The 57,106-nt window shown below is 55.2% G+C and carries 61 protein-coding genes and 1 pseudogene (2 of these 62 only partly in view); 28 read left to right on the top strand and 34 right to left on the bottom strand.

Going from position 1 to position 57,106, the window contains the following annotated elements; genetic code table 11:
- The 10 genes and pseudogenes from M1158_04020 to M1158_03975 all read left to right on the top strand — a co-directional run.
- Window positions 1–256: the 3' end of a V-type ATP synthase subunit E family protein gene (locus M1158_04020; protein ID MCL5100253.1), read on the top strand. It extends 335 nt beyond the left edge of the window; 256 of the gene's 591 nt are visible here — the last part of the coding sequence; its start codon lies beyond the left edge, outside the window; its stop codon occupies window positions 254–256.
- Between the two features lie 4 nt (window positions 257–260).
- Window positions 261–1,316: a V-type ATPase subunit gene (locus M1158_04015; GenBank protein MCL5100252.1), complete on the top strand. Its 1,056-nt coding sequence runs from the start codon at window positions 261–263 to the stop codon at window positions 1,314–1,316.
- A gap of 15 nt (window positions 1,317–1,331) precedes the next feature.
- Window positions 1,332–1,655 (top strand): V-type ATP synthase subunit F, encoded by a 324-nt coding sequence (locus M1158_04010; GenBank protein MCL5100251.1) that lies wholly within the window; start codon window positions 1,332–1,334, stop codon window positions 1,653–1,655.
- Window positions 1,656–3,410, top strand: a complete 1,755-nt coding sequence (locus M1158_04005; GenBank protein ID MCL5100250.1) for a V-type ATP synthase subunit A — start codon at window positions 1,656–1,658, stop codon at window positions 3,408–3,410.
- 8 nt (window positions 3,411–3,418) lie between these two features.
- On the top strand, window positions 3,419–4,648 hold the full coding sequence (locus M1158_04000) for a V-type ATP synthase subunit B (protein ID MCL5100249.1): 1,230 nt from the start codon (window positions 3,419–3,421) through the stop codon (window positions 4,646–4,648).
- Window positions 4,588–5,409 (top strand): annotated as a pseudogene (locus M1158_03995) (V-type ATP synthase subunit B). Before M1158_04000 ends, M1158_03995 begins: the two are co-directional and overlap by 61 nt.
- Window positions 5,396–6,016, top strand: coding sequence for a V-type ATP synthase subunit D (locus M1158_03990; protein ID MCL5100248.1), 621 nt, complete (start codon window positions 5,396–5,398; stop codon window positions 6,014–6,016). The pseudogene M1158_03995 and the gene M1158_03990 overlap by 14 nt, the downstream one beginning before the upstream one ends.
- Window positions 6,009–6,185: a hypothetical protein gene (locus M1158_03985; GenBank protein ID MCL5100247.1), complete on the top strand. Its 177-nt coding sequence runs from the start codon at window positions 6,009–6,011 to the stop codon at window positions 6,183–6,185. Before M1158_03990 ends, M1158_03985 begins: the two co-directional genes overlap by 8 nt.
- Before the next feature lie 8 nt (window positions 6,186–6,193).
- Complete coding sequence (locus M1158_03980; protein ID MCL5100246.1) at window positions 6,194–6,511, top strand: hypothetical protein; 318 nt, start codon at window positions 6,194–6,196, stop codon at window positions 6,509–6,511.
- Entirely contained in the window at window positions 6,512–8,449 is a 1,938-nt protein-coding gene (locus M1158_03975) for a V-type ATP synthase subunit I (GenBank protein ID MCL5100245.1), read from the top strand.
- A 25-nt stretch (window positions 8,450–8,474) separates the two neighbouring features.
- On the opposite strand, the gene M1158_03970 is transcribed toward M1158_03975, so the two are convergent.
- Both M1158_03970 and M1158_03965 read right to left on the bottom strand, forming a co-directional pair.
- Complete coding sequence (locus tag M1158_03970; GenBank protein ID MCL5100244.1) at window positions 8,475–8,963, bottom strand: hypothetical protein; 489 nt, start codon at window positions 8,961–8,963, stop codon at window positions 8,475–8,477.
- A 24-nt stretch (window positions 8,964–8,987) separates the two neighbouring features.
- Complete coding sequence (locus M1158_03965; GenBank protein MCL5100243.1) at window positions 8,988–9,914, bottom strand: MoxR family ATPase; 927 nt, start codon at window positions 9,912–9,914, stop codon at window positions 8,988–8,990.
- Window positions 9,915–10,018: 104 nt separating this feature from the next.
- On the opposite strand from M1158_03965, the gene M1158_03960 reads away from it, so the two are divergent.
- Together M1158_03960 and M1158_03955 are read left to right on the top strand one after the other, a co-directional pair.
- The gene (locus M1158_03960; protein MCL5100242.1) at window positions 10,019–10,354 is read left to right on the top strand and encodes a hypothetical protein; all 336 of its coding nucleotides are present in this window, start codon (window positions 10,019–10,021) and stop codon (window positions 10,352–10,354) included.
- Between the two features lie 31 nt (window positions 10,355–10,385).
- Window positions 10,386–10,952 carry a DUF655 domain-containing protein gene (locus M1158_03955; protein ID MCL5100241.1) on the top strand — a complete coding sequence of 189 codons (567 nt, stop codon included), beginning with the start codon at window positions 10,386–10,388 and terminating at the stop codon, window positions 10,950–10,952.
- Between the two features lie 3 nt (window positions 10,953–10,955).
- On the opposite strand, the gene M1158_03950 is transcribed toward M1158_03955, so the two are convergent.
- Window positions 10,956–11,240, bottom strand: a complete 285-nt coding sequence (locus M1158_03950; protein MCL5100240.1) for a 50S ribosomal protein L21e — start codon at window positions 11,238–11,240, stop codon at window positions 10,956–10,958.
- A gap of 93 nt (window positions 11,241–11,333) precedes the next feature.
- Here M1158_03950 and M1158_03945 point away from each other — a divergent pair, with 93 nt between their 5' ends.
- Window positions 11,334–11,681 carry a hypothetical protein gene (locus M1158_03945; GenBank protein MCL5100239.1) on the top strand — a complete coding sequence of 116 codons (348 nt, stop codon included), beginning with the start codon at window positions 11,334–11,336 and terminating at the stop codon, window positions 11,679–11,681.
- Window positions 11,682–11,844: 163 nt separating this feature from the next.
- Here M1158_03945 and M1158_03940 read toward each other — a convergent pair whose 3' ends face one another.
- Entirely contained in the window at window positions 11,845–12,405 is a 561-nt protein-coding gene (locus tag M1158_03940; GenBank protein MCL5100238.1) for a methyltransferase domain-containing protein, read from the bottom strand.
- A 110-nt stretch (window positions 12,406–12,515) separates the two neighbouring features.
- On the opposite strand from M1158_03940, the gene M1158_03935 reads away from it, so the two are divergent.
- Entirely contained in the window at window positions 12,516–13,145 is a 630-nt protein-coding gene (locus M1158_03935; protein ID MCL5100237.1) for a superoxide dismutase, read from the top strand.
- A 9-nt stretch (window positions 13,146–13,154) separates the two neighbouring features.
- On the opposite strand, the gene topA is transcribed toward M1158_03935, so the two are convergent.
- The gene (gene topA, locus M1158_03930; GenBank protein MCL5100236.1) at window positions 13,155–15,320 is read right to left on the bottom strand and encodes a DNA topoisomerase I; all 2,166 of its coding nucleotides are present in this window, start codon (window positions 15,318–15,320) and stop codon (window positions 13,155–13,157) included.
- A 42-nt stretch (window positions 15,321–15,362) separates the two neighbouring features.
- Window positions 15,363–15,605, bottom strand: a complete 243-nt coding sequence (locus M1158_03925; GenBank protein MCL5100235.1) for a hypothetical protein — start codon at window positions 15,603–15,605, stop codon at window positions 15,363–15,365.
- An 18-nt stretch (window positions 15,606–15,623) separates the two neighbouring features.
- Here M1158_03925 and M1158_03920 point away from each other — a divergent pair, with 18 nt between their 5' ends.
- Both M1158_03920 and M1158_03915 read left to right on the top strand, forming a co-directional pair.
- Entirely contained in the window at window positions 15,624–15,986 is a 363-nt protein-coding gene (locus M1158_03920; GenBank protein MCL5100234.1) for a hypothetical protein, read from the top strand.
- Window positions 15,987–15,996: 10 nt separating this feature from the next.
- On the top strand, window positions 15,997–16,329 hold the full coding sequence (locus M1158_03915) for an EamA family transporter (protein MCL5100233.1): 333 nt from the start codon (window positions 15,997–15,999) through the stop codon (window positions 16,327–16,329).
- Between the two features lie 10 nt (window positions 16,330–16,339).
- On the opposite strand, the gene M1158_03910 is transcribed toward M1158_03915, so the two are convergent.
- From M1158_03910 to M1158_03895, 4 genes are all read right to left on the bottom strand, one after another.
- Entirely contained in the window at window positions 16,340–16,921 is a 582-nt protein-coding gene (locus M1158_03910) for a hypothetical protein (protein ID MCL5100232.1), read from the bottom strand.
- Window positions 16,922–16,925: 4 nt separating this feature from the next.
- Complete coding sequence (locus M1158_03905) at window positions 16,926–17,396, bottom strand: 30S ribosomal protein S15 (GenBank protein MCL5100231.1); 471 nt, start codon at window positions 17,394–17,396, stop codon at window positions 16,926–16,928.
- 46 nt (window positions 17,397–17,442) lie between these two features.
- Entirely contained in the window at window positions 17,443–19,872 is a 2,430-nt protein-coding gene (locus tag M1158_03900) for a valine--tRNA ligase (GenBank protein MCL5100230.1), read from the bottom strand.
- Between the two features lie 127 nt (window positions 19,873–19,999).
- Window positions 20,000–20,287 carry a TRAM domain-containing protein gene (locus tag M1158_03895; GenBank protein MCL5100229.1) on the bottom strand — a complete coding sequence of 96 codons (288 nt, stop codon included), beginning with the start codon at window positions 20,285–20,287 and terminating at the stop codon, window positions 20,000–20,002.
- 164 nt (window positions 20,288–20,451) lie between these two features.
- On the opposite strand from M1158_03895, the gene M1158_03890 reads away from it, so the two are divergent.
- From M1158_03890 to pheT, 3 genes are read left to right on the top strand one after another with little or no spacing between them, the layout of a single operon-like run.
- Window positions 20,452–21,225 carry a hypothetical protein gene (locus M1158_03890; protein MCL5100228.1) on the top strand — a complete coding sequence of 258 codons (774 nt, stop codon included), beginning with the start codon at window positions 20,452–20,454 and terminating at the stop codon, window positions 21,223–21,225.
- 9 nt (window positions 21,226–21,234) lie between these two features.
- Window positions 21,235–22,707 (top strand): phenylalanine--tRNA ligase subunit alpha, encoded by a 1,473-nt coding sequence (locus M1158_03885; protein ID MCL5100227.1) that lies wholly within the window; start codon window positions 21,235–21,237, stop codon window positions 22,705–22,707.
- Window positions 22,707–24,308, top strand: coding sequence for a phenylalanine--tRNA ligase subunit beta (pheT, locus tag M1158_03880; GenBank protein ID MCL5100226.1), 1,602 nt, complete (start codon window positions 22,707–22,709; stop codon window positions 24,306–24,308). Before M1158_03885 ends, pheT begins: the two co-directional genes overlap by 1 nt.
- Window positions 24,309–24,323: 15 nt before the next feature.
- Here pheT and M1158_03875 read toward each other — a convergent pair whose 3' ends face one another.
- Window positions 24,324–25,001 carry a hypothetical protein gene (locus tag M1158_03875; protein MCL5100225.1) on the bottom strand — a complete coding sequence of 226 codons (678 nt, stop codon included), beginning with the start codon at window positions 24,999–25,001 and terminating at the stop codon, window positions 24,324–24,326.
- Between the two features lie 5 nt (window positions 25,002–25,006).
- Complete coding sequence (locus M1158_03870) at window positions 25,007–26,854, bottom strand: radical SAM protein (GenBank protein MCL5100224.1); 1,848 nt, start codon at window positions 26,852–26,854, stop codon at window positions 25,007–25,009.
- Between the two features lie 219 nt (window positions 26,855–27,073).
- Here M1158_03870 and M1158_03865 point away from each other — a divergent pair, with 219 nt between their 5' ends.
- On the top strand, window positions 27,074–27,586 hold the full coding sequence (locus M1158_03865; protein MCL5100223.1) for a hypothetical protein: 513 nt from the start codon (window positions 27,074–27,076) through the stop codon (window positions 27,584–27,586).
- A 2-nt stretch (window positions 27,587–27,588) separates the two neighbouring features.
- Complete coding sequence (top6B, locus tag M1158_03860) at window positions 27,589–29,211, top strand: DNA topoisomerase VI subunit B (GenBank protein ID MCL5100222.1); 1,623 nt, start codon at window positions 27,589–27,591, stop codon at window positions 29,209–29,211.
- 4 nt (window positions 29,212–29,215) lie between these two features.
- On the opposite strand, the gene M1158_03855 is transcribed toward top6B, so the two are convergent.
- The 16 genes from M1158_03855 to M1158_03780 all read right to left on the bottom strand — a co-directional run bounded on the left by M1158_03855 (window position 29,216) and on the right by M1158_03780 (window position 45,919).
- Window positions 29,216–31,561: a hypothetical protein gene (locus tag M1158_03855; GenBank protein MCL5100221.1), complete on the bottom strand. Its 2,346-nt coding sequence runs from the start codon at window positions 31,559–31,561 to the stop codon at window positions 29,216–29,218.
- Window positions 31,562–31,591: 30 nt separating this feature from the next.
- Window positions 31,592–31,735 (bottom strand): hypothetical protein, encoded by a 144-nt coding sequence (locus tag M1158_03850; GenBank protein MCL5100220.1) that lies wholly within the window; start codon window positions 31,733–31,735, stop codon window positions 31,592–31,594.
- A gap of 2 nt (window positions 31,736–31,737) precedes the next feature.
- Window positions 31,738–32,466, bottom strand: coding sequence for a cell division protein ZapB (locus M1158_03845; GenBank protein ID MCL5100219.1), 729 nt, complete (start codon window positions 32,464–32,466; stop codon window positions 31,738–31,740).
- A gap of 69 nt (window positions 32,467–32,535) precedes the next feature.
- The gene (locus M1158_03840) at window positions 32,536–32,916 is read right to left on the bottom strand and encodes a hypothetical protein (GenBank protein ID MCL5100218.1); all 381 of its coding nucleotides are present in this window, start codon (window positions 32,914–32,916) and stop codon (window positions 32,536–32,538) included.
- A 4-nt stretch (window positions 32,917–32,920) separates the two neighbouring features.
- On the bottom strand, window positions 32,921–33,229 hold the full coding sequence (locus M1158_03835) for a hypothetical protein (protein MCL5100217.1): 309 nt from the start codon (window positions 33,227–33,229) through the stop codon (window positions 32,921–32,923).
- 1 nt (window position 33,230) lies between these two features.
- Window positions 33,231–34,745: an ATP-binding protein gene (locus M1158_03830; GenBank protein ID MCL5100216.1), complete on the bottom strand. Its 1,515-nt coding sequence runs from the start codon at window positions 34,743–34,745 to the stop codon at window positions 33,231–33,233.
- Window positions 34,746–34,784: 39 nt separating this feature from the next.
- On the bottom strand, window positions 34,785–35,612 hold the full coding sequence (locus M1158_03825; GenBank protein MCL5100215.1) for a hypothetical protein: 828 nt from the start codon (window positions 35,610–35,612) through the stop codon (window positions 34,785–34,787).
- Complete coding sequence (locus tag M1158_03820; protein MCL5100214.1) at window positions 35,613–36,431, bottom strand: hypothetical protein; 819 nt, start codon at window positions 36,429–36,431, stop codon at window positions 35,613–35,615.
- Between the two features lie 87 nt (window positions 36,432–36,518).
- The gene (locus tag M1158_03815) at window positions 36,519–37,679 is read right to left on the bottom strand and encodes a hypothetical protein (protein ID MCL5100213.1); all 1,161 of its coding nucleotides are present in this window, start codon (window positions 37,677–37,679) and stop codon (window positions 36,519–36,521) included.
- A gap of 7 nt (window positions 37,680–37,686) precedes the next feature.
- On the bottom strand, window positions 37,687–39,297 hold the full coding sequence (locus tag M1158_03810; GenBank protein ID MCL5100212.1) for a hypothetical protein: 1,611 nt from the start codon (window positions 39,295–39,297) through the stop codon (window positions 37,687–37,689).
- Between the two features lie 8 nt (window positions 39,298–39,305).
- Window positions 39,306–40,406 carry a hypothetical protein gene (locus M1158_03805; protein ID MCL5100211.1) on the bottom strand — a complete coding sequence of 367 codons (1,101 nt, stop codon included), beginning with the start codon at window positions 40,404–40,406 and terminating at the stop codon, window positions 39,306–39,308.
- Between the two features lie 5 nt (window positions 40,407–40,411).
- Window positions 40,412–41,866, bottom strand: coding sequence for a hypothetical protein (locus M1158_03800; protein ID MCL5100210.1), 1,455 nt, complete (start codon window positions 41,864–41,866; stop codon window positions 40,412–40,414).
- Between the two features lie 8 nt (window positions 41,867–41,874).
- On the bottom strand, window positions 41,875–43,038 hold the full coding sequence (locus M1158_03795; protein ID MCL5100209.1) for a hypothetical protein: 1,164 nt from the start codon (window positions 43,036–43,038) through the stop codon (window positions 41,875–41,877).
- 9 nt (window positions 43,039–43,047) lie between these two features.
- On the bottom strand, window positions 43,048–44,640 hold the full coding sequence (locus M1158_03790) for a hypothetical protein (protein ID MCL5100208.1): 1,593 nt from the start codon (window positions 44,638–44,640) through the stop codon (window positions 43,048–43,050).
- Window positions 44,641–44,682: 42 nt separating this feature from the next.
- Window positions 44,683–45,414: a hypothetical protein gene (locus tag M1158_03785; GenBank protein MCL5100207.1), complete on the bottom strand. Its 732-nt coding sequence runs from the start codon at window positions 45,412–45,414 to the stop codon at window positions 44,683–44,685.
- A gap of 91 nt (window positions 45,415–45,505) precedes the next feature.
- Complete coding sequence (locus tag M1158_03780; GenBank protein ID MCL5100206.1) at window positions 45,506–45,919, bottom strand: hypothetical protein; 414 nt, start codon at window positions 45,917–45,919, stop codon at window positions 45,506–45,508.
- Between the two features lie 173 nt (window positions 45,920–46,092).
- Here M1158_03780 and M1158_03775 point away from each other — a divergent pair, with 173 nt between their 5' ends.
- The 4 genes from M1158_03775 (at window position 46,093) to M1158_03760 (ending at window position 51,528) form a co-directional block, all read left to right on the top strand.
- A complete protein-coding gene (locus tag M1158_03775; protein MCL5100205.1) occupies window positions 46,093–46,569 on the top strand; it encodes a toll/interleukin-1 receptor domain-containing protein in 477 nt (158 codons plus the stop codon).
- Window positions 46,570–46,940: 371 nt separating this feature from the next.
- Entirely contained in the window at window positions 46,941–47,210 is a 270-nt protein-coding gene (locus M1158_03770) for a hypothetical protein (GenBank protein MCL5100204.1), read from the top strand.
- Window positions 47,211–48,055: 845 nt separating this feature from the next.
- Window positions 48,056–49,762, top strand: a complete 1,707-nt coding sequence (locus M1158_03765) for a hypothetical protein (protein MCL5100203.1) — start codon at window positions 48,056–48,058, stop codon at window positions 49,760–49,762.
- On the top strand, window positions 49,762–51,528 hold the full coding sequence (locus M1158_03760) for a glycosyltransferase family 39 protein (protein MCL5100202.1): 1,767 nt from the start codon (window positions 49,762–49,764) through the stop codon (window positions 51,526–51,528). The genes M1158_03765 and M1158_03760 overlap by 1 nt, the downstream gene beginning before the upstream one ends.
- On the opposite strand, the gene M1158_03755 is transcribed toward M1158_03760, so the two are convergent.
- Window positions 51,525–52,211 carry a glycosyltransferase family 2 protein gene (locus M1158_03755; protein MCL5100201.1) on the bottom strand — a complete coding sequence of 229 codons (687 nt, stop codon included), beginning with the start codon at window positions 52,209–52,211 and terminating at the stop codon, window positions 51,525–51,527. The genes M1158_03760 and M1158_03755 overlap by 4 nt on opposite strands.
- Window positions 52,212–52,229: 18 nt before the next feature.
- Window positions 52,230–53,069: a hypothetical protein gene (locus M1158_03750; GenBank protein ID MCL5100200.1), complete on the bottom strand. Its 840-nt coding sequence runs from the start codon at window positions 53,067–53,069 to the stop codon at window positions 52,230–52,232.
- A 95-nt stretch (window positions 53,070–53,164) separates the two neighbouring features.
- On the opposite strand from M1158_03750, the gene M1158_03745 reads away from it, so the two are divergent.
- Window positions 53,165–53,734, top strand: coding sequence for a hypothetical protein (locus M1158_03745; GenBank protein MCL5100199.1), 570 nt, complete (start codon window positions 53,165–53,167; stop codon window positions 53,732–53,734).
- Window positions 53,735–53,775: 41 nt separating this feature from the next.
- On the opposite strand, the gene M1158_03740 is transcribed toward M1158_03745, so the two are convergent.
- Entirely contained in the window at window positions 53,776–54,099 is a 324-nt protein-coding gene (locus tag M1158_03740; protein ID MCL5100198.1) for a helix-turn-helix domain-containing protein, read from the bottom strand.
- A 4-nt stretch (window positions 54,100–54,103) separates the two neighbouring features.
- Window positions 54,104–54,649: a hypothetical protein gene (locus M1158_03735; GenBank protein MCL5100197.1), complete on the bottom strand. Its 546-nt coding sequence runs from the start codon at window positions 54,647–54,649 to the stop codon at window positions 54,104–54,106.
- 106 nt (window positions 54,650–54,755) lie between these two features.
- Between M1158_03735 and M1158_03730 the strand changes: the two genes are divergently transcribed.
- Window positions 54,756–54,989: a hypothetical protein gene (locus tag M1158_03730; protein MCL5100196.1), complete on the top strand. Its 234-nt coding sequence runs from the start codon at window positions 54,756–54,758 to the stop codon at window positions 54,987–54,989.
- A gap of 1 nt (window position 54,990) precedes the next feature.
- Window positions 54,991–55,887 (top strand): hypothetical protein, encoded by an 897-nt coding sequence (locus M1158_03725; protein MCL5100195.1) that lies wholly within the window; start codon window positions 54,991–54,993, stop codon window positions 55,885–55,887.
- A gap of 94 nt (window positions 55,888–55,981) precedes the next feature.
- Here the strand turns inward: M1158_03725 and M1158_03720 are convergent, their stop codons facing one another.
- Window positions 55,982–56,614: a Kae1-associated serine/threonine protein kinase gene (locus M1158_03720; GenBank protein ID MCL5100194.1), complete on the bottom strand. Its 633-nt coding sequence runs from the start codon at window positions 56,612–56,614 to the stop codon at window positions 55,982–55,984.
- A 1-nt stretch (window position 56,615) separates the two neighbouring features.
- Window positions 56,616–57,106, bottom strand: the 3' portion of a protein-coding gene (gene tsaD / locus M1158_03715) for a tRNA (adenosine(37)-N6)-threonylcarbamoyltransferase complex transferase subunit TsaD (protein ID MCL5100193.1). The gene runs 487 nt beyond the window's last position; 491 of the gene's 978 nt are visible here — the last part of the coding sequence; its start codon lies beyond the right edge, outside the window; the stop codon is at window positions 56,616–56,618.

Raw genomic sequence — 57,106 nt, 5'->3', positions numbered from 1 at the left:
GGCCGCCGGGGAGCTGGGCGAAGGCTGCACGCTGTACGTGCAGGAGGGCGACATGCAGCTCATCAAGCAGGACGGGAAGGGCTTCAAGGTCGCCAAGGCCAAGGACAGGTTCGCAGGCGGCCTCAAGGGCTCTTCCATTGACGGCAAGCGCGAAGTCGACTACACGCTCGAGGCAATACTCCAGGGGCTGCACGGCAAGGTGGCGCTGGAGCTCGTGAAGCTGATAAAGGGCGGTGCCAAAAGAGGCAAGAAGTGAGTTCGTGGACTCGACTTATACTGGCAAATACGGCCAGCTCAGGGTGCTAATGACAAGCTTCTTGACAGGCGACTTCATAGAGCAGCTGGAGCAGAAGGAGCCTGACGAGTTCCTGAAGGCGTTGAGCGGCACAACCTACAGGAAGGAGATAGACGCGTTCTCAGGGCTTTACAAGGGCGCCGACCTGGTGGAGGTCGTGCTAAATTCGCATGCCATGAACACAGTGAGGAATGCCTATATAGCGTTGCCGCCGTTGGCGCGCGACTTCGTTGTGGCGTATACGAGCAGGTACGACGTTGAGAACATAAAGCTCATACTCTCGTCTAAGAAGCTCAACTACAGCGTTGAGAGCACGGAGATGTTCCTAATGGTCCACAGGAACGTGCCTGTGGGCGTGATAAGCGGCCCTATAAGCATGGAGGAATACAAAGCGATAATAGCCCAGAAGGACATAGAGGGCGTCGTCGATGCGCTGGCCAGGCACGGCTACGGCACAATACTGCTCAAGTTCCTCGACCAGACGCTGAAGACTGGCGACATATCGGAGATGGTTGTGGCGCTCGACCTGGCGTACTACGAGAGGCTTAAGGCCGCGCTCCGCTTCTACACGGGCAACGAGGGGCTTTTGTTCGAGTACGTAAAGGAGCAGATAGACGTCAAGAACGTCATGAGCGTGCTCAAGGCGATTGAGGTCGGATACAAGGACGTGGGCTCTTACCTGGTGAAGGGAGGCAACATGACAGACTCAAAGCTCATAGAGATGGCCTCGAAGAAGATCGACGACCTGCGCAACGACATGCCATTCAAGGTAGACGAGGCGTTCGAGGTCTACAAGAGGGACCCTTACCTGACGTACTTCGAGGCCGCGCTCAGGAGCGCAATGCTCAGGAAATACCTGAAGCTGTTCGACGAATCTGCGATATCGCTCGCATACATAATGGCGTACATAATAAGGGCAGAGATAGAGCGCGACGAGCTCAGGCTCGCGTGGACCAACAGATATTACGGAGTTAGCAAAGAGCGCATAGAGAACCTGAAGGTGCTCAAGCACCTCCAGTGAGATATTAGTGGGATTATGCAATTCGACAGGATCGCGGTCGTCGGGGAGCGCGAAATCGCGCTCGGATTCGAGCTGGTTGGCGTGAGCGACGTCTTCATAAGCTCTGGAGAAGAAGCAGTTAAGAAGCTCGGCGAGATAATGGGAGGCAAGGATTACGGGCTTGTGATAGTGTCTGACAGCGTGAGGCGCAAGATGGGAAGCGCCATGCTGCGCGCGGCGGAGACCGCGCTCAAGCCACTTGTGGTATTTGTTCCGGCACCGACAGCAGGGGAGGAAGAAGAATCGGTTGAGGCCCTTGCGAAGAGGGTGCTTGGAGTTGACATAAAGAGCGTGAAATAGATGACCGGTACAATATACAGGATATCGGGGCCTGTGGTGTCAGTGGACGGCCTCGACAATCCGAAGATGTATGACGTTGTTGGAGTGGGAGACGCCGCGCTAGTGGGCGAGATAATAAAGCTCGAGGGCGGAAGGGCCATAGTCCAGGTTTATGAGGACACGAGCGGCCTGCGGCCAGGAGAGAAGGTGGTGAACACCGGAGCGCAGCTCTCCGTGGAGCTCGGCCCGGGGCTCATGGGCTCCATATACGACGGCATACAGCGTCCGCTGGACAAGATAAAGGCTATGGCAGGCGACTTCATAGCGAGGGGAGTAACGGCAGACCCGCTCGATACCAAGAAGAAATGGAGCTTCAAGCCGACAGTAAAGAACGGCGCCGAAGTAAAGGGCGGGGACATAATAGGCGAGGTGGAAGAGACGAGCCTGATAAAGCACAAGGTGCTAGTACCGCCAGGAGTAGCAGGAAAGATATCGGGGCTCGAAGATGGCGCTTTCACAGTCAGGGACGCGATAGCTGAGGTCAAGGCTTCCAGCGGCACCGCAAAAATACGGCTTGCGCAGGCATGGCCGGTGCGCACGCCAAGGCCAGTCGTGGAGAAACTGCTGCTCGATGCACCGCTCATTACAGGCCAACGCGTAATCGATACGTTCTTCCCTGTGGCAAAAGGCGGCACCTCTGCGGTTCCAGGACCGTTCGGATCCGGGAAGACTGTCATTCAGCACCAGCTTGCGAAGTGGTCGGATGCCGACGTGATAGTTTACGTTGGCTGCGGCGAACGCGGGAACGAGATGACTGAGGTTTTGTCGACGTTCCCAGAGCTTAAGGACCCGAAGACCGGAAGGCCGCTCATGGACAGGACAGTTTTGATTGCGAACACGTCCAACATGCCAGTTGCAGCGCGCGAGGCAAGCATCTACACTGGGATAACGATTGCAGAATACTACCGCGACATGGGCTACAGCGTTGCGCTCATGGCAGACAGCACGTCGCGCTGGGCGGAGGCGCTCAGGGAGATATCGGGAAGGCTTGAGGAGATGCCCGGCGAAGAGGGCTATCCTGCATATCTGGGCAGGAAGGTCGCTGAGTTCTATGAGCGCGCAGGCAAGGTCCATACGCTTAACGGCAGCACAGGCTCTATAACCGCCATAGGAGCCGTGTCGCCTCCTGGAGGCGATACTTCTGAACCTGTTTCGCAGAGTACGCTGAGAGTCACGCGCGTCTTCTGGGCGCTAGATGCGGCGCTCGCGAACAGCAGGCACTTCCCGTCGATAAACTGGCTGAACAGCTATTCGCTTTACACGGACGACCTTGCGAAATGGTATGCCGATAACGTAGGCAGCGACTGGCACGAGCTCTACCAGGGCGCGATGCGAACCCTGCAGAGGGACGCAGAGATAAACGAGATAGTGCAGCTCGTGGGCTACGACGCCCTCCCTGAGATCGACAAGCTGACGCTCGATACTGCCAAGAGCATAAAGGAGGACTACCTGCAGCAGAGCGCGTTCGACGAAGTCGATACCTACACGTCCATGCAGAAGCAGCACCTCATGCTGAAGGCCATAATGGAGCTAGGCGAAGAGGGAGCTGCCGCGGTGAAGAGGGGCGTAACCACAGAGCAGCTGGCCGGGCTGCAGGTGAAGCAGAAGATAGCCAAGATGAAGTTCGTGAAGGAAGAGGCGGTGAAGGCCTACTACGATGACGTAAGGAAAGACATAGCCAAGGTGAAGGAGATGAAGCCGGAGACGATGCAATAGGTGATCCAATGAGCGACGTTTACTACAAGACCGTAAACCAGATAACGAATGTGCTGCTGTTCGTTGAGGGAGTGAAGGATGCGGCATACAGCGAGCTCGCCGAGGTGCAGCTGGCTGACGGCCGCACGGTTACGGGCCAGGTGCTCGACACGCGCAACGGCCTTGCCATAGTGCAGTCGTTCGGAGAAACTAGCGGCATGAACACGCAGCAGACGCGCGTGAAGTTCCTTGGCACGACTGCGCGGCTCAACGTGAGCACGGACATGCTGGGCAGGATATTCGACGGAATGGGAAAGCCGAGGGACGGCGGCCCGCAGATATACAGCAACGAGTCGCTCGACATAACGGGCTCGGCTATAAACCCCTATGCCAGGGAAGAGCCGTCGGAGTTCATACAGACAGGCATATCTGCCATAGACGGCATGAATACCCTTGTCAGGGGCCAGAAGCTGCCCATATTCTCGGCATCGGGCCTGCCGCACAACAGGCTCGCGGCGCAGATAGCAAGGCAGGCCAAGCTGCTCAACGATTCGGAGGGCTTCGGCGTGGTATTTGGAGGCATAGGCATCAACAGCGAAGAGGCAAATTTCTTCAAGAAGGAGTTCGAGGAGACCGGCGCCCTCGACAAGTCTGTGATGTTCCTGAACCTGGCATCGGAACCGTCGATGGAGAGGATAATACTGCCGAGGCTGGCGCTCACTGCAGCAGAGTACCTGGCCTACAGCCAGAACATGCACGTGCTCGTAATACTTACTGACATGACGAACTACTGCGAATCATTGCACGAAATCAGCGCAGCCAGGAACGAGGTGCCTGGCAGGCGGGGCTATCCGGGCTACATGTACACCGACCTTGCCACGATATACGAGCGTGCCGGCAAGATACACGGCAGGAAGGGCTCGATAACGCAGCTGCCCATACTCACGATGCCTGGCGACGACATAACGCATCCGATACCAGACCTTACAGGCTACATCACGGAGGGCCAGATAGTGCTTAGCAGGGACCTCTACAGGAAGGGAGTGTATCCGAATGTTGACGTGCTGCTCTCGCTGTCTAGGCTCATGAACCAGGGTATAGGCAAGGGCAGGACGCGAGAGGATCACCGCGGCGTGGCAGACCAGCTCTATGCCGCGTATGCCAGAGGCAAGGAGCTCAGGAACCTCACATCAACAGCGAAGAGGCAAATTTCTTCAAGAAGGAGTTCGAGGAGACCGGCGCCCTCGACAAGTCTGTGATGTTCCTGAACCTGGCATCGGAACCGTCGATGGAGAGGATAATACTGCCGAGGCTGGCGCTCACTGCAGCAGAGTACCTGGCCTACAGCCAGAACATGCACGTGCTCGTAATACTTACTGACATGACGAACTACTGCGAATCATTGCACGAAATCAGCGCAGCCAGGAACGAGGTGCCTGGCAGGCGGGGCTATCCGGGCTACATGTACACCGACCTTGCCACGATATACGAGCGTGCCGGCAAGATACACGGCAGGAAGGGCTCGATAACGCAGCTGCCCATACTCACGATGCCTGGCGACGACATAACGCATCCGATACCAGACCTTACAGGCTACATCACGGAGGGCCAGATAGTGCTTAGCAGGGACCTCTACAGGAAGGGAGTGTATCCGAATGTTGACGTGCTGCTCTCGCTGTCTAGGCTCATGAACCAGGGTATAGGCAAGGGCAGGACGCGAGAGGATCACCGCGGCGTGGCAGACCAGCTCTATGCCGCGTATGCCAGAGGCAAGGAGCTCAGGAACCTCACGGAGATAGTGGGCGAAGAAGCGTTGAGCGCGAACGACAAGCGGTTCCTTGCATTCGCAGACAAGTTCGAGGATGGCTTCGTGAACCAAGGCTATTTCGAGGACAGGGAGATAGAGAAGACACTGTCCATCGGATGGGACCTGTTCAAGGACCTCGATGTGAGGGAGATGAAGCGCCTGAAAGACGAGCACATAAGCAAGTATGGGAAGTGGGAGAGTGCCTCAAAGTAACGTCAAGACGACAAGGATAGAGCTCATACGCACGCGCGCAAAGATAGCCGTCGCAAGGAAGGGCCTCGACCTGCTTAAGATGAAGCGCTCGAGCCTTGTGCTCGCGTTCTTCGAGCTGGCTAGGCAGATACGGCTCATGAGGGGCAGCATGCGCAAGACCGTGCAGGCCGCAATGGAGAGCGCGCAGCTGGCGGAGCTGCACGCGGGCCGCATAACGCTGGACCGCATAGCCATGGAGCAGAGCAGGATCAGCGCAGGCATAGAGGCGAGGAACGTTATGGGCGTGCGCATACCAAATGTGGGAGTGTCGAGGTCTGCATCGCTGTCCGAGGCGTACGAGCTCATATCGGTGCCTACTGCCGTAGAGGACGCGAAGCGCAGCTACTCGAGGCTCTTCAACATGCTGATAGAGATTGCAGAGAAGGAGAACTCGCTCAGGCTCCTGCTATACGAGATAGAGAAGATAAACAGGCGCGCAAACGCCATAGAGAATTTCGCGATACCAAACATGAGGAGCAAGGCGACGTACATAAAGGGCAGGCTCGATGATATGGAGCGCGACCAGCTCGTATCGATAAAATTCATAAAGGGTAAGATAAGTGGATAGCGCAAACGACTACATAAGGAGGAAGTACATGCACATGCGGCCGGGCAGGCCGCTGCGCGCTAACTATGCGACCGCAAGGTTCGCGAGAATCAGGCTTGCGGTGCTTGCGTTCAACATAGCCGCATCGATGGCGCTGATGGCGTTTGCGGTGATGGTTTTTATAAAGTAGATGATGCGATGAGCGACATAGAGACGCTTGAAAGGATCAAGAAGAGGGAAGCGGAGGCGCAGGAGGAGCTCGACAAGGCGAAGAATGATGCGGGCGCACTCATAGACAAGGCGAAGCGCCGCGCGGATGAAAGCCTGAAGAACGCTGAGGCCAAGACCAAGGAGGAATACAGCGCGTCGATGAAGGCAACGGGCGACTCTGCTGCAAAGAACGCGGCCAAGACCATGGAGGAGTGGAAGGATAAAACGGGCAAGCTGACTGACGTAAGCGAGAGCGATGCGATTGAACTGTTCGCAAATGTAGTGGGAAAGGAATTCGGTGTATGAATGCTCAAGCCAGCAAAGATGCAGAGGCTCAGGATAGTCTTCTCCAAGGAGTACTCTGCAAAGGTGCTTACAGCACTGCACGACATGGGCGTGATGCAGATAGAGTACGTGCCCGAGAACGTGTCGGCGCTGATGGGCCATGGCGAAAGCACGGCCTACGCGAAGCTTGGCGACTATGCGCAGAGGTTCAGGGGCCTTGAGAGCCTGCTCTATCCGAGCGATTCGGGCAAGAGATACGCGTTTGCGAGCATAGACGAGCTCACGGGCAAGGCGGATTCGATATTCATAGACGGCAGGGTCGCTGACATAAGGAAGGAGCTCGACGAACTGGCTGCGAGGCGGAGCGAGCTGGAAGAGAGCGTGGCGGTGCTGAATAACCTTCCGGAGCAATTCAGGAGCGACGTAGGGATCCTGAGCGTTTCGGGAGTCATATCGTTCGTCGTGAGCGGCCCGGGGATTAAGGAGTTCAATGCTGCGGCAGAAAAGAAACTGGGCGGCGCGGTCATAGTCAGGGGCAGGCGCTCCACGCTTGTCTCGATAGACAAGGCCGACGAGGGCGCCTTCGGCTCGGTGACAGAGGGGCTGAAGCTTTACGTTGAGGCCGTGCCGAAGCTTTCAGGGACGGCGCGCGATGAGCTTGTGCGGCTCAACTCCGAGATAGGCGAGACAAGGCGCAGGACGCGCGCCCTCGAGGACGAGCTTAGGCACATATCGAACGAGTACTACCCAATAGTAAGCGCGATAAGGGAGCAGCTCGACATAGAGGTAGAGAAGCAGGAGATAACGACGAGGCTGGGCGTGGGCAAGTCCGTCGTGGCAATCGACGGCTGGGCGCCGGGCAACAGGCTCGACCTGCTCAGGGCCGAGCTCAAGAGGGCCACAAACAATTCTTACGTCATAGACAGCGTCAAGACCGATGTGCTGCCGCCCACAAAGCTCGAGAACCCTGCCAGCGCGAAGCTCTTCGAGTTCTTCATAAGGTTCTATTCATTGCCCAGGAGCGACGAGTTCGACCCGACGCTGATGTTCGCGCTCGTATTCCCGATATTCTTCGGCTTCATGATAGGTGATGTCGGCTACGGCATAGTCATGCTGCTGGGCTCCATCTGGCTCATACACAGGATAGCGCACCCCCCGAAGAAGAGCAGAATACCTAGGGCGCTCGCGAACTTCGTGCATACGATAGTGAGCAACAACGGGCTGAACGTCATAGCGCGCTCTATAATACCAGGAGCGCTCATAGCGATAGTGCTCGGCGTGCTGTTCAACGAGTACTTCGGCTTCCAGCTGCCATACGCGACGCCGTTCAACGTTGAGGTGCACCTGTCGACGCTGCTCGTCATATCAGGCTGGATAGGCGTCTTCATGGTGTCCTTAGGGTTCATGCTCGGCTTCCTCAACAGGCTCTTTGACGGCGAGCGCAGGCACGCGCTGGCCAAACTAGGTTGGCTGGCTGCGGCTTGGGGCATAATCATAATAGGCCTTGCTGTGCTGCACAAGCAGCCGCTCGGCCTTGGCAATCCGTTCGCTCTGCTATCGTACTTCCTGCTGACGGGCGGCGTAGTAACTGTGCTCTATGGCGAGGGCTTCCAGGCGCTGATGGAGTTGCCGTCGCTGATAAGCCACATACTCTCATACACCAGGCTTGTGGGCATACTGCTCGCATCGGTCATACTTGCGCAGGTCATAGACTATGTGTTCATGCGCGGCTGGTACCACTCCATATGGCTGGGCCTCGTTGGCACGCTCATACTGGTGGTAGGGCAGCTCTTCAACATAGTCATAGCGCTGTTCGAGCCCGGCATACAAGGCGCAAGGCTCATCTACGTGGAATTCTTCTCGAAGTTCTTCACGGGCAACGGCAGGGAGTTCAGGCCCTTCGCAAGCAGGCGCAGGCGAACGCTCAGCAGCTTCGAACTGAGGGCGGAGGAATCCTGACGTATAACCAAAGTCAGAGAAGCAGTCACGTGACCTTCTGCGAAAGCAGTGCAGAAACGGTGTGCGGGAAGCCGGTCTGCGTATCGGTATAGTTGAGTATCACATAGCCGTTGAACAGCGAGCCTATGCTGCTAGTGAAAACGGTGCTGTTGCTCCAGCACTTCAGGGATTCGGTGGTGTTGCCGCTTATGGATACGTTAGAGCCTATCTGCAGCACTATCTGGTTGGATGCAAAGCTTATCATGTGACCTATGCTGTCGGACGAGCCGCAGCCTATCGCGGTTATGTTTATCGGCGCTGACGTATCCTGCTCTATGTTTATCGTGAGGTTGCCTGCGGTATCCATCTGGCTGTTCAGGCAGTAGAACCCTGCCGGAAAGACGCACGTCGTGTGCGTAAATGTAGAGGGGCTGAACAGGCCGAGCGCATAGAGCGCGGCGATCGCTGTCGACACTATCAGTATGGCCCAGCCGTAGGTCATAAGGTATTCCATTGCGCTTTGCGCTTTCGCCATATCGTCATCCTCTATACGCGCTTGCTATGCCCGGCCCGACGCCTGGAGCGTAGCCACTATGCCGTCTATGATGCCGTTAACGCCGACGCCGCCTGTGGAGCGCACGACTATCCTGTGGCTGAGCACCGGCCTGGAGAGATACTTTATGTCGTCGGCATTCACCTCGGCCCTGCCCTCGATGAGGGCCTTCGCCTTGGCGCACATCATGAAGCTTATCTCGGCCCTGGGACTGGCGCCCATTACTACGTGGATGTCCTTCCTCGTCGCATTTACAACGGTCGTTATGTAATCGATTACTGAATCGGGGACCTTCACCGCCTTGGCCTGCTTCTGCAGCTCCAAGACATCATTTGTCGAAATGACGCGTTCGACGGGCGTGTCTGCCTCGCTCTCCTTCAGGTGCAGCATCTCCTGCTCCGCCTCAATCGTGGCGTAATCCACGGCTATGCGCATAAGGAACCTGTCGGCGAGCACTTTCGGCAGCTGGGTGGTGCCCTCTATGTTGAGCGGGTTCTGCGTGGCCATTGCTATGAACGGCCTGGCCAGCTGGAGCGTAGAGTCTGCAATCGTGACCTGGTGCTCCTCCAGTGCCTCAAGCAGCGCTGTGGTCGTCTTCGGTGGGGCCCTGTTGAGCTCGTCTATCAGCAGGATGTTGGAGAATATGGGGCCCTTCTTGAGCTGGACGGTCTTTGTCGTTTCGTCGAAATAGGAATAGCCCACTATGTCCTTGAACTCGAGGTCTGGGGTGCCCTGTATGCGCCCGAACGTTGCCTGCACGGTCTCTGCCAGCGTCTTGGCCATCGTGGTCTTTGCCACGCCTGGAACGCCTTCCAGGAGCACGTGGCCGTTGGCGACCATTGCAATGAACATGAGCCGTATTATCTCATCGTTGCCTGCTATGCGCTTCTTTACTTCGGCAAGTATCTTTTCAAACGCTGCTTTCGCATCCATCGCAATACCCACAAAAGCTTTATAGATGTATTTTACGCATATGAGCCTGAAGGTCCAAGTTTATATTGAAAGGTATAGATTAATAAAGTTGAAGGGGGGTGCAAGTGATAGGCAAAAGCGTTGAGGAAAAGGGTACTGTGTCGATAGATGAGGTGTACGAAATCCTCAAGGAGCGCAAGAAGAGCGCCAAGCCGATGACGTACGAGCAGCAGATAGCCTACGAGCACTCCGAGAAGTTCAAGGTGCCGAAGAAACAGTACGAAAAAGTTAAGGCGGCGATAAAGGCTACGGGCCTGGTGAGCGACGCATCGCTTGATAACGTGCTCAGCGTATGGCCGAAGAGCCTGCTGCTGCTCAAGCAGACGCTGACCAAGGAAAAGAACATGCCGAGCGACGAGGACCTTAAGAAATTGCTTGGTATAATAAACGAGAAGGCTTAAGTGTTCTGATGCATTCTGTAGGGTGTTTGGGATGGAGGGCGAGAGACGAGAGGAGTATGCGGTTGTGCTTGACTTTCTTGCGAGCGGCAAGTCCTTCTCGATGCGCTCCGAGCCGGTAGCGCAGCTGATCGGCGAGGAGTGGTTCACGTTGCTTGAGGCCACGCCCAAGGCCGGGACGCAAATGAGCATAGGTGAGCGAGTCTACATAGGCAGGGACGAGCGCAACAAGATAGAGATCATAAAGTACAGGATAAGCTACGACGAGCTGACCCAGACGGCTAAGGGCGACATCGATAGGATAGTGCTGCAGATAATCAAGGCGAACGAGAAGAGGTTCGTCGACGTGTTCAACAACGCCGGGCCGCTTAACATAAGGGAGCACTCGCTGGAATTGCTGCCCGGCATAGGGAAGAAGCACCTCCAGGCGATACTCAAGGCAAGGGAGGAGAGGAAGTTCGAGAACTTCGCGGACATAACGGCCAGGGTTTCGCTGCTGCAGGATCCGGCAAAGCTCATAGCTGAGAGGATAATAATGGAGCTTATGGGCAGCGAACGGTTTTACATGTTCACAAAGCCCTATGTAAGAAGGGCCAGATAGGGCTCACGCCTTCTCGAGATGCGCTGCCGCGACCACAAGCTGGCGCTTCGCATTCATGACGTTGAGCTCTACCACATAAGCGGCGCCGCGCTTCTCTACTACCCTGCCCACTTTGCCCCTGTAGCGCGGGTGCGGTATGTCGCGGAAGTTGCCCTTTGGCACTATCGCAACGCTGTCGCCCACGTTGAAGTCCTTTATGACGTTGCGCACGCCCTGTTTCGAGGGCATGTGGTGCCTTGCCAGGTGCCTTGTGCGGCCCGAGAAGAGGCCTGCGGATCTCTTTGTCATCGCGACTCACCAAACTAGCATCGTAATTTGATGCACAACCTATTTATGCCTTCTTGACGAATATCTTTTTGACGAAAGGGGCATGGTGCTGAAATGGCGAGGGCAGCTAGTATAGCGCACGTGAATCGCGCGCATGTGGTGCTAAAACCCACTTACAGGGTCGAGAACATAGTGGCAAGCGCCGACCTGAACACGGAGCTTGACCTTTACGGCCTGGCGAAGCTCTCGTATGACGTCGACTACGAGCCGGAGCAGTTCCCCGGCGCGATATTCAAGGTGCACGAGCCGAAGAGCGCGCTATTGCTCTTCAAGAACGGCAAGATCATATGCACCGGGGCGCGAACTACTGCAGATGTGAAACGCGCGATAAGCCAGGCTGTCGACCTGATAAAGCGCTATGCGCGCTCCTCGAAGCCTAGGCAATTGCCCGTAGCTAAGTGAATTCCGGAAATTTGGGCCAAAAAGAGTAAGCTTTTTATACCCTTCTATGCTAATTCTAGCTGCCTGCTATGCAGGGATTGCGCTAATTCTGCAACAACCCTATTCTCATCCACCCGGGGCGTATGGAAACATACGCCTCATTGTTTTGCGCGTGAGCGGCAGCTCACTTCTGGGCGAACGTCAGATAGGCGGTGTGCCATACGCCCTTCGTTGATGGGCGCATGCCTTCCTCCCTGACAAGCATGTCGCGCACTATGGCCTCTATTGTGAATATGTTCCTGAACTTCTGCTTTTCAAGCGTGCTTACGAACTTCTTCACCTGCTCCATGTGGGGCAGGTATCCGACCACGAAGCCATCGACCTTGAGCGCCTTGTAGGCGTGCCTCAGCACCTTGTACGAATCCGCCATGTCGAGCGTTATCAGGTCTACGTCCCTTTCGCTTATGCCTTTGGTGGCGTCGCGGTTGACGAGTTCTAGATTGTCAAGGCCTTCCAGTTCCCTGTTTTTACCAGCTATCTTCAGAAAGTCGTCGCGCACGTCATAGCTGACAACGCGCCTGCATACCCTCGCCAGCGAGACAGCGAGCCAGCCGCTGCCCGTGCCGGCATCGACGCATACGCTGTTCTTGCCTATTCCGGCATATGCGATTATGAGCCCGATGTCCTTCGGGAGCACGACTTGCGGGCCCCTTTTCAGGTGCCTGTAGCTGGGCGGTACTAGCATAGAATCGTTCTACAATGACGAGACAAGTTATTTATGCAGTATTATACCGGGCTTCCAAGTTTACAGGCCGAATAATTAAAAAGAAAACGCCCAATTACCCGTGTGATCGCATGGATGATATAACCGGATTGAAGAAATACGAGCTGCAACCCCTGCCGTACAAGGTCGACGGGCTGGAGCCCTACATAAGCAAGGACATAGTGGACGTGCACTACAATGGCCACCACAAGGGCTACGTCAATACCTCGAACGCACTCATAGACAGGCTCAACGGCATAGTCAAGGGCGACGTGACAAGCTACGACCTGCACGGAGTTCTTAGGAACCTGACGTTCAACATCAGCGGCAACAAGCTGCACACCCTTTACTGGGGCAACATGGCGCCGAGCGGCAAGGGAGGAGGCGCTCCTGGAGGGAAGATAGCGGACATGATAAACAGGCAGTACGGCTCATTCGATAAGTTCAAGAAGCTCTTCACGGAAGCAGCAAACTCGAATCCGGGGAGCGGATGGGCGGTGATGAACTACGACGGTGAGAACGGCAACCTGCAGATAATGACCATAGAGAACCATTTCATGAACCATCTTGCAGAGATGCCCGTGCTGCTCATCATGGACGAGTTCGAGCACGCATATTACCTGCAGTACAAGAACAAGCGGGCGGATTACGTGGGCAACTGGTGGAACATAGTCAACTGGGACGACGTAGAGAAGAAGCTTGGGAAATACCTGGACAGGTGAGCTGCAGTATCAGGCAGCAGCTGCAACGCCTTTGGCAGGTTTCTTGGCGGGCCGGGCAGCCTTCTTTGCAGCTGGTTTGCGCTTTTTCCTTGGCGGAGAGGTCTCGTCTTTCTTTGCAGCTGCCTGGGCCTTCTTCTCCGCAAGCTTCGCCATGAACTCCTTCTTCGAGACGCATGTAGGATCGAGATCGATTTCGAACGGCGGCCGGCCGCGCCTTATCACCTTCACTATCGGCGTGTGGCAGTGCGGGCACACCTCGCCCGTGGGCACTATCTTGGCGTTCTGCGGAAGCGGGTACGATACGGTGCACTTCGGATAGTTGGAGCACGACACGAACTGCTTGCCTATCTTGGAGCGCCTTATCACCAGGTCGCCGCCGCATTTCGGGCATTTGCCAATGACGCTCGCGCTCATCAGGCTCGTCTTCATCGCCTCGGCTATCTGCGCCTTGTTAGTGTCGAAGGTCTTTATGGCCTCGAGGAGCATCGCCTTGCCTTCCTCTATGACCTCGCCCTCGCTTTTCTTCCCCTGCGCTATCGACTCCATGTCGTCCTCGAGCCTGCGCGTGGTCTCTTCCCTGACTATCATCTCGCAGTTCTTCTCGAGCGCATTGTAGACCGTCATCCCGAACTCTGTCACCTTTATCTGCGAGCCTTCCACGTAGTTGCGCCTGAACAGCGTGTCGACTATGCCTGCGCGCGTCGCCTTAGTGCCAAGGCCGTGCTTCTCGAGCTCGGATATTATGCTCGCCTTCGAGTAGCGCCTCGGCGGCTGCGTCTCGAGCTGGCGCTGCTCCATGCTGCTCGCATGCACGACAGAATTTGGCACGAACGCGGGCAGCTCCTTCTCGTTCACCCTTGCGAACGTATAGTACTCCATCCAGCCCTTCTTCTTTATCCTGGCGCCTGACGCGCTGAACGTTTCCACGCCGAAATCTATTGCGACCTTTGATGTCGCTATCAGGGCCTCTTCCGCGAAGCACGCCATGAAGCGCCTTACAATCAAGTCATAGAGCTTAGCCTCCTGGGCGGAGAGCGCCTTCGGTACAACTCCCGTGGGGAATATGGCCGGATGCGCCTCGTCGACCTTCGCCCCTTCGACCGGCCTGAAGCGCTTCGCACTGACGAGCCTGGAAGCCAGCTCGGAATACGTAGGGTTCTTCGACAGGTCTTCCAGGATGCGCGGCAGGCCGAGCGAGCCTGGGAGCTTCTGCGAGGACGTCCTCGGATATGAGATGTACGAGCGTTCGTACAGCGACTGGGCCAGCGACAGCGTGACTGAAGGGTCGAGGTGCAGCGACCTGCTGGCCTCTATCTGAAGCGAGGTAAGGTCGAACGGAGGGAAGGCGCGCCTGTAGTCCTCGTGCTCCTCCACCGACATAACCATGCCGCTGTCCTTGTGCGCATTCGCTGCCTCGTAGGCCTTCTCGGCAACGCTCTTGTCGAACATCTCGCCCTTCGTGTCCGTGAAATCTACGCCGTTCACAGCAGCTATTACTTTCCAGAACGGCTTCGGCACAAATGCCGCAATCTCGAGCTCGCGCTTCGCCAGCAGTGCCAGCGACGGGCCCTGCACGCGCCCGATGCTAAGCGGCATGTGCACAGAACCGCTCAGCGCAGATGTGAGCGCCCTGCTCAGGTTTATCCCCCATATCCAGTCGAGTATGTGGCGCGCCTCGCCTGCATAGAAGTTGTCCATGTCGAGCGGCGAAAGCTCGCTGTACGCGGCCAGCAGGTCGCGAGTCGTGGTGGTGGAGAACTTCATGCGCTTCGCCACGCCTGCCAATCTGTCTGTGGGAAGCGCGCTCAGCTCCTTTATTATGTTGGTGCCTATGACCGTGCCCTCGGTGTCGTAGTCGCAGGCGTTGACGAACGCGCTGCATTCCTTTGCGACCTCCTTAAGGGTGTCAAGGTATTCCTTGGTGAAGTAAGAGCTCTTGCTGACAAGGTATGAGGGCGCCCACTCCACGTCCATTATCGGGTAGCCGTGCCCCGTGCCCTTCTGCCTTACGGTGAACAGATGGCCTACGGCCGCTGCCACGTACGTGCGCTCCTTGCCGTCGATCTCGAAATAACCGACGCGGCCCTTCTGTATCCTGCGCTGCGCGCCGTTGCCTAGCGCTATGGCTATCCTGAGCGCGACGCTTGGTTTCTCGGCTATTATGAGCGTGCCCATACGATCATCTGCGAGAGGCGCGATGCGCTTGCAGTACGCCCGTTACCTTTTGCGCTTTCTCTGCCGGGCGCCAGCCGACCTGGCGGCGGTCGCCTGCACAGGCGCGGGTCTTGGCTGGGATTGCTCCCTCGATATGAACCACGTGTTAAGCATGCCTATTACTATGGCCGCGATGACAAGCGCATAGAAAAGCAGCGTGCCGCCAAAGGCTATAAATACCGCTATAGCAATTATAACCAGCGCTATCGTCGCAAGCGATAGGGCTATGCCCGTGAATCTGGCCATTTGGCTTACCGTGATCGATTGATTAGCATATATTTGGTCATATTTATAACACTTGTTGCTGCGCTCATAGCGTCATTCTCGCAGATCCTGTTCAAGAGGAACATGGGCAGCAAGGGCTACAGCGTACTTGGCGTAGTGCGCCTAATGCTCACGAACAAGAAGATACTCGCAGGGCTCGCGGGCTACATACTGAGCCTTGTGATATACCTTTTCGCGCTCGACCATGCGCCGCTGTCTGTCGTATACCCGCTCTTCGCCAGCACGTTCATCTTCATAGCCCTGCTCTCGAATGCGATGCTGAAGGAGCGCTTGTCGAAGACGAGACTTGCAGGCATTGGCGTGATTTTCGTGGGCATAGTCGTCATTGCGCTTACAATATGAGGTGTTTGGAATGCCGGCAGTTAGCGGGAAGGCAAGGAACATACTCATGCTGCTGCTATCCACGGGCCTGGCCGCTGTGGGCCAGCTCTTCTTCAAGGCCTCGCTCGCGCCGTTCGCGCCCGCAATCTTCGTCATAGGGTTCCTGTCTTATGTGGCGTCGACTGTGGCGTATTTCTACGTGCTGAGCAGGGCGCACCTGAGCTGGACGTACGGCATCGGCGGCCTGAGCTACATATTCACCGTTCTGCTCGCATTTTTTGTGCTGCGCGAGAACATACCCATTCTTAGGTGGGTTGGCGTGCTGATAATAACGTTCGGCGTGCTGCTTGTAGGGGCGAGCTAGGAACGGCGCCTTACTTCTTGCCTTGCGCCTGCCCTATCTCGAGCTTCCTGACCTCGACCTTGTTTATCGGGGCTATGTGGCGCAGCTTCGCGGCGAGCTCTCCCTGCAGCTTGCCCTCTATGATGGAGTTGACGACAGAATCTGCGTCGTTGGAAGAGAAATAGTCGGTTACGAACCTGCCGGTTTCTTCCCTTATGCCCTTTACCTTCGTGTGGGCCACGCGCCCTTGCGTCACAACCAGCATCTTCGCCACCATGCCGATGTTGTCCTTCGTTGTGACGTTGCTGACCGATGACGCTATGCTCCTGTAGCGCCTCACGAGTGAGCGTATGTAGCTGTGGAGCTGCTCTATCATGACGAGCTGCGTCTGCGCCGCCTCGCCGTTAACGCCTGTGACCCTGAGCGTGACGTTAGTGTAGGCGTGCGCTGGATTCTTTGTGAGCGTATTCAGGCCGACGCGCACGTTCCTGCCTATTACTGTGCTGTCCTCGTTGGCGGGCATCTCGCATACCTGCGCCTCGTTGAAGAGCTTTGGCGCATACACAGTGAACCATCTCTTCAGCTTCCACTTGTCAGCCTTTTGTACAGCCAATCAATCACGCCCTTCCCTTTATCAGAAGCTCGGCCTGCTGCGGATCGTAACGCCACGTGCCGGGCAGCGCCCCTGACTGAATGTAATATCGCGTAAGGCGCCATATCTTCGACTCTATGCGCTTGAGCCTGAGCGAGTTGCTCATATCCTTCTTGTTCCTGCCGAGATGGTGGCGCAGGTTTACGGCCTTGGCCATGAGGTCCATCATGTCTGGGGGTATGTCGCCCGCAAGCTTGTGCTCCTTCAGCACCTGCATGAGGCGCTTGCCTGTGATCTGCTCTACATTGAGGACGCCGTGCTCCTTCTTGAGCAGCTCGCCTATCATTGCTGGCTTAATCCCCTGCTTCGAATAGTCGGCTATGAGCTTCTCAACCTGCTCCTTCGTGAGCGGGAAGCCCTCTGGTATCACTCCCTTCTCGACTATGGGCTTCCTGGACTTCGACTTGCCTTTGCTCTTGGTATGCATTTTTGCCATTCGAACATCTTCCTAGCCATTAGGAGGCGAAAAGGCGCATGTCGCGCTATATCTGCACAAACACAGAATACTCCTTGCCTCTCTCAACCTTTACCTCGCCCGCCTTGCATATTTCACGCAATTCTTCCCTGGCTGCGAGGACCGTATTATAGTATGCGTCAGGAACATTTATATTTATTAGCGTTATCGGTTTGTTGAGGGCGAGCTTGTGGCTTGCCTTCGCCTTCCTGACGTCGCTTATGACGTTATTCAGCATTGCGCCCGCATTCTCGTAATCAACGTCTACTACGGCGCTCTTGAACACGAGGCCATTGATTACGTAATCTGCATTCTCCTTTCTTTCCGTATGCGCCGGGAACATTGATATGAATATGCTTTCGCCGCTGAAGAGCGAGTTGACCTCTTCTGCGACATGCGGTATTACGGGCGCGAGAGCCCTGAGCGATTCGTTCAGGACGTGCATGAGGGTGAACAGCGCGGCCTGCCTGCTCTCCGCCTTTGCCGTGGCGTATATCCTGTGCTTCACGTTCTCTATGTAATAGTCGCAGAACTCGTGCCAGTAGAAGTTGGTAAGCGCGCTCACAGCGCCATAGAGGTCATATCTCTCATATGCAGAGTCTGCTTCTTTCACTGCCTGGTTGAGCCTGTTGAGTATCCACAGGTCGAAGACATTGAAATGCTTGTGCGGCTCCTCATGCGGTAGCTTTGTATCAGCAAACGCGCCCTTGACGAAAAGTGCAGAATTGTAGAGCTTCACTATGAAGGCCTTCGCATGCTCGATGTCTTCAACTGAGAACGGCTTGTCCTTGCCAGCGCTGCCGCTTATCGCAGCCCAGAGCCTGACCGAGTCTATCGAATACTTCTTCACGAGCTCGTCTGGCGATACGCCGTTGCCCCAGCTCTTGTGCATCTCGCGGCCGTCTGGGCCGAGTATCATCCCGTGCGCTATTATGCTCTCGAACGGCTTGTTGGCGGTGAGCGCCCAGGTCCTGAATGTGGTGTAGAACGCCCACGTGCGTATTATGTCGCTGCCCTGTATGCGCAGCGAGGCCGGGTATGCGCGCGAGAACAGCTTCATGTCGTCAGGCCAGCCCGCTATAACCATTGGAGTTATGGACGAATCGACCCAGCAGTCGAGCGTGTCGGTCTCGCCGACCAGCTTGCTTGAGCCGCACTTGGGGCATGCCTTGGCCGGGGCCTTCTCGAGCGCCGGGTTGACCGGCAGGCTTGCTTTGTCAGGCGCTATTATGTGGCCGCAGTCGCTGCAAATCCAGAATGGTATCGGGGTGCCGAATATCCTGTTGCGCGAGACGTTCCAGTCCCACTCTATGAAGTTGCTCCAATCGTAGAGGCGCTGCACCGCAGATTCAGGCACCCAGTTCATCTGGCGCGCTTGCTCCTTTATGCGCTCCGCATGCTCCTTTATCTTTATGAACCACTGCATGGCGGATATGAACTCGGCCTTGTGCCCGCACTTGTCGTGCACCTTCACGGTGTGCTTCATCCGCTCCTGCTTCTTTATGAGGCCCATCTCAGACAGGCGCGCGGTTATGGCCGCCTTCGCCTCGTCTATGCTCAGGCCATCGTACTTGCCGGCATTCTTCAGCCTCCCGTCCTTGGTGAGCGAGTCGACGAGCTTGAGATTGTGCTTGTAGTAGAGCGCTATGTCCTGCTTGTCGCCGAACGTGCAGACCATCTCGGCGCCAGTGCCGAAGTCGCTCTCCACCGATTCGTCGGCTATTATCTTCACGCTCTTGTCGAAGATTGGCACTTCGACGAACTTGCCGATGAGCTGCGCATAGCGCTCGTCATTCGGGTTTACTGCTATGGCGACGCACGCATGCATGAGCTCGGGGCGCGTAGTCGCTATGACGAACTCGTTGCCGGTATCCTTGAGCCTGAAGGCCACGTAATTGAGGGTGGTGCTTTCTTCCCTGTCTTCGGCCTCCTCCCTTGATATCGATGCGCCGCAGTAGGGGCACCATTCAACAGCATGCTCGGCCCTGTAGACCATGCCCTTGTTGTACATCTCTATGATCGAGAGCTGCACCTTGCGCCTGTAATCCTCTGACATCGTCACGTATTCGTGGCTTTCGTCGAAAGAGGCGCCGAAAAGCAGCATCTGCGCTCTCATCTTCGCCATGTTCGCGTTTGCAACCTCGACGCACCGCTTGTAAAAATCCTCGCGCCCTAGGCCCTTCCCGTACTGCTTCTCAACTGCCATCTCTATCGGATAGCCCTGCGTGTCCCAGCCAAGGGGATAGAGAACGTTGAAGCCCTTCATGCGCTTGTAGCGCGCTATCGAGTCTATGTATATGACCCAATAGGCCTGGCCCATGTGCAGCTCGCCGGTGGGGAACGGAGGCGGCGTATCAATCACGAATAGAGGCCTTTCCTCGCCTTTAGAATCGAAGCGGAACAGCATGCGCTCATGCCAGTAATCGTTCCACTTGTATTCCGCGCTTGGGTCGTACATCAGCGTGACATCCTCTCCTAACTAAAGATCAGCAACCTTGCATTGTTCCCACTAGGTATCGAATATGATGTAAGCGCACAGAAATAAAAACGCTTACGTAACAGCCGGCCTGGCTAAGCCTATGCGCTTATATCGGCTCGCCTACTGCGAACCTGGCCTTGACGTCGGTTATGCGCACCTTCAGCTTGTCCCCTTCCTTTGCGCCCTTCACGAAGACCACGAAGCCGTTCACCTTGGCTATGCCGTCGCCCTTCGACGCCGTAGCTTCGATGGTAACGTCTACCTCGTCGCCTACCTTCACAGGCTTCTGCAGGAAGTACGATGGCTTTATTGACATGCCACGCCTTCCGCGCTCCATTCCTTCCTCTCTTCCTTCTCCTTCGAAATTCTCGTCACTCATCTGATCTGTACTCATACGTAGGATTAGCGATTCCCGCCTTACTCCGTATTTATTGTTATTATGAAAATGCTGTATTAAAAACCTTTGCATTGGCTTCCTTTACATGACGTCGGAACCTGACTTCAGGCGCACACAAAAGCTTATTATTAGTAGTCTTGGAAACTAAGGTGGTGCAGAATATGGTTCCGCGCGCTCTGTTGCTGTTGGCTGCCCTGCTCATTGCCATTGTGCCGGCCAGCAGCTTCGCCTCCTATACTGTCACGTACCTGAACACCACCGTTACGCTCAATACGAATTCCAGTGCGCAGGTGACTGAAGTGCTTACCGTAAAGATCACAGGCAACACCTCGGTCAGCCAGTATGAGACCGACAGGCTGGCGCTGAACCTTACGCTCAGCAGCTGGCAGCAGCTCATAGGGTCAACGCTGGTGCAGCACATAATCAACCCAGGCACTAGCTTGTACAGCTTCAAGTTCCTGCCAGGGCCGCTCATACACAACAGCAACGGAGGCATCGCTTATCTCGTCATGACGTATTATGTTAACAACGTCACTTACATCAACCAGACGGCGCCGAGAACGTACGTCTACACGTTCAATCCCGCTGATTTCAATTTCGAGCACGGAGCCAGCGGTGATTTCCTGCCGCAGAACACGACGCTTGAGATTGTGCTGCCGAGCGGCGCGACGATAGAGAATGTTTACCCGATCCCTGATGCGCCAGCCAGCGCGATAACCAATGGCTATACAAACACCACGCAGTTGTTATGGTTCGATGGGGAGCCCCTCTCGAAGTTTACCCTGGTGTTCGTGATACACCAGAGCCTGAGCAGCGAGGTGGCGCAGTTCTTCGGCGCGGTATACAGGGAATTCGGCATCTTCGCTTACGTGCTGATAGCACTCATAGTGATCGGTATAATTGTCTACACTTATTTCAGGGCATCATCGAAGTAGGCGATCGGAGTGGAGGGACGCGACATAACGATGCTCAAGTATATAGCCGCGCATAGCGGCGCGCCGCTCGACGAGCTCGAACAGGCCATGAAGCTGCAGAAGGCCGATGCGCAGAGGGCACTTGACAGGCTCGAGCACGAGGGCCTTGTAAATGTTGAGCGCAGGCGCATCGTGACGGCGAAGCTTACTGAGGAAGCCCAAAGATACGTGAGCCAGTTCCCAGAGGAGGCGCTCTGCCGTGCTCTGCTCAGCGGGCCGAAAAAAGCCAGTGAGATACACGACAGCATAGCGCTTGGATGGGCAGTCAAGAATGGATGGGCAAGGACAGCCAACGGTGCTGTGGAGCTCACACGGGCAGGCAAGGGAGCTATAGGCAGGCCGTACGGGCTCAGGGAGCTGCTTGCGAGGCTCAATGATGCTACGGAGGGCGAGCAGGACAGGCTTGCGAAGGAGAGGCGCGATGCGTTCGACCTGCTTGCCAAGAGGAAGCTTATTACGGTAAGCGAAAGCGGGATAGTTGCAGGCATAAGCATAACGCCTGCTGGCGAGGCGTCGCTGAAAAGACCTGAATCTGCAATGGCAGGCGGCGAGCTCGGCCAGCTTACGAAGGAGCTGCTGCTTTCCAAGGGCTGGAAGGGCAAGGCCTTCAAGAGCTACGACGTGAATGCGCCCTCGGATACGCTCTACCCGGCGAGGCTTCACCCGATGCACGAGTTCCTCGACAAGGTGCGCAGGATATGGCTCGACATGGGCTTCACCGAGGTCGATGGGCCAATAATAGAGTCGTCGTTCTGGAACTTCGATGCGTTGTTCTCGCCGCAGGACCATCCAACACGGGAAATGCAGGATACGTTCTACCTGTCGAACCCGAAGGTGATTGACATTGGGGATGCGGAGCTCATGGCCAGGGTCAAGGCCATGCATGAGAAGGGCTGGAAAGGCGTATGGGAAGACACAATAGCGAGGCAGGCGGTGCTCAGGACCCATGCTACGAGCGTGTCCGCCAGGCACATATACAAGTACGCGAAATACGATGGCGACGATCCGCTGAAGCTCGTCTCGATAGGCAGGGTGTTCAGGAACGAGAGCATAGACTACAAGCACCTTGCGGAGCTCCATCACAGCGACGGCATAATAATAGGCAAGAGGCTCAGCCTGGCGAACCTAATACACACGCTGAAGGAGTTCTATGCGCAGCTTGGGCTCGATGTCAGGATCAAGCCTTCATATTTCCCATTCGTCGAGCCTGGCATGGAAGTCACGTACTACAACGAGGAGCACGGAGACTGGATAGAATTGTGCGGAGCCGGCGTGATACGCAAGGAGATAACCGATGCGCTGGGCAACAAGAACACTGTGCTGGCGTGGGGGCCGGGGCTCGACAGGCTAATGTTCAACGAGCTGAAGATAGGTTCGCTTACCGAGCTGTACAGCAATGACGTTGACTGGCTCAGGACTAGGAAGGAACTGGGTGTGCGCTGATGCCTAATATAACATTCGATTCGAGAGACATAGGGAAAGCCTTCAAGGAGCAGGAGTTTGACAAGCTTGTCAACGGCATAGGCATGGATGTCGAGGAGCGGAAGAACGGCAGCGTGACCGTCGCGATAACGCCGAACAGGCCAGACATGCTATCGTTCGCGGGCCTCGTGAGGGCGCTGAGCCTGCATACGGGCAAGGCAAGGCCGAAGGCCTATGCAGTCGCGGGGAAGCCCGCAATCAGCATAAAGGTCACGCCGGCAGTGATGAAGGTCAGGCCCTTTATAGCAGCGTTTGTCGTCAGGAACATAGACCTGGGCGGGAACGCGCTCAGGTACGTTATAGACTTCATGGAGAAGCTGAGCGACAACTACGGCAGGAAGCGCAAGAAGCTCGCGATGGGCATGCATGATTTGAGTTCGGTGAACGGCGCATTGACTTACGATGCAGCGCGCAACGAGCGCTTTGTGCCTTTGCACGGCAGCAGGCCGATGAGCTTCGAGGAGATACTGAAGGGGCATGCAAAGGGGGAGGAGTACGGCTACACGATAAGTGGAAGCGCGAACTACCCGTTCCTGAGGGATTCGGAGAAGGTGCTCTCGCTTATACCAATAATAAACTCAGAAGCCACCAAGACCACTGCGCGCACGCGGGACATGCTGATAGACGTGACCGGCACCGACAAAGATGCGGTCGAGGGCGCTGCGCGCATGACGGCATGCATGTTCATAGACATGGGCGCCGATGTGTTCCCTGCCATCATAGCGTATCCCGACAGGAAAGAGATCACGCCCTCACTGAAATCCAGGCGCATTAGGGTAGAGCTAACGAATTTCGAAGAGACGATAGGCGTGCGCTCCACGGCAAAGAGTCTTGCAAGGCTCGCTGCGCGGGAAGGCTACATCGCAAGGGCTGTCGGCGGTACTATAACGGTCGACGTCGCGCCGTACCGCACCGACGTGTTCAACGACCAGGACGTCATAGAGGACCTCGCGGTAGCTTATGGCTACTCCGCGATAAAGCCGATCCCGGTCAGGGGGCATTCCATAGGCAAGGAGAGCGCCACGAACGTGCGCGATAACGGCATCGCGATGCTTATGGTGGGCCTTGGATTCTCAGAAGCGATGAACTATTACTTGTCGAACGAGAAGCTGCAGTTCGACATGATGCGCAGGAAGCGCGGCGCTGGCACGATAACCGTTGCCAAATCGAAGACCGAAATGATAACGATGCTGAGGCAGCAGGTGCTGCCGGAGCTGCTGCAGAATCTCGGTAATTCTTCGCACGAAAGGATGCCGCAGAGGCTTTTCGAGATAGGCAAGGTGTTCAGGCTCGAAGGAGGTAAGCCTGTAGAGGAGACGCACGTGGCATTTGTCAGCGAGCACTCAAAGGCCAACTTTGCAGAGGCGAAGAGCGTTGTCGATGCGATTGCAAGGCATCTCGGCATGAAAAGCAGTTACGCGGCGCACAAGGACGGCGCATTCGTCGACGGCAGGTGCGCATCATTCAGATTCGGTACGTTCGGTGAGATAAGCCCTGAGGTGCTGGAGGGCTTTGGGATAGAGGAACCTGTAGTGGCTGGAGAATTAGTGCTTAGCCTGTAGATAGGCACGGCTTAGTCAGGCCTTCTGGCTGAAAATCCTCCTTAGGATAGATTTCTTGGCGCCCTGCTGCACTGCAATCTGCGCGCCGAGCTCCTTCGCCAGCTCTGGATGCTGCGCAATGTACTTCTCCTGAAACTCGGTGAACTTGTCCTGCTTTGACTTATTGCCCTTGGCCGTCTTCCTCTCCCAGTCAGGCTTCATCTTGCGCCACTCTTCAATAGTATAGCCGTATGGAGGGTGCTCGCGCACTGCAGGAGGATTGAATGCATAGGAATAGAAGTTCTTGTAGTAGTCGTACTCAGAATCAACAGTGTTTGCGGCGTCGACGTGGACTCCCTCTCCCGCCAGGAGCGCCACAAGCCCCTCAAGACCTATCTTCTCGCGGAGATTTTGCGCACTTTGCGGGTTGTAGATAACGGTTATCGTGCCTCTCGCATAGTGCACCCTTGCCTTGAGTATGGCGTCGTTGAGCATGAGCCTGTACTGCAGGCGCGCCGCATGCTCCAGGTCGATGAGCTCTGCCTGCTTGACCTTCGAGAAAACGGCCTGGCGCACTATCCTGTACGGCACGCGGAACTTGTTGCCGTGCTCCTCTATGTACTGGTTCTCGATGCTTGCAGTGTCTAGGGATGCAGTGTCCAAAAGGTCCTTCTGGTACTCGCTCATCTGCGGCTGCTTGTCGGTCCTGTCCATTCAAATCACTGGTTCTTGAACGTCTCGTTCGCGAAGCTGGCCACCGCCTTGCCCCCGTTGACGGGCATCGCGAAATAGTCCCTCATCGCGCCGTACGTCCTGCGGTATGGCTCGCTCGCCTCCAGCTCCTTTATGTTTCTAACGTACTTGTCCTTCGAGTAGTTCCAGTCTTGGTGCGTCTGCTGCCACTCCTTGGCGGGTATGCTGTACTGCCTCTGTATTTTGTCCCTGTACACTTCCGGGAAGACGTTGAACGTGCAGAACGGCAGCACCTCGCCATCGGGCATCGCGTAGTGGATGTCGCACTTCTCGACGCGGTGTATGTCGTACGTGTACTCGTCCTGGAAGTGCATCATGCCCAGGAATATGGACTTCATCTGGAACTTGCCCATGCTGGCGAAGTCATGCTTCCAGAGTACGCTGGTAAGCAGCTTCATGAAGTTGACGGACTTTGGCTGGTTCTTCTTGTCTATGAACTTGCGGAACCCGAGCAGCGCGTTTATCGCTATGAGCCTGCGTTCGAATTTGTTCTTGCCGTTCATCGAGTCTATTGCGCGCTGCAGGTGCTCTACAAGGCCTGCGGCATCGACGAACCTTGTTATCGGTATGATCTTGTTGTCGCTGTCCAGGAACAGGTAGGTGCCTGCGCCGCACGCGAAGTGTATCGACATGTCGTACTTGTACTCGCCGGTCAGCGCCTCGATGAACTTCGTTATGCCGCCTATGTATGGCACGGAGAACCAGTCCTCCTTCCTTATCGCGCCGTTCGTCTGCTCGTCTATTAGCTTTATCGCGCCCGGTATTGTTATGCGCTGTTTCTCCCTGAGCCTGGACGGCATGCGCCCCACAAGCGAAACGGGCTGGAAGTTCACCGCCCTTATTATGTCGGAGTTGTTCAGCGCGAAGTTTATTATGGCCCCGAGCTCGTGCTCGTTGACCGTGCGTATGACTGTAGGCACGAGCACCACACCTATGCCGGCCTTCCTGGCCGCGTCGAGTGCCAGCGGCGTCTCCCAGTGGTTCTTCGGGTTTGCGCGCTTGCTCACGCCGTCGAAGCTCATGTACAGCGTGCTTACGCCTGCATACCTGAGCTTCACAGCGAGGTCTGGGTTGAGGCCGAGGTTTATGCCTGTGGTGTTGAGCTGTATCTGGTCGAAGCCTGCCTTCTTTGCGAGCTCCACCACCTCTACTATGTGGGGGTGCATCGTGGGCTCTCCGCCTGTTATCTGCAGTGCGTTGGCTGGTATGGGCTTCTGGCTCCTCAGGTTCTTCAGTATCTTGTCTATCTCGGCCAGGCTGGGCTCGTATATCGCCTCGCCCTCCTTGGCGTAGAAGAAGCAGTACCAGCACGAGAGGTGGCACCTGTTTGTTACCACTATGTTGGCAAGGCCTGTGTGGGACTTGTGCCTCTCGCACATGCCGCAGTCGAACGGGCAGTTGGCGCCCTTAGTGTCAGTTATATAATTTGGATTGTCGAAACCGCGGCCGAAGTAGTTGTACCTGCGCATCTTCATGTACATGTCGTAGTCTTCCCAGTACTTCTCCACGGTCCAGCCGTGCTCTGGGCAGTGCTTCCTTATCATCACGTTGTCCCCGTCGCGATATATGGTGCCGTCGACTATGAGCTTGCACTCGGGGCACACGGTCTTAGTCTGCTCTATCACCGGCATGCGCTCTATTTCTTCCATCGTGCGATGGTAGGGGGCCAGCACGGGGTCTATAACAGGAGAGCCTGCCTTGAAGGGCTGCGAGACGTCATGCTGCGCACTTGCGCCTATGCTCTCCGTAATCTGAAGCTCCATGGCGCCAGCCTTGGCGGCCAATGCGCCTGCTTTATCTCCTATATCAGTCATGATTTTGCACCGAATTTCTCTTGAACCTGTCTACTTTCTTAATTGGAAGGTTTTTAAAGGCTAGCCGAACAGAACTTTACACCGTTTCACAAATTGCATGATGCTTTTCAGTCGGTAGAATCTGTTAGTTACGCATCGTTTTGCGTCCTAATAGATATTTATAGTTTGAGGGAACAATGATGAAGGGCGAACGATTTTGCTGCGTTTTCGGGTAGCTCCATGCAGGAAGTCTATATACCTAGTGAGAGGGCCAGGCTGCTGGCCAGGAAGGGCGGCGCAATAAAGAGACTGGAAAGGCTGTGCGGCTGCGAAATAAAGGTAAAGGCAGGCATGGCCATCGAGCTTGCGGGGGAAGCCTACGGGGAATACGTGGCTAGGAGCGTAGTGTACGCGTTTGGAAGGGGCTTCAGCATCGAGATGGCTGAGAGGCTCGTCGGAGACGAGGTGTACTTCTCGTCCATAGACTTCGGCTCTGTCGGCAAGAACCGCGTCGGGGACATAAGGGCTAGGCTCATAGGGGCCAACGGCAGGGCCAAAAGCTACATAGAGCGCGTGAGCGGCGCGCACATCAGCGTGTACGGCGACACCATAAGCTTCATAGGCAAGGCCAACGAGATAGACGAAGCAGAAACAGCGGCGCGCACGCTTATAGAGGGCGGCTCCCACAGGCTTGCTTATGCCAGGATGGAGGCCGCGCACAGGAAGAACAAGCGCCTGGCGGAGATGGTGTGAGCATGGAAGAAAGGAAGGCCAACGACATATTCAAGGAGTTCAAGGAGCACTCGATAGCAGAGTTCTTCAAGAAGAACAAGCAGATGCTCGGCTATGCGGGCATGGTAAGGTCGCTAGTAACAGTGGTGCACGAGTACATCACCAACTCTATCGACGCATGCGAAGAAGCGGGCATACTGCCTGACATCTCTGTAAGGCTTGCCCAGACCGGCGAAAACAAGTACAGGGTAACAGTGAGCGACAACGGCCCGGGCATACCAAAGAAGTTCGTGGGCAAAGCCCTCGCCACGATACTTGCAGGCACCAAGTTCCACAGGTACATACAGCAGCGCGGCCAGCAGGGCATAGGCGCATCGGGCTGCACCCTGTTCTCGCAGGTTACCACAGGCAAGCCTGTCCGTGTGGAGTCGAAAACAGCTGACGGTGACAGCTACTCGTGCAACGTGTCGATAGACACGCTTCGCAACAAGCCTGTCGTGGCCGACCTCAACGGCGCCGACAGGAGCACGAACGGGCTCACTGTCGAGGCGGAATTCGCGGAGGTGAAATACGAGAACAGCGACCATGGTGTCTACGAGTACATAAGGCGAACGGCGCTCGCCAACCCGCACGTGCAGGTGCTTTTCACTGACCCAGAAGGCAAGGAATACAGGTTCGTGCGTGCCGTAGATGCCATGCCGGCGCGGCCCAAGCCGACGAAGCCGCATCCGCTCGGCCTGAACGTCAACGACCTGCTGGAGTTCGCGCACAAGAGCGACAGCAGGAAGGTGTCGTCGTTCCTTATCGAGAACTTCGCGAGGGTGTCGCAGGGCAAGGTGGACGAGCTGAGGGGCACTGTCGGCGGCATGCTCGACAAGGAGCCAGGCAGCCTTTCGTGGGACGACGCAGAGCGGCTCATTGACGCCATCAAGAAGCTCAAGTGGATGGCTCCTGATGCGAGCGTGATAAGCGCGATAGGCGAGGAGCACATAAAGCTGGCGCTGAAAAACATACTCAACCCTGACTTCATGCACGTAGTGGAGCGCAGGCCGGTGCTCTTCTACGGCGGCATACCGTTCGTTGTAGAGGCAGCGATAGCATACGGAGGCGCGGCCGGCAAGAAGATAGAAGAAGACCTCTATGAGGGCAACATATTGAGGTTCGCCAACAGGGTGCCGCTGCTGTTCGACAGCGGGAGCTGTGCGATAACCGTGGCAGCGAAGAGCATGCAGTGGAAGCGCTACGGCATAGATATGGAGTCGCAGCCTGTGAGCGTGTTCGTGAACGTTTCTTCAGTGTACATACCGTATTCAGGCGTCGGCAAGGAGGCCATAGCCCAGGAAGACGAGATAATAGACGAGATAAAGCTGGCGCTCATGGAAGCTGCAAGGGGCGTGCAGCGCTACGTAAGGGGCAAGCAGCAGCTGGGCATCGAGACGAGCAAGTACAAGACAGTAGAGAGGTACGCGAAGCAGCTGGCCAGGGACGTGAGCGCGCTGACTGGCGCAGAAGAGAGCACGGTCGAGAAAAGGCTTGAGAGCCTGATCTCAAAGCATTATCCTAGGGCAGCCGAAGGCCATGAGGATGGGGAAAAGGCCGGAGATGACGCAAGCGCAGAAGCCGGCAACGATTCGGAAAACAGCTAATTAGTCATCCGAAGCCGTCCATGCTCTCTGCGTTAACCAGCGCTATGCGGCCCGACGCTATGTACATCTTGAGCTCCTCGTTTGCAGCAGAGGGCGTGCGGTACAGCATGCTTTTGAACTCGTCCAGCCTGTCGGCGTTCATGAAGACCAGGTAGGTCTTCATGCCTTTGTAGACGGGCACCTTCTTGAACTTGCTTGTCTGCGAATATATCATCAGGTATGTGCGCTCGCCGTGCAGCGCGACCACCATATCTGCGACCGGGCTCATGTTGAGGTCGGTGAACACATAGGCGTGCGTGACCATGTACATCCTGAGCTTCTTGAACGTCACAAGGTATTCCAGGTCATGGCCGCTCTGCTCGATCCATGCCTTTGGCGCATAGAGGTCGTCGGCCACGATGAGGTCGCCGTGCACCACCAACTGGTCGAGTATCGAGCTGAGGTTGTTGTACGTCAGGTTGACAGGCATGCCGTTGCTGCGTATGTTTGTAGCTATGCCTGCGCGGATCTCCGCTTTGGAGAGGGGCATGTAGCGCCAGTGGTAGTACATGTTGAGCTTGTCGAATACAGATATCACGTCCCGGTAGGGGAGCTTTACCTTGACGACGTCGCGCTTGGGCAGATGGGGTACGTCTATGTAGAAATCGTCCCTGTTGGGGGCGCGCACAAGCGTTACCAGCGCAACCACTATCACAAGCACTATGGCCAGTATTATGTACTGCCTGTTTACCGTTATCGTGGTCGGCGGGTGGCTGGCTTTGTAGACGAACGAGCTGGACAGCATGCTTATGTTGAACGTAAGGGTGCCGTAGAGCTCAGGAGAGCCGCTTGGGAGGGAGTAAGCTATGGTACCGTTGCTAATCGTGCCGTTGGCCCTGTAGAGATTGTCCAGGCTTATAGAATAGCCTATGCCGGAAAGCGGCTGGCCGTCTGAACTCAGCGCGAACAAGTACCTGTTTGATGTGTAGTTGGCGCTCTTGAGCGCTATTGCTATTGGGGAGACGTTGAACAGCGCGCTGGCATACAGATTGCCAGAGAAGCCCTGCAGCTCGGCTATGTAAGAGCCCGGAGGCACAGGAAAGAGGAGCGATGTAAGGAACGTGAAGTTGCCAGAGGCGCTCAGCGGCTGGAGCGGCAGCGATGTCACGTATATCATGTTTATCGTATAGATGCTGATGTGGGGCTGTATGCTCACAGGCACGCCCGAGCCCGTGAAGACAGACATAGTAAGCTGTGCGGTCTTGCCGGGCAGCAAGATGCCGGGCATCGAGATGAAGCCGTGGCTGGAATAGGATGGCGGCGCTGTAAGCGTGATGTACCTGTTGTTCGGCGAAATGCTGTAGTTGGCTGAATTGTAGACCACGGCGCGCAGGAACCCGCTCGAGAGCTCGGCCTGGAGCGAGGCCGAATACGGGAGCGGGGGAGAGCTTAGCAGCACGCCTATTTCGCCGTTTGTGTCAGTATATCTGTTTAGCGCTACCGTAGACGCGCCGCTCGCATAAGCGGGCAGCCAGAACATCAGCGACGCCGCATGTGCTATGTCAGCAGCAGCATAAGATGCGCCTGGCCAGCCTGAAAGCGTGTTTGAGAACGCTACTATTGTGCCGTTGGCTATGTTCTTGTATGTTATGGGTCCGTACGTCAAGCCCCCGACAAAAATGAACGTCGAATTTGTGAAATAGAATCCGCCAGCGGGCGAGCCTGCTACGGTCTGCGTCATCAGGTATGTCGGCATGGATGGATTCGGCACGATGACGCCATCCGACAGCAGCATGTTTGAGAAACTTTGGCCGACGTATATTATGCTGTCGCCCCTGTTAAGAAGGTACTGCAATAGCGTAGCGTTTGTTCCGCTTACTGGCTGGAACATGTACTGCGGCATGAGCCCGTTCAGCATTATCAGCATCGAGTCGCCAGGCATGGACTGCAGGCCTGCTGGGGTAACGTTCTGCAGGTCTGCTGGTGCGCCTATGACCCCATAGCTTACCATGTCCTGCGCAAGATATTGGTAAACCTGGCTTGCCCCATTGCAGCCAGTGCATTCCGGATACGGATTAAGCAGGTATACGTTCTGCGGAGGCCTGGATTTGAGCAATGAGGCATTGACGGTTATGCTTGTCGAATTGGCAGACGAATACGAGAAAATGGCATATGGCACATCGGTGGCATTGAGGTCGTAGACGAGAAGGTTCTGGCCGGCAAGTGCGGCGCTGAGAAGCGTGGCCGGGGCTACGACAGGTTTTGGCTTGGGCGCCGCTATGGCGTAGCTGTGCAGAAGCAGGCCTATGTATATCATCGACCCCAGCAGCACAGCTGCGAATATCGCTATGACAATCAGTAGACGCTTCATGTTAGGCACGCGAAAGCACCGCATCAGGGCTTATGGACTGCCCTCCCCATTGCCCCGGTTGAATATCTTGATGAACAGGCCGGCGAGAGGGTTTGTCTTGTTCCCGAGCCGCTTGGTTATGGCGTAGACGCGCACGTACTTCAGGCGCTTGCTCACCCTCGCGTTGTATTTCATGCTTACCCCTTGAGCTCTATGTAACCCATTGACACCATCTTGTTGAGCATCTGCTCGACCCTCGGGGCCGTGAGCCTGTAGGTCTTGGAAAACTCCATTATGTCAATGGTGTCGCTGTGCGACTCTATCCAGTCCTCGATCATGACCATCAGCGATTCGTCCGAATAGGTCTCGAGCGTCGCGAGCCTTGCCGAGAGGTCCTTGTTCTCCTCGCTCAGCTGCGAGGCCTGCACGGTGAGGCTCTTGTTCGCAGCTGCAAGCTCCAGGTTGAGGCGCTTTAGCTCCCTGTACTCGTTGAACAGCGAGTCGTAGCTGTTGAACAATGAGCTGTAGCTCTGTGAGAGCGACGTCAGCACGTCGTCTATTGCGGAATCTGCATACTGGTACAGATCTGATGCATCGACCGTGTATAAGTCGGTTATGAGCGACAGCACGCTGAGCAGATTCTTGACCACTGACAGCCTGCGCATTTTCTCGCTCGAGTCGAGGGCTATCGAGTACTGGACCTTCATCTGCTTGGGAAGCAGCGTTATTATGAAGAACAGGTACGGCCTCTTCTGTATGTCCCTGCTCTCTACCGATAGCAGCACGAGCTGGTCGGGGCTTTCCTCTATCGAGAACATCTGGAGCGCGGCGAGCCGGGACGAGATGGCGGAGAACGTGCCGAGCAGCGCGCCGCCGATGGCGATCTCGGCTATCTTGGGCTCTACTATGCCAGTTCCGTCGGCCATCCTATCAACAGGTATCCATCTCCGCTTATCTTTTTAGCCTTTGCGTGTTTCAGCTGGCGCTCCGTAAAGTTAGGCTTGCTGCTCGGGCTTGCGCACCACCGCAGGCATGTAGCTCAGCAGCGACAGCAGGTACATGAGGGCTATTATTGCTACGCCGGCAAGCACCGCTACTGCAGTGCGGCCTACCGCTATCAGCAGGCCTGCGAACAGCACGCCAACTACCACATATGCGATCTGCTTCCTAGTATAGGAATCGCGCGATTTCTTGTACTTCACATAGCAATTCTTGCACACAACCAGCCTGTAGTTCTTTGCGTTCCTGGTGACGTTGCGCTTGAACCAGCGTATCGCCTGTATGACATAGTCCTCCTGCACCTCCAGGCCGTCCACAGCCTCGCCGCATATTATGCACCGCGGCTCGCTCGGGGCGTTCCTTGCGTTTTTAGCCATGCAATCAACCAAAGTCTATCGTTGCCTCGTATATGCGGCCCGATTCTGCCAATACCTTCTGCTCGTCGGCCATGTTCATCGCGTCGCTTATCATGATGTCGTCCATGCCTATGCGCCTGAATATGTTGGCCATGTCAACCCTGTTTATGCCTGCCTTCTCGAGCATCGCGGCGAATGCCACGACGTTTATGTGCCTGTGCGCCTTCTCCATGTCGGCGAAGAGCTTCTGTATGGCACTCTCGCTCACCTTGTAGGCGGTGAGCACGCGCCTCAGCTCCAGCCTGCTTATCGAGAATGTGTCCTTTGCTGCCATTTCACGCACCGCCCTCTGCCGCGGATATTATGCGGGTTATGAGCATGTCCTCTATGCTCAGGCTCTTGAGGAAGGCGACGATGTCGTTTGTTTGCACGCCGCCGCTCTTAAGCTGACGCACGAAGTCCAGCATCTTTATCGACCTGGCCTGCGAATCCATCACGCCGAATATAGACGTTATCGCATCACCCGGCACGTTATACTCTATGAGCTTGTTCTTAAGCTCGTCGCCCTCGAACTGGTAGTCGCGCTGTATGAGCGAAGCGGAAAGCTCGCTCTGGGTGAGTACATCCGACATGTCGACGGTGTAGACGTAGAGCGGCTCCTCGCCCTTTATCCTGTCGAGCACGAATATCTCCGGGAAGCGCAATGCCGTCTGGAAGGCCATGTCGACTGCGGCCTGGCCGACGCCGAACCTGCTTATCTCTGATTTTATGAACTCAGAGAAGTTCAGCGACCCCTGCAGGTAGTTCATGAACTTCTCGAACCGTATGCGCAGTATGAATGTGGTGCCGACGTTCGAGAATATGGCCTCGTTTATGTCCGTTGGGTTCTGCGACGCGACTATGAGCCCGAACTGGTACTTGCGCCCCTCCCTCACTATTGCGACTGCATCGCTCTTCTCGTCGCTTGCGACCTTCCACGCCTCGTCTAGCACCACGAGCGTCTTGAGGCCCTTGCCCTCTGCATAGCCCTCGACGCGCATGCGCTCCTTGAGCGTCTGCAGTATGAACAGCGCCGCGAGCGCCCTGAACTTCTCGTCGGGCAGGTTTGAGAGGTCTATGTCGACGAGGCCTGAGTTAGCCAGCTCCACCATGTCAAGCGTGCTCTTCCTTGCGAAGTAGTCCTCGCCCTCACGGGCGAACTGCCTTAACCTGTATATCGCGTTCTCCAGCTCGGCCGGATATTCGTATGTGCCGTCCTGCAGGTGCTCCTCAAGCAGCGATATGGCATCCTTAAGAGTAGGCGCATCCTTGCCAGGAGGGGGCTTCTCCGATATTATGAAGCCGGCATTGACATATGCCTGCTCGAGCGCCTCCTCTGTCAGCCTGCGCTGCTCTGGGTATTCCCCTATGTCGGTGAGTATGTCGAAAGATGTTATGATCTGCTTGACGCGGTCCATGGGCTTCATGCCTGACAGGTCCATTATGTTTAGGTAGTCGCCCTTGCCTAACGATATCACGGTGCCCCCGCTCTGGCGCACCCACGCCTTGTATTCAGACGCCCAGTCTATTATCACTGCATTGGTGTCCCATATGTAGCTGGCGCGTATCAGGAACGTCTTGACGAAGTAGCTCTTGCCTGCGCCGGTTATTCCCACCACTGCAATATGCGGGTTGGTGAGATTGGCGAACGACCAGCTGAACGGCACCTTGAATATCTTCGTGGTGCCTATGAATATCGCCTTGAGCGGCTCGTTTATAAGTATGTTGGCCGGGGGCTCAGGCGGCCTCGAGAAGAACGCGCGCTTCGCTATCTCATTGCTCATTATGTGCTGGAACTTGAGCTGGGTCATGGCGATGCACCTGCCTTCGCGATCTTTGCGTCCATTGTGTCACATCTGCTGGTCGAACGCCGCTGCTATGTCGGCGAACGTGTTCGGCATCGAGAAGTTGTACCCGAACAGGGTGTACAGCTCCCTGCCCACTATCCTGCTGAGCTGCACGTCTAGCGAGCTCAGTGCGATCTGCAATTGTTTTATCTGGGCATCCAGCGCGTCGGTAGCAGCCTTTTCCGTTATGCCGACGGCCGTAGTCTCGGCGTACATAAGCGTAGCTATTGGCTTCTCGCCCTGTGAAATCCTGTCCATCTTCGCTTGCTCTATGTTGACGCGCCGCTGCAAATCCGTAACCGTGACCTCGTTGGCGCCGCTCTGGAGGGCCCTCGACAGCTGGAACTCCTGGAACGAGCGCCGGCCTTCTATCTCATCGCGCACCTTCTGCACGTCCATGCCGCACGAGAGCACGTGGAACTTGTAAGGGAAGCCGAGGCTCATGACAGCCTTTTCCCACATCTCTGGCGCGCTGGCGAGGCGCGTCTCGTCTTCCTCTGGCGCTGTCTCCTCCTTGAACGTGTAGGCGAACAGGTTGGCTGTGACATAGCCCGTCGCGTAGAACAGGCCGGTGAAGTTCTTTATTATGGCGTTCTGGCCCTTCGTTATGGTGTAGTTCCTTGCCGGCTGGAATGTCATTCCAAGTATTGAAGTGATGGCTGGCACGAGCAGGAAGTCAGCCCAGTTCATTGCAAGCATGAAGACTAGCGCGATGGCCACGAGCGCGAGCCCTATTATCGTGTATATGCCGTGGAACGAGGTGAGCGCGGCGAAGGCCAGCACTATTATCAGCAGGGAAAAGATGAGATAGATAACGCCTTCCTCGTCCATTTACACCACCTGCTCCTCAAGGCCCTTGCTCATCTGCTCGGTCATTGTCGAGAAGGGTATGAGCGCCTCCGGCTCTATGAACTTAAGTATGTTCTCGCCCGTTATCAGGCTTGGCGATACGCCGAACACAGAGCCTATGCCTGACATGAGCTCGCGCGCCTTCTGCTGCGCTGCGCTTATCGCCTCATATTCCTTGCTGCCTGTAGCCGATATGCTGGCATAAGACGCCATCTCGAACGATGTGCCCTTGGATATGCTGTCCAGCATGTTGCGGAGCATGGCGAGCTTGCCCCTGACGCGCTCAAGCGATGACGCCGGCGCGTTCTTGAACGTAAGGTCGGCCTGCTCGTTCTCCGTGGCGCTTATCGTGTCGCGCAGAGTCTGTATGTACGAGTCCTTGTTCATGACGTAAATCTCGGTGGTGAAGCGCACCGGGTCGCGGCTCACGCCTATGAGCCTGCTGACCTGCCTGGAGAATTCCAGCCTCTCCGAGTCGGACATCTCGGTGGACGACCTGTAGAGCGGTATAAGCACGTACACTGTGGCGACTATGTCGTCGCCGGATTTGTGGAGTATCGAATCCGCTGTGCTCGATATCCAGTATGCATCCTCGCTGCTGAGCACCACGTGCTTCTTCATCTTCAGCAGAGGCTTGAACATGTAAATGTAGTACCTTGACGAGAAGCCTGCCGCGTCGAGGATAAGTGCCACTGCGAGCATGACTATCTTCGCATACTGCGGCAGCGGAATGCTGACTGAAGCGGCAAGCACGAGCGCCGACGCGAGGAAGAACGCTATCATGACATAGAGCTTATTCATTGGGGTTACCCGGCCATTTTGGCATGCCCTTAGGTAGTTTGCACGTTCCGTTTTTTATACATTGTGATTATGGGAGCCCGTCGCAGCTCATATGAAGCCGCGCATGCGCCCGCCCATCCTGCTCGCGCCGCCTATGAGATCTGCTATTTGCACCACGAACGCGTACGTGACCGCCACAATCAGGCTTGGATAGAACAGTATAAGGAGCCAGAAGCTGCTCATCGAGGACTGCACCTCCTGTATCGCGGTTACTTCGGGGCTCGAGGCCGATATGGTTGTCTGGAAGTTGCTTGGTGAAGCTGCAAAGCGCTGCAACTGCACCGAGGCGCCGTAAAGCGCCGATGTGACAGATGGGGAAGTGAAATAGTATGCTACGGAGAACAGCGTCGGCATTATAAAGTAGAAGCCCATGGCCAGCGCGATCATCATGCCGCCAAGGGCGCGCGTCGGTATGAGCATGCGCAGCACTATTCCTGGGATTAGGAATGCAGGTATGGCCGCTACAGCGAAGAACACTATGAGGTAGTATTCGGCGTAGAGGGCCAGTATGCCGTCGTTCACGAAGCCAGATATCGTGGCGATGGGCTCTACTACCAGTATGTCGAGCGGAAGTTGCACAGCCTTGACTACGGGACTGATGATGGCCCCTGAAATAGGGAGCGCTGGTACAACCACATTAACATCAATCGACGAGATGTAGAACCAGAAGTAGTACGTGTCGTACATCGCGGTATACACGCTTTCCGCTGACCCTATCGTATTGGTTATCAGGTAGAGCGATGTGGCATACGGGTTTATCGGCCCTATTATCATGGATGGCAATAGGCCGAACATCACCGCGCTTACATACAGGAATATGCCGACTATTATCATGCTGGCGACTGCCTCGTACATCTCGCCTATTCCGAAGTTCCTGAGCCTGTCGTTCTTCAGGCCTGTGCCCACCGCGAATATCGAGGCCGCGATGAGCATCGCTATCAGCACGACGATTATAGCGATAGGCAGGTCACCCTTCCAGGCATTGTAGACCTGGGTGTTTATCGGGCAGTACCACGGGGCGCTGGCGTTTATGTTCTGCGCAATCGACGGTGTAAGCAGCCCGCAGCCAGTCGCGCTGCTCGTGGCGGGAGATGGGCCGGGTAGGGGGCCGGACGCTATTTTGGCACTTGCATATGGTGCAGATAGGAGCACAATGAGCACAGTAGCTGCCACAAAAGCAGCAATCAATGCAGCGTACTTCTTGTCCATCGCACCACTATATGAAACTTGTCATCATGCTCATGAAGTCTATCCTCTCGCCTATCGCTTTCGAGAAGTCAACTATAAAAGCATCTACTATTATGAAGTTCAGGAATGGAATGAAAGTAAGGCCAGTAATCAGGTAACCGAGCTTCATGAAGAACGCCGACAGGCCGGCAGGTATGGAGCTCGTGAAAACAATGCCTATGATCAGCTGTACAGCATTAGATATGTCAACCGCAAGGTTGGCAGAAGCGAGCTGCGGGTCTATGAAGCCGTACGTCAGGGTTACCAGCAACGGATATATAAGCCCAACGCCAAGCCCTATGGCTATCATCGCCCCGCCGAAGGTGCGCGTGAACCCGAAGGTGCGCGCCACTATCCCTATGGTAACGAAGAGAGAGAGGAACAGCAACGAGCTCGAGAGCAGTATCACCTGCACCTGATTGAGCACCAGGGCGGTCAGCAGCGCCGACGCCGCAATGCTGATGATGCCTGCCGTGCCCCCAGGCACCAGGCTGTCAAGCGCGGTGCTTACCCCAACGTTCGGATATTGCGGTATGTGGAAGTCAATGCCTATGCCGGGACTGAAGCCTATTATGAAGCCCGACACTATGAACGTGGAGAGGTAGCCGTACGTTGCGTTGGTGAACACGCCGATGTCGCACTGCGAGAGGGTGAATATGGTGTTTATGTCAGGCGCAGCGCATGCGCCCGGCAGAAGGCCAACGCTTGCATATGCATGCTGCGGGTTCAGGAAGAACATGTATGACAGGGCTGCGAACGCCAGCAGCATAACCACTGACAGCACAGCCTCGTATATCTGCAGGCGCGCCCAGCCCTTCGCGTTCTGGCTGGCTATCAAGCCGCTCAGGGCGTACACAAGCGCAGCTATCGATATTATGAGAAGCGTGGCTATCAGCGCTATGCCGTACCAGTCCATCGGATTGAACGGCAGCTTGGTCGAGTAGGCAGCGCCTGTGCCTGCAGTTGCATAGACGACAAGCGCAGTTGATTTCGAATAGCCGGTAACGGTGTCAATCGACGTGATGTTGTAGCTGCCCGCTGCGGCGTCAGGAATCGTATATGATACGACTCCAGTGCCAGCACCGAACAGCTGGCTGTTGATCTCCAGCTCATCGAAATCTGTGCTCGGGTTACCGGTAGTTTGTATTAGCACGTCGGTTCCCTGCGCAGCAGGGTTGGGGGTGATGGAAAGCGATGGCAGTGCCGGCGTGCTTTGGACGGCCGCGCCGCTCACAACGAGCGTTATGGCGTTTGAAGCTCCGGTGGATATGTCGCGGCCCGCAATCGTGTAGCTTCCGTACGGCGGCCCTGCCGTAAGCGTCGTTACTATAGAGCCAGTTCCGGATTTCAGTATCTGCGGCGACGACGCGCCGGGAGCGGTCTCGAGCAGTTCGATGCCGTCGGTAGGGCTGCTGGCTATTGCCTGTATGGCAACAGTCTGGCCTGTCGAGGCTGGATTAGGATAGACTATCAGGGATGGCGGGACCTGCGCGTATGAGAACTGGAGGACCAGCAGCGCGGTTACGAGCACTGCCATTACCAATGCAGTGTGGCGCGCGCCGCGTGGCTCGGAAGTGCGCGCTGCAATCCGCCTTGGCATGTAAGCGTTCATATCAATCCCTTCAGCGAATTTTTAGTCGACAGGCTCGGCGCCCCGAGGAAGTCACCCATCGTTTCCGCAAAATCGAACGCTATGATGAGGCTCAGCCCAAGCGCCAGCACCGTGTAGAATGACGGCTCAAGCACGTTCTGCACGAACAGGGATATGAAGTACTCTGCCGTAACCGATTGCACCCCTGAATTGGCGAGCGAGCCGAGCGGATTGAACGGGCTGAACTGACTGATAAGCTGGCTGACCGCGACACTGGAGCTCGCTGACGACACCGACGCCAGGGCAACGCTGTTTACAGATAGCGCGAAGTAGAGCAGGAGCGGGAACAGAACGTAAAATCCGAGGAACATGCCAAGGAAGGCGCCGCCGGCAGCACGCGTCCAAGGTATTGTCCTGAGCACTATGCCGAGGTAGAGGAAGATCGGGAACACTGAATAGATTACTGAAAGGAAGAAGACAATGCCGAGGCCGAACGCGATGAGAGCGCCGGTAACAGACATGAGCACATTAAGCAATCCGACAAGCGTCTTGTATCCGGCAAGCGGTTTGAACGAAACGCCAAACAAGTCGGGCTCCAGCTGGACCTCCAGGTTGCCGAGAAGGTCGGTGAGGTCGTAGGTTGCGCCTATCCCTATAAGCGGGTATATAAGATTTAACGATACGTCGGTGAGCCTTGTGCAGTCGCCGTAGAATATGCTGGTCCCGCTGAACGCCGTGCCCGCTATATGCAGCACGCTTGTCTGCCCTGACGCCGCGCTGTTCGATACTGAAACCGTGCCCAGGAATATCAGCACTATGAGCAGGGTTATGAATACTTCACCGATCTCGGTCTTGCTGAACCTAGAAAGCGTGTCTATCCTGAGGGCAGAGCCCAGTGCGTACAAGATGCCTGCGACCGTGACCATGATCAATATCAGTATGAGCGCTATAGGCAGGAGGCTGTCCAGAGCAGAACTGTGTGACAGTATAGTGGGTGCGCCCGATATGGCGGTATTGCACAGGCTTGTTGCGCTGACGGCACCTGCGCCGGGCAGCAGAGCTACCATTACAAGGAGCGCCGAGAAGGCGCCGATTGCTATGTGGGCTTTTGCGTCCATGCGGTTCACACAAGCCTGGAGAGCCCGGCGAGCGACGTGTCACCCCCGAGCACACCTGAAAGTCCTATGATGCCGGTCAGCACCACCAGTACATTTATAATCGGCAGGAAGTACGCCGCGATTCCATCGACGCCATACACCCTCATGAGGTCGTATAGCAGGTTGAGCGACTGGTCGCGGTTGCAGTCGATCGGCGCGTCGAGGAACGACGGTATAGAGTTCGGCGAGGCTCCCCTGATTATCGCAATTACCTGCGTGCCGGGTATCAGGAAGTAAGCAATGACGGCCGTCTCCGCGTCCGTCAGCTTACCCTGGTATGGCCAGCAGCTGTCATGCTGCGCCACATTTGATATGCGCGGCAGCACATAAAAGTTCGTGAGGTATGGGGTTTCATTAGACGGATCTGCGCTTGCAGGGATGAATGTAAGGCTTGACGTGAAGATGTCGTTGAAGCCGTATGCGGCAGGCGTGCTGTTCTGCGCAAACGTGTACGGTGCGCCAGACTGCTGCGAATTGTACCCCATCAGGCTGGCAAGACCGCTACCCATGGCGATGTATTCTATCGAGAAGATGGCCGGATAGAAGAGTATGCCGCCGATGGCGAACGCTATAAGCAGGCCTCCCAGCCTGCGCGTCAGGAACACAGCCCTCAATATTATGCCGCCGAACAGCAGGAACGGCCACGCATAAAGGAATATGGCCGTGATGGTGAGCTGGGCCATGAAGGATTCGACCGCAGTTATCATGAGCGTGCCTAGGGCGCCGAAGCCATCATATACCATCTTAAGGCCTGCGAACGGGGTTATGCTGAACTGTATTGTCAGGTCTGGCGGAGCCACAGGTACGATGCACTGTATCGGGACGGGTTCGCCGGCTGCTATGCATATGTTGACCGTGGGCTTCATTGTGGACAGGAATCCAAGCCAGCTGTCGACGAGGAAGGCATCGTTCAGCTGCATCGCCGTCTGGTTGGTAAGGTTTGCTATCACTATGCCTGTGGCCGCAAGCGGATAGTCTATCATGCCGGTGAACGTTGGCGGTTTAGCCTGCGCCTGGCTGGCGACCGAGCATAGGCCCGGGAAGGCACCAGAGCTGACGAGCAGTGAGGTCGATGAGGAGAGCGCGTCAAGCTGTGAATTGGCATGCAGGCCGTTGCATAGGTTTGTTATTGTAGAGGCGTTGAGCAAGGTATACGCGTTGGCGACAGAGAAGAACATGTAGCCTACTACGATGAGCAGCGCAAGTATCGCAATGACCATGATGCCTGTTCCGATAAGTTGGTATCCTTCGCTGCGCGCCGCAGCCTTGACCGTGTTGTTGTTCAGCAACGAGCCTATCATGTACCATGCCCCGACCAGCACCGCGTCTATCAGCAAAGCGAGGGCCACGAGCGGCATGAGCATCGACTTCACCGAACTGTATGAGGTTATCGCGAGCATCGATGCGATCATTGGTAGCATTGTTACACCTACAAGTTGCTCCAGAAGTTCGCTGCACCTTCTATGCCGGAGTCAAGGGCCCTGGCGAGCCCCATCGCGAAACCTATCGTTATTGAAATGTTGACCGCGAAGAGCACCACTGCTATGAATATGAATTGGGCTATCTGTGTTATCAGCGTGCGCAGCTGCGCCATCATTACTGTGGGCCAGAGGCTTGAGAGGTAAGTGCCTGCGGAACTGCCAAGGAAGTTGTTGAGAACGCTCAGGGGCACCGAGACCGGGCCCAGCGTTACCTCGCCCGACAGTGGAAGATTCGAGAACAGGCTTGAAGAAAGCGACCCAAGCGCATACGTGCTGCCCAGGCAGTTGGTGCACGCGTATTCGGGATTTGCGGGGCTGAAGATCCAGGACACTGCGTAGCTGTCGAAAGCTATAGTGAGCGGGTAGATTATGTAGAGCGCAACGGCTATGGCCAGCACTGCGTTGGCGGTGGAACGCAGGCGCCCGCCCGCAAACGAGAGCGAGCGCAGCGCTATCGCCACAGGCAGCAGCACCACGAATGCTGTGTATTGTATTATTGGAAGTGCCAGGTACTGCAGGAACAGCATGCCGATGGTGAGCGTGACGAGAGGCGCCAGCACCGCAAAGAAGTCATCCGCCACGATGCCGTAAGTTATGCCTGCATCATAACCGAACGTGGAGTTGACATTGAAGATTGGTGTAGATATTGTAGTCAAGCTTGGCAAGTCAATCTGGCTGCCCAATGCATGGAAGATGCGTGCGTCTATCGAATATGTTATGCCCAGGGAGTATATTGTAGTGAGAAGCCGCAGGCCGGTGTTGAGCGCGAGGTTGCCTACGTAATAGTCTGCAAACCCGAACGGAGACAGGCCTGACGGAACACCGGCACCCGGTATCAGGCTGCGCGCCATGAATGCGCTGGCATTGCACGCGATCTGCGATGTCGCGAGGAGCGCGGCTATGATGATTATGCTGATCAGCAGCTGCGGTATCTCAGCCCTCGCGGCCTCGCTTACCTTGCCCCTTGTTGAGCCAGGCAGGAACTTGCCGAGCATGTACACGATGGCCAGCACCATGAACGATATCAGTATTACCAGGTAGTTTATGCCGAGAAACCCGGTCACGTAGCTGCCGCCGCCCCCGAACGCGCAGGTGCTGGCTATCAACGTCATTCAATCAACTCATGCAACTTTGAACTTTCCTATGCCCAGCTTCAGGCTGCCGCCGAGCATGCGCGCTATTGCGTCGCCCACTGCAAACGTTATCACTATGTCGAATATCAGCAGTATGAACTGTATCACGAGCGGGAACACATAGCCGAGTATCAGGTTCAGCGAGGGGAAGATGCTTGCCGTAGGCAGCACGGTATGCCACCCCGCCACAAAGCCGTAGGCGCCGTAGGTGCCCCCGGTAAAGACAGACAGCACGGTTGCATCTATGTTTACATTGGTGCAGAGCGTTAGATCTAGGAAGCCGCCGACTATGTTGAGGCCTACGTTGTTAGTGTTGGTGGCGAAATTGCACGCTAGGCTGGCGGGGGTTGGGGCGAAGCTTGGTAAGTAGTTCGATATAGGCAGGTTGAACATCAGGAGCAACGCCGGGAACACAAGCGCTATCGAGATGCCGATGGCCAGCATTGTGCCGCCTATGCCGCGCAGGAACGGTATTGCGCGCAGCACGATTCCGAGCGGCACGAAGAACGTCAGTCCCAGCAGGGCGAACTCGACCAGCTTGTCATACAGCAGCTGAAATATTACGATAAGCGGTATGACGACAACGCCTAGGACATCCTTCACGAACGACGATCCAGGTAGTGAGAGGTCTGACTCAACGTAGCTGGACTTGAACAGGGTGTACTCGCCGCCGAATTGCACCGAGCCGACGAACGGTATCGGCAGGTACGGTATCCAGTACTCGGCAGTGAAGCTCTTGGCGAAAGATATGCCCTCCGTTAGCCCGAATATGGCCGAGAATGCGTTGTTCGCATTTGAGAGCTGCGGGCCAAGGTAGCTGCCCAGGTCGGCGCTGTAGACGCCTGCCAGGTTGGCCGAGGCATAGGCGCTCAGCGTGCTGGAGCTTCCTGAAATCGGCTGATTGCCAGTGAACGCGTATGCCACTGCGCTGAGCACCGCAAGCACAGCGAAGATCGACATCACCATAAGCACGCTCTTTGTCACCTCCCAGAGCTCGGTCTTATACCAATTCTTGAAGCCGCTCACGTTCAGCACCTCGCCTATCATGAAGGCGAGACCTACGAGCAGGAACGAGAGCATCAGCCCTATGAGCGTTATCGGAATTGAACTGGTTATGCATGAAACCGCGTCGCGCATGGGGAATGCGCCTGCGGCCGAACCAGGCAACGTTGATATAGTGGTTGAGTTGGACGTGCTGCTGCTGGCAAGGTACATCGCAGATTCGGATGTGCCTATGTAGAAGTTTATCTGCGTCGTGCCGGACGGTATTGGAGAGGTTATTGTCAGTTCGGATTCCGATATCTGGCCCGTGCCGTGAATCGTGCCTGACTGCACCGTAGTATATGCCGTGACTACTTCGCTCACCATCGACGGCGAGGAGGTCGAGCCCGTTGTGTATGCAAGGTAATACTCGCCGGCAGACAGCCCGCCGGACGTCGAGTACGACGATGTAACCGAAGGCTCGGGCGCTATGTTCCCAAAGAGGGGGCAGAACGGCACCGGCAGCGACTGGGCGCCTGCGCTCGGCATTAGAATGAAGAGAAGCGCAGCAAGCGCAATGACCGGCGCGACCTGTTTCATCGATAGGAATTAGCATGAATGAATTTATAAATGCGCACAGGCTCAGCGCTTAAGCATTGCAAAGCGCTTCATGTACATCTCGCTCTGCACGACAACCAGGAACGGCAGCACGAATAATGAGTCTATGATGAGCACGACATACCTTGAGAGCAGGGTGCCGCTCGCTGCCACGAATATGAGGTCGACAACGCTCAGGAGCACTATAGCTATGACGAGCCATAGCAGGAAGTAATCGAAGCGCCTGGCGAAGAACGCGACGCTGGCGCGCAGCGCCCTCGCTATCCTTCGGTCGTCTATTACTATAGATGCGGGAGCGTAGAAGAACAACGGCGTAAGCAGCAGGCCCGCTATTGCAGTGATAATGCCGGAGTATCTCGAGCCGTACGTCGCGGCATTCACGACCATAAGTATGAACGTGAAGAGCAGCAGCACTATGAAGACGCGGCCTGTGTAGGTCTCGAGGCCGCGCATGACCTCCTGCGTCACGCGGGTGCGGGTCCTGCTGTGCTTCACTATGACATTTATTGCGACAATCGCGAAGCTAAGGAATATCAGCGAGAAGAGCACCGATATGACCACCACCGCTATGTCGATCAGGTTGAGATTCAGGTAGATGCTTGCAGTGCGCAGGAATATGGCGCCGAGGTCGCTGTATGTTGGGAAGGAAGCAAACACAGGTATAAGAAAAGCGATTATGAAAGCGAGCGAGAAGGCGAGGATAAGCCTTAGGTGCTTCGTGTAGGTTTCTGCAGCATACTTGAGCACGTTTGTCAATCGATCACCAGTCAGCGCTAAGCTTCAATGCTCAGCAAAGGAATAAAAGGCATGCGCAGCGCCTATTGCCTAGAATATCGGCACGTTGACTTTACGTGACACCGCCGCAGGCATAGGCATAGAATGCCCCTGTGGAGGTGAAGCCCTGCCCAGTTATAGCGCCAAGTATTGGCCCTGCGAGCATCGATATCACAACGCCAATTATGCCGCCGAATATCATACCCATCCCGTAGCCCTGCAGCGTGCCCTTGCTTTGGCCTGGCATGATGTGCCCTATGGCGTACATGACCGCACCTACCAGCAGCAGCACAAGGCCCAGTATGAACACGCCCGTATGCACTGCCCCATAAAGCTGGCAGAGTGGTTTTGCTATTGTAGAATTAGTAATGTTGAGGGTTACGCTTGTGCCTGCAGTCAGCAGGGAAGCGAACGAGCCGAATATCATAAGCAAGTAAAGCAATTTCAGCGTCCTGCCAAACAAAAGCTTAAGTCCCAGCGAGTTCATGGTACCACGTTAGTCTGCCTAACGTTTATTGTAGTATTTCATTTATATATCTTTCGAATAGGCTTAGGCTTTGGACTTTGCCTGCTGCGCCTCTGGCGCATGGGCAGCATGCGGCTTTGTTGAAATAGTCTGACTTTATCAACATTTTTATTACTTTATCAACAAATAAACATATGGCATATAGTGTTTTTATAAGTCATAGCACGAAGGATGCTATATCAGCATCAGCTATTGCGGATTATATCAGGAAGATACCAAATTTAGATGCATTTCTTTCTGAGGAAACTGTGATAGCTGGCAACCTGAGCGAAAGACTCGTTTCACAAATCAAAGGTTGCGATCTCTTCATGGTGTTATACGATACAAATTCGCATAGCTCTCAATATGTTCAGAATGAAATAGGTGCTGCCATAACAGAGAAGAAATCAATACTTGTCTTAGCTTTGGATGCTACCAAACCAGCAGCGATGTTGCAGGGATACGCATATTTCCCGCTATATGACTCTTCTCCTTCTAATAGCATCTCAAAGGTTTACGAGTATGTGGAAAAACAAGCAAAAGGAAAAGCCGATAGTGCAGCGCTCTTGACACTTCTTGCATTCTTGGGAGGGTTAGGATTAGGTTACTTCTTATTTGGCGGAAAGAAATAACGGCTGTATCCCCAATTAAAAATGGAAATAACGCCTATCTTCTTTTTTATATCGGTGCATTAATTAGAATTAAGTCGTGGAGATATCATTATGGTAGAAAATTGTCTATGAAGAGACTAAATAGCATTGAATTAGAACTACCAGTAACCGAAGACAATAAAATAGATACCAAAACCATAGAAGCTATAGTCAAAAGCGTATATGGTTGGGATATAGTTCAAAAACATATAATGGGTTAATCATTCTAATTTATTAGCAGAATTGGATTTATTAGCAAAGCCGAGACAGTAGCTAATCTTATATAGCGAACAGTCTTTCGCATTTTCGTAAACTTATAACTATTTAAGGATATTCTCAGTAAAGATTAGACTATGGAGAAACAGAAAGCTGTGCTTTTTGCTATTATTATCGTAGCAGAACTTGCGTCTGCTGATGTAACCGTAAGTGAGATATTCTCTCATTTTGTTGGTGTTCAAACATTAGCACCGAATATAATAGCTAATACTACAACCCAAAATTATTACCTTGTACAGAGCAGTATGAATTTGGGTTCGACAGTTTTGATAGTTTTTGCTGTCTTAATATTTCTCTTTTATGTAGGTAAGAAGGCTTTTGAGATTCTGATGGAAGGTAGCAAATAATTAATGAATTACTGGGATACTTGAGGGATACCCAAAGTATATGAAAGTAGCGTTAAATGTAATCGAAGTCTTTAGCTGAGTCGAACTTGACAGTAGTGTAAAACAGTTTTTACCTTTGTGTACGGGCAAAACGAGAGTGCCATTCTGCGCTGAATTGTCATAAGTGTCCTCCAATAACGTTCCCTTATAAAATGCGTTCAAGTTTAAGTAACAATCTGAATTACCTGCATACAGACCCATACTTGAATTTGAGGTGTAATTTAGTATCATATAACCTGTCCTGTTCGCTGTGAGATTAAAGTCATATCCGTGTTTGGTTAGATTGATTAGTGGGAGTGGGATATAGCTACCGTTCCAATAATCGTAGTAGAGATCTACCCCAGTAGGTGAAAAATAACCAATGTAGTTAGCATTATATCCAGAATTGATGTAATTAGGGTACAGAATGCTATATGTTATGACCGTCCTGTTTGTGATAACATGAACGGAGACATTCTGTGGTAATTGCCCTAATGGATTTGTGCTATGTCCTATAAAATAGGCTATGATTGCAACGACAATAAGTGTTATAGCTATGCCTATCAGACTATTATTACTCAGTTTTGGCCTTTGTGTCGTAGATACCCTTGCCATATCATACCTTTGAAATAATAGATTTAAAATCGTTCGCTTGGCCTGTTTACAACACGATATTCAGACTACAGACAAGAAACTTTATCAACAAAACACAGACTTAATCAATAGAAAAGGACTACTTCAACAAAGCCGCAGCATGCAGAGCCTATTTAAAACTGAATTCTTCATCTTTGGTAAGCTGGCGATGCGCCATGCTCTGGTGGTATGCAATGTATGTGCTTGGGGTGTGGGACGGGCATGACGCGGGCGCAGCACTGATAGATGGCAATAAGATAGTTTATGCCGCGAACGAGGAGCGCTTCACCCATCGCAAGCTGGAGATGAAGTTCCCGTTCAATTCCATCATGGGCGCGCTGGCCTACGCCAACATAAAGCCCACAGACATAGAGCACGTGGCATTCAGCACCACAGAGCTGACCAAGACCGCTGAGCGCGTGTTCCCGTACATGCGCGAGTATTATTACCTTTTCAGGCGCAGGAAGATTCCGAAGCCCGGGTTCGAGAACTTCAGGCACAACCTCAAGTACACGCTAACGCCTATAGGCATATTGCCACTCTGCAACACCATAAGCGCCTCATATATATCCAGGAACTTAAGGCGCATGGGCTTTGAGGGCTTCAAGCTCCACCGGGTTGAGCACCACATAGCGCATGCGGCAACAGCAGCATTCACCGCTCCGTTCAGGAAAAGCCTTGTTATAACGCTCGACGGCCTTGGCGACGGGCTTTCGGGCAGCATAAGCACGCTGCACAACGGCAAGCTGGAGAGGCACCTGAAGATAGGGGCCAGAGACTCGCTCGGCATATTCTTCGAGCAGGTGACCAACATAGTCGGCATGCGCGAGCTCGAAGATGAGGGCAAGGTCATGGCCATGGCCGACTACTCCTACCCGTTCGACTATGAGAGCAACAAATTCAAGGACTTCTTCCATGTCGAGGGCACGGTGCTGAAGGCGAGCTATTCGCCCGTAAAGCAGTTCGCCATGCTGCGCAGGGCCGCCTGGCAGATGCCAAGGGAGCAGTTCGCCTACATGGCCCAGCAGGTGCTTGAGAGCATGATGGTGAAGCTTATCAGCAACGCCATCGACAGGTACAATATCGGCGATGTGGCGTTTGCAGGCGGCATCTTCGCGAACGTCAAGGCCAACATGAAGGTGCGCAGACTCGAGACAGTAAAGCACTGGTATGTGTTTCCGCACATGGGAGACGGCGGCATAGCGATGGGGTCGGCGCTCTGGGCCGCGCACGAACTTACTGGCGATTCGTCGTTCGAGTTCGACGCGTATCTCGGCCACGACTACAGCGAGGACGAGACCGAAGCAATCGTTAAGGGCGACAAGCAGTTCACGTATGCCAGGGAAGGCAGGAGCGAGCAGGCGAAGCATGCCGCCGAGCTCATCTATGCAGGAAACTACGTGCTGTGGTTCCAGGGGCGCATGGAGTATGGGCCGAGGGCGCTGGGCAACAGGAGCATACTGGCGCCGAGCTCGTCCGACACGGTAAAGGACAGGCTGAATCTTTATGTCAAGAAGCGCGAGTGGTTCCAGCCGTTCGCGCCGTCGCTCCTTGAGAGCGAGGCTGGCACGCTTCTTGATTACGACGGCAAGGGAGCCGACCGGTACATGACCATGACATACATGGTGAAGCCAGAAATGTACGACGCTACAAAATCGGTCGTGAATGTCGACCATTCGGCAAGGCCGCAGATGGTCGGGGAGGAGAACAGGCTCTACATGGAGCTGCTCAGCCATGTAAAGAGGCATACCGGCCATGGAGTGGTGCTGAACACGAGCTTCAACCTGCACGGCTATCCAATAGTGATGAGCCCTGCAGACGCGCTGAAGGTGATGAAAGAGACCGGCACCAAGCACATGTTCATAAACGGCATAACGGTTACGAACAGGAAGGGGGTCTGATGCTTGCATTATCTGACGGCGCGCAGGAATACCTGTATACTATATGCGTTACAGCTGCATTCGTCGGGATGCTTGCGGCGCTTTTCCTTGCCAGGAGAGACATAACAGGCCTCTTCAAACGCTTGAAAATCAAAAAGACGCATGTTGTTTGGGCATTTGTCATTCTTGCCATTTTCATTGCAATAGAGCTGTTCACTGTAGCTGCGACGCAGCAGCTGTTCTTCGACGACGTGATTTACCAAGGGATGGCGGTTGCATTGCTCCATACAGGTCAGGCATGGATGTGCAATTTCGGGACCCCAATCGCGTGCTACTCCGGCGAGATATTCCATGAGCCCATAGGCACGGCATTCAACCTGGCCATAGCGTTCGCTGCGCTCGGCGTCAGCAGGGCCGCAGCATTCGGCACCGAGCTCGCGCTCAGCGCGATTGCGGTATTCCTGATGTTTCCGCTGGCGCTGCTGTTTCTGAAGAACGTGAAGGGCGCCCTCTTCGCGGAGCTCTTCACGGCGCTTTCGCCAATTTTGCTCATATGGGCCAAGCCCACCACGTCGGACATACCGATGCTGGCATATTCTATAGTTGCCATGCTGGCGCTGCTGATATTCATAAACAGGCGCAACGCGCGCACGCTCGCGCTTGCAATCTTCGCGACCGCATTTTTACTGTACACCAAGGTCGATGCCATGATGTACCTGCCAGTCATGCTTGTGATGTACGTGCTGCTGAGCGATGGTGGCCTCATGCAGTCGATAAGGCGCAATGCGAGAAGGGCGTACGAGAGTCTGTTCAGCACCAAGGTGCTTATCTTGGCGCTTGTGTTCGTGCTATTAGTAGCACCAGAAGCAGGCTATGCGCTCAACGAGCTGCAGAACGGCAACTACGGCTACAGCGGCGCGTACATTGGCGAAACCTGCGCAAATCCAATCATCGCTACCATTGCAAACTCTTCCATAAGCTTTACCAATCTGAAGTACAACATATGCAGCAATGTGCTGTTCTGGTTCAATGGCTACGACAGCGCACTTATGCCGCAGCCTATCATATTCACGGTGTTCGCGCTGCTGGGCGCGGCGCTCATGATCGCTTATAGGAAGAGGCGCGAGCTGGCCGCACTAGCCGTGTGGTTCCTAGCATTCTTCCTGCTTTATACCTCGTTCTACGCAGGAAGCGTGACATACGGCGTCGATTGGCGCTTCATGCTGACAGCAGTAGCACCCGTTGCGATAATGGGAGGTGCTGGCGCCTCATACGTGATTGAATGGACAGGAATAATGCGCATGATGAGAAAGCCGAAACATCTTGTCGCAGCGGCCAGAACCGTGGTGACCATTGCCATGCTTGCGCTTATAGTATTAGGGTTCAGTTCTGCAGTACCTGCCATAACTGAAAACCCTGCGATGATAACTCAGGCGGGCAACGCGCGCTTCTACGAGAATTTCGTGTACAGCTCTATTTCCGCAATACCGAGTTCCTGCATAGTGTACAGCTACGACCCGACGCTCTTCATCATAAACGGCAGGGCATCCGCGCAGATGAGCTATCTATACAATACCTCGTTCTATGAGCAGAGCAATGCCGTATATGGGTGCTCTGTGCTCGATTACGGCTATTGGTGCGGGACGCCGGGCAACATCTGCACTTCTATAATGGGCATGTACAACACCACGCTGATAATGAACGCGACCCATGGCGAGCCAGGCAGCGCGTCCACCTACGGCTTCTACAGGATAAATGGCCTTACCAACGGCACACGGTCTGGCTAGCCAATGTTATCGAATATGGTCTTCAGTATCGCATAGCCGTCGCGGAACGCCCTGAGGTTTCCGTTCCCGAAGCTACGCCTCTTCTCGTAGCTCGGCACCTCGAGCACGCGAAGGCCGGCCTTCTTGGCTTTTATGTTTATCTCTGTCTCTATGCCGAAGCCCACTGACGAGAGACGCAGCTTATTTACCGCTTCGCGCGTCATGCTGCGGTAGCCATAGCAGAGATCGCTGTAGTGCGTCCCGAATATCAGGTTGACAAGGGTCACGAACACCCTGTTGCCGAACTTGCGGAAGAGCGGCATGTCGTCGGTGCCGCCTCCGACAAGGAAGCGCGAGCCCATGCAGACGTCGTAGCCCGTCTCTATTCCGGATATGAGGAGCTTGAGCTCGTTCGGCCTGTGGGACATGTCGGCATCCATTGATATTATTATGCGACCGCGCGCCTTTGCGAATCCCATGCGCAACGCGTTTCCCTTGCCCTTGTTCTCGTACATCACCCTTGCGCCCATCGAGCGCGCGGTGGCTGCAGTCCCGTCGCCGGAATGCTTGTCTACCACTATAATCTCATACGAAAGCCCGCGCAGCGCACTTTTCACTCCGGCCATCAAGCGCCGTATGTTCTTGCGCTCGTTGAATGTAGGCACTATTATGCTGACGTAAGGTCTGCGGTTTTGGTAGCCCATGCTATCGATCTATTACATCTATGATTTATGCTGGCGTGTACGGGTTCCGGCGCGTGCTCTGCGCCTGTGCCTGCCGATTGCCACCGATAGAATAATCAGCGCGACTAACACAACGATTACGGCAATGGCAAGATAATCGAACCACTGGAACAGTGAACCGCCTGAAGCTCTCTGCGGCACCAACACGGTCGAATAGCCTGAAACGCTGATGTTGTCAGCTATGTAGGAGGTTGCGAAAGCAACCACATACGTTGCATTGGTGACGCCGGAAGGAGGGTACAGCGTGACATTGAACGTCCTGTTGAACTGCACGCCTGGCTTTAGGGTCTCGTTGAGTACGCGGCCGCTCACGAACACGTCATAGGGCGCTAGCACGTATATGCTGGCATGCAATGGCGTGCTTGCCAAGTTGACGAACGACGCCTTTATCGCGCCTTTCGAATAGTTCAGGCGCGTTATTTCAACATAGTTCTGCTCCTGCTGGCCTATGTCTATCGGGCATGGGTAGACCGTGGCTATCTGGGATGAACCCTGGCCGTACTGCACAGCGAACCCTGCCACGTAGCTGCCCGGGTATGTGTACGATGAGACATTAAAGTTCGCGGTTGCATTGGCTCCGGGCTGCAGGGTGCCCATCTGCGCGCTTTGTGGGCTCAGCGACAGCCCGACCGAATACAATTGCGGCACGGCGGTTACGTTGACTGCGGTGCCGTTGCCGATGTTGCTCATATGGAACGCGACCTGCGTACCCGACGGCAGCTGGCTAATCGAGCAATACGAGTTGAGGATCACCGTAGTCGATGCGCCTGCAAGGCATGGAGCAACGAAAAGGAGCGCGGCAAGGGCCAGAATCACCATCTGCGGTTTCACTGCAAGCACCCCAAAACATGTATAAGGGTGCATTGTAGTCAGGCGTATTTATTTCTTGTGGCGCCAATGCATACTGTGATTTGTTGAAGGATAGGCTTGAGCGCGAGATAGACGGCATAGCCTCGAGGCTTTTGGAAAGGCAGAAGGACTTCGATGCTGTGCTTGAGCTTTCGCGCAAGGTTGTGAGAGAAGCAGGACAGGCCATAACGCTGCTACACAGCGGCAGGGAAGCTGAGGCGAAGCGCGCCATAGGTGCGCTGAATAGGCAGGTCGCTGCCCTGAAGAGCCGCGATTCTGAGTTTAGGCACGTATCGCTCCAGGCATATCAGGAATATGCAGAAGCAGTTCTGTTCTACAACATGGCGGAAAAGGAAGCCATACTAGGCGCAGATGATGTAGGAGTGGGAGAAGAAGCCTATCTTCTCGGCCTTATGGATGTAGTTGGAGAGCTGAGGCGCGAGATGCTGGAGAGGCTGCGAGATGGAAGGAAGGAAGAGGCAGAGCGCAGGTACGAGATGATGCGGCGCATATACGATACGACGCGCGGGCTAAAGTTTGCAGAGAGCGTGCTGCCAGGGTTCAGGCGCAAGCAGGACGTTGCGCGCATGCAGTTGGAGAGCGCTGGCAGCGAGCTGCTCCACGCTTCACGCTGATTGGCTTTCTAAAGGATTACGAATCATGAGAGCAATGCGCATCAGCGCTTCGTCGCCATGCCAACTAGCTTGCCGGATGATGCAGCCTCCTCGATCCTCTTGGATATCTCGACCACACCTTTGCCGCCGATGGCCAACCTGACAATGCGCAAGTGGATGCCACTTCGCTCCACGGCAACGCGCAGGCGCGCCACCTTGGCTGAATACCTTCCGTTCAGGTATTTGCTTACCTCGGCCTGGGCTATGCCGAGCGCATGCGCGACATCGGCCTGCCGAAACCCGTGTTCATTCAACAATGAGAATGCGACGGCAATGCGCACTGCAGGCAGCGTGAACTTTATGGCCTTCTCGCAATCCGCCAGCATGCTATTACTCCACGCCGAATATGTTCTTTATGTTCTTCGTTAAGCCTTTCTTCCTGTCCCAGAGCGGCGTCCGATCGTCTTCGTACTGTTCTGGCTCCGGAGCGCGCTGTGGTGCCTGCTGGCGCTGCTGCTGTTGGCGTTGCTGCGGCCTCTGCTGCACTGGCCTGGGCTGAGGCGCAAGGCGCCTCTGCTGCGAACGCACGCCCACCATCGGCCCCAGCAATTCCAGCGTGTCTCGCTCCAGCACCGCCGGGCTGAAAATAAGGACGTTGGCGCCAGCGCTTAGCGCCTCGCTGACATCTGTGCTGCTCCTGCACTCGATCGCGCGCACGCCTGACATCTTGTTCGACTCTATGACCATGAGCGTCGGCTGCGTTGAGGCCACCACGCACATCTCGAAGTCCTTCACGTTGTCAGCGAGCTCCAGAAGCTGCTGCTTGTAATCGCCGGTCTTGAGCTGCGACATTATGCAGCTGCTGCCGCTGCCGTTTATGAAGTTTGAGACCGTTATGCCAAGGTCGGCATCAGCCGCTATAAGATAAACTTTCACGGTATGCATTTATCCTTTAGAATTTAAATACCGTGCGGCTCGCACTCGCTGCTAGGGAATATGTAGGTTTTTATGCCTTCTTTGAGAATATTGCAACGGTGTTAGATTGAGAGGAAAGGAATCTATTGTGATTTGCGAGTCATGTGGAAGGAAGGTGCCGCGCAGCAAGGCGGTATCGATCGAGAAGGCCATAAGCTTCAGCACCGATACCAAGACCGTCAACGACGTGCGATTCTTCGAGAGGAGGAAGATATACTACTGCATAAGCTGCGCCAAGCACAGGGGTATATTCGAGATGAAGAAGAGGCAGGCGATCGCAAGGTCCAGAAAGATGATGTGAGATGGCGGTAGCGCCGGATGATTTGCTAATCTTCAAGCTCAGGGAGGCCGAGAAGGAAGCATCTGCCAACGCGAAGCCGGCGCAGAGAAGGGTGGTTGCGGTACAGCCCAAGCAATCCGGCACGCCGAACGTCATCAAGATCCAGCCTGAGAGGGAGGTGGTTGCGCCTGCGGGCTCGTACGCGCAGGTCGAGGAGGCGCTCGAGACAACAGGCGCGGAAACGTACGGGCACAGGCCGGCCAAGGAAACAAGGGCGCAGATAGAAAGCAAAGAGGCAGCCATAGGGCTCGTGTGCGCATGGCATCCTTGGAGGCCTGCTTATGCGGTGTGCGACTACTGCCACAGGCCGTTCTGCTTCGAGGACATAGTGGAGCATGCCGGCAGGTATTACTGCCTTGAGGACATAGACGAAGTGACAAAGAGCGCTACGCAGGAATTGCTTGGTTATGGCGTGGCAGCGCTGTCAGGAGGCGGCCTGCTGGCATTGGCGTTCGTCGCTTTCCTGTACATGGCAGGCGACCAGATTGCCTACATAATAAACTATGCGAACAGCGTCGGCTTTTTCACATTCATCGGGCATATGCAGACGAGCTACGCTCTCGGGCTGCTCGGCGTGGCAGTTGCGTTCTTCGAGCTCGTTGCTGGCGCGCTGCTTCTGGCTAGGGCTAAGTCAGGCTTCGGGGCAAGCCTAGGCGCAAGCTTGGTCGGCGTACTGTTCTTCTCTTACCTGTACCTGAACAGCAGCACGCTCTACGCGCTGGTAATAGCGTTAATAAGCTTCGCGTCGTTCGCAACATTGGTGGTGTCGACGCGCACGATGCGGTTCATTGAGACCGAGGAGTTCAAGCCCACGGAGCAGGTGGCTGCGCTAGATTTCCCCAATGCGGGCAGATTCTAGTCATGCACGGATGCAGGCCAGATACAAGGCCGCAGGCATGGCGAACGGCCGTATAGTCGCGCCGGTACGGACTGGCGTAAAATGCGCGCAAAGTTCAATCGCTGCCTTGCGGTTCTTCGGATTCGGCAAGCGACCTAGCCTGGTACCTGCCGCGGCGTTCTATATCTGCGAGTTTGCGCAGAACCTGCGCAGCGCCATTATGCCTTGAGTAGGCTTTGACGAAGGCGTCGTAATCGATTGCACTTACGGCGCGCTTGAGCAGGAGAACGTCGAGTGCCTTGTCCTCTGTCGAAGCGGACTGCGCTGCAAGGCCGAAGTCTATGATCCAAAGCCTGCGGGCTCTGTCAACCAGCATGTTGGCGGGCGTGTAGTCGCCATGTGCTATGCCAAGCCTGTGCATCTCCATTAGGGCAGCGCCTGCCGATGCAAAAATGCGTTGGCGTGCGCCTCTGCCAGCATGCGCGATGTATGACGACAGGGGCTCGCCGTCTACGCGGCCCATGTATATCGCGTCTAGTCCCACCATCAGCACTGGCGGCACGCTTATGCCGCGCTCGCTCGCCACGCCGATTATGCGGGCCTCGTTCTTGGTGCGGCGAAGGCGCAGGTCCTCTTCGAGTTCTGCCGCAATGTATGGCTTCCGGCGCCTGCGCTTCACGATCACGTCCATGCCTATGAATGAGCCTTCGTATACGTCAGCCTCTGCGCCCTCTGCCAGTTTCCGCATCTTACCACCACACCCTCGCAGAGTCCACCCTGAACCTCTGCATTATGTTGAGCTCCCGCGCATGAACAATCGCATGGGCCTTGTGCATCTTCTCGGCCACAAGCGCAATCATGGCGCCGTTGTCTGCATTGTATTCGTTCGGGGCCACGAAGAATTCAGACTTATGCTGCGCCACCATGGCGCGCAGCATCGATGTGAGGCGCACGCTCTGCGCCACTCCGCCGCACGCTATTACGCTGCGCCTGCGGGTCAGGAGCATCGCGCGCTCAGTCGCCTCGACAAGCATGGCGAATGCAGTCTCCTGGAGGGAGAACGCGACATCGCTGTGCTTGTGCCCTGCAAGCATCTTCACGGCGCTGGTCAGCAGTCCGGTGAACGTGAAATCCATGCCCTTGACGGTGTAAGGCATGCGTATGTAATGCCCGCCCTCGGCCAGCTTGGCCACGCTGGATCCCCATGAGGGGTTGAGGTGCGCCGCCCTCGCGAAATTGT

The sequence above is a fragment of the Candidatus Marsarchaeota archaeon genome (assembly GCA_023473665.1).
Lineage (GTDB): Archaea > Micrarchaeota > Micrarchaeia > Micrarchaeales > Micrarchaeaceae > JAMCYM01.
This window is presented reverse-complemented; position numbering and strand designations above follow the sequence as displayed.

Coding starts and splice junctions, on each gene's coding strand:
- M1158_04010 (MCL5100251.1), top strand. CDS start 1,332: ATGCAATTCGACAGGATCGCGGTCGTCGGGGAGCGCGAAATCGCGCTC.
- M1158_04005 (MCL5100250.1), top strand. CDS start 1,656: ATGACCGGTACAATATACAGGATATCGGGGCCTGTGGTGTCAGTGGAC.
- M1158_04000 (MCL5100249.1), top strand. CDS start 3,419: ATGAGCGACGTTTACTACAAGACCGTAAACCAGATAACGAATGTGCTG.
- M1158_03980 (MCL5100246.1), top strand. CDS start 6,194: ATGAGCGACATAGAGACGCTTGAAAGGATCAAGAAGAGGGAAGCGGAG.
- M1158_03975 (MCL5100245.1), top strand. CDS start 6,512: ATGCTCAAGCCAGCAAAGATGCAGAGGCTCAGGATAGTCTTCTCCAAG.
- M1158_03970 (MCL5100244.1), bottom strand. CDS start 8,963: ATGGCGAAAGCGCAAAGCGCAATGGAATACCTTATGACCTACGGCTGG.
- M1158_03965 (MCL5100243.1), bottom strand. CDS start 9,914: ATGGATGCGAAAGCAGCGTTTGAAAAGATACTTGCCGAAGTAAAGAAG.
- M1158_03955 (MCL5100241.1), top strand. CDS start 10,386: ATGGAGGGCGAGAGACGAGAGGAGTATGCGGTTGTGCTTGACTTTCTT.
- M1158_03950 (MCL5100240.1), bottom strand. CDS start 11,240: ATGACAAAGAGATCCGCAGGCCTCTTCTCGGGCCGCACAAGGCACCTG.
- M1158_03945 (MCL5100239.1), top strand. CDS start 11,334: ATGGCGAGGGCAGCTAGTATAGCGCACGTGAATCGCGCGCATGTGGTG.
- M1158_03940 (MCL5100238.1), bottom strand. CDS start 12,405: ATGCTAGTACCGCCCAGCTACAGGCACCTGAAAAGGGGCCCGCAAGTC.
- M1158_03935 (MCL5100237.1), top strand. CDS start 12,516: ATGGATGATATAACCGGATTGAAGAAATACGAGCTGCAACCCCTGCCG.
- topA (MCL5100236.1), bottom strand. CDS start 15,320: ATGGGCACGCTCATAATAGCCGAGAAACCAAGCGTCGCGCTCAGGATA.
- M1158_03925 (MCL5100235.1), bottom strand. CDS start 15,605: ATGGCCAGATTCACGGGCATAGCCCTATCGCTTGCGACGATAGCGCTG.
- M1158_03915 (MCL5100233.1), top strand. CDS start 15,997: ATGCCGGCAGTTAGCGGGAAGGCAAGGAACATACTCATGCTGCTGCTA.
- M1158_03905 (MCL5100231.1), bottom strand. CDS start 17,396: ATGGCAAAAATGCATACCAAGAGCAAAGGCAAGTCGAAGTCCAGGAAG.
- M1158_03900 (MCL5100230.1), bottom strand. CDS start 19,872: ATGTACGACCCAAGCGCGGAATACAAGTGGAACGATTACTGGCATGAG.
- M1158_03895 (MCL5100229.1), bottom strand. CDS start 20,287: ATGAGTACAGATCAGATGAGTGACGAGAATTTCGAAGGAGAAGGAAGA.
- M1158_03890 (MCL5100228.1), top strand. CDS start 20,452: ATGGTTCCGCGCGCTCTGTTGCTGTTGGCTGCCCTGCTCATTGCCATT.
- pheT (MCL5100226.1), top strand. CDS start 22,707: ATGCCTAATATAACATTCGATTCGAGAGACATAGGGAAAGCCTTCAAG.
- M1158_03875 (MCL5100225.1), bottom strand. CDS start 25,001: ATGGACAGGACCGACAAGCAGCCGCAGATGAGCGAGTACCAGAAGGAC.
- M1158_03870 (MCL5100224.1), bottom strand. CDS start 26,854: ATGACTGATATAGGAGATAAAGCAGGCGCATTGGCCGCCAAGGCTGGC.
- M1158_03865 (MCL5100223.1), top strand. CDS start 27,074: ATGCAGGAAGTCTATATACCTAGTGAGAGGGCCAGGCTGCTGGCCAGG.
- top6B (MCL5100222.1), top strand. CDS start 27,589: ATGGAAGAAAGGAAGGCCAACGACATATTCAAGGAGTTCAAGGAGCAC.
- M1158_03855 (MCL5100221.1), bottom strand. CDS start 31,561: ATGAAGCGTCTACTGATTGTCATAGCGATATTCGCAGCTGTGCTGCTG.
- M1158_03850 (MCL5100220.1), bottom strand. CDS start 31,735: ATGAAATACAACGCGAGGGTGAGCAAGCGCCTGAAGTACGTGCGCGTC.
- M1158_03845 (MCL5100219.1), bottom strand. CDS start 32,466: ATGGCCGACGGAACTGGCATAGTAGAGCCCAAGATAGCCGAGATCGCC.
- M1158_03840 (MCL5100218.1), bottom strand. CDS start 32,916: ATGGCTAAAAACGCAAGGAACGCCCCGAGCGAGCCGCGGTGCATAATA.
- M1158_03835 (MCL5100217.1), bottom strand. CDS start 33,229: ATGGCAGCAAAGGACACATTCTCGATAAGCAGGCTGGAGCTGAGGCGC.
- M1158_03830 (MCL5100216.1), bottom strand. CDS start 34,745: ATGACCCAGCTCAAGTTCCAGCACATAATGAGCAATGAGATAGCGAAG.
- M1158_03825 (MCL5100215.1), bottom strand. CDS start 35,612: ATGGACGAGGAAGGCGTTATCTATCTCATCTTTTCCCTGCTGATAATA.
- M1158_03820 (MCL5100214.1), bottom strand. CDS start 36,431: ATGAATAAGCTCTATGTCATGATAGCGTTCTTCCTCGCGTCGGCGCTC.
- M1158_03815 (MCL5100213.1), bottom strand. CDS start 37,679: ATGGACAAGAAGTACGCTGCATTGATTGCTGCTTTTGTGGCAGCTACT.
- M1158_03810 (MCL5100212.1), bottom strand. CDS start 39,297: ATGCCAAGGCGGATTGCAGCGCGCACTTCCGAGCCACGCGGCGCGCGC.
- M1158_03805 (MCL5100211.1), bottom strand. CDS start 40,406: ATGGACGCAAAAGCCCACATAGCAATCGGCGCCTTCTCGGCGCTCCTT.
- M1158_03800 (MCL5100210.1), bottom strand. CDS start 41,866: ATGCTACCAATGATCGCATCGATGCTCGCGATAACCTCATACAGTTCG.
- M1158_03795 (MCL5100209.1), bottom strand. CDS start 43,038: ATGACGTTGATAGCCAGCACCTGCGCGTTCGGGGGCGGCGGCAGCTAC.
- M1158_03790 (MCL5100208.1), bottom strand. CDS start 44,640: ATGAAACAGGTCGCGCCGGTCATTGCGCTTGCTGCGCTTCTCTTCATT.
- M1158_03780 (MCL5100206.1), bottom strand. CDS start 45,919: ATGAACTCGCTGGGACTTAAGCTTTTGTTTGGCAGGACGCTGAAATTG.
- M1158_03775 (MCL5100205.1), top strand. CDS start 46,093: ATGGCATATAGTGTTTTTATAAGTCATAGCACGAAGGATGCTATATCA.
- M1158_03770 (MCL5100204.1), top strand. CDS start 46,941: ATGGAGAAACAGAAAGCTGTGCTTTTTGCTATTATTATCGTAGCAGAA.
- M1158_03765 (MCL5100203.1), top strand. CDS start 48,056: ATGTATGTGCTTGGGGTGTGGGACGGGCATGACGCGGGCGCAGCACTG.
- M1158_03760 (MCL5100202.1), top strand. CDS start 49,762: ATGCTTGCATTATCTGACGGCGCGCAGGAATACCTGTATACTATATGC.
- M1158_03755 (MCL5100201.1), bottom strand. CDS start 52,211: ATGGGCTACCAAAACCGCAGACCTTACGTCAGCATAATAGTGCCTACA.
- M1158_03750 (MCL5100200.1), bottom strand. CDS start 53,069: ATGGTGATTCTGGCCCTTGCCGCGCTCCTTTTCGTTGCTCCATGCCTT.
- M1158_03740 (MCL5100198.1), bottom strand. CDS start 54,099: ATGCTGGCGGATTGCGAGAAGGCCATAAAGTTCACGCTGCCTGCAGTG.
- M1158_03725 (MCL5100195.1), top strand. CDS start 54,991: ATGGCGGTAGCGCCGGATGATTTGCTAATCTTCAAGCTCAGGGAGGCC.
- M1158_03720 (MCL5100194.1), bottom strand. CDS start 56,614: ATGCGGAAACTGGCAGAGGGCGCAGAGGCTGACGTATACGAAGGCTCA.